The organism is Micromonospora sp. WMMA1998, from assembly GCF_027497375.1.
Lineage (GTDB): Bacteria > Actinomycetota > Actinomycetes > Mycobacteriales > Micromonosporaceae > Micromonospora > Micromonospora sediminicola.
This window is the reverse complement of record NZ_CP114911.1, coordinates 716,675-774,345: the sequence shown is the minus strand read 5'-3', so window position 1 is coordinate 774,345 and position 57,671 is coordinate 716,675. Positions and strand designations below refer to the sequence as shown.

Annotated in this window: 14 protein-coding genes (2 of these 14 running past the window's edge); 4 read left to right on the top strand and 10 right to left on the bottom strand. The window is 76.4% G+C overall.

The genetic code is table 11. From position 1 onward, the window contains the following. Positions 1 to 40 carry the end of an acyl-CoA synthetase gene (locus O7600_RS02990; protein WP_281592166.1) on the top strand. It extends 1,370 nt beyond the left edge of the window, so only the last 40 of its 1,410 coding nucleotides appear in the window; its start codon lies off the left edge, out of view; the stop codon is at positions 38 to 40. A 9-nt stretch (positions 41 to 49) separates the two neighbouring features. Here the strand turns inward: O7600_RS02990 and O7600_RS02985 are convergent, their stop codons facing one another. Both O7600_RS02985 and O7600_RS02980 read right to left on the bottom strand, forming a co-directional pair. Continuing rightward, a complete protein-coding gene (locus O7600_RS02985; RefSeq protein ID WP_281592165.1) occupies positions 50 to 712 on the bottom strand; it encodes a 4'-phosphopantetheinyl transferase superfamily protein in 663 nt (220 codons plus the stop codon). 50 nt (positions 713 to 762) lie between these two features. After that, entirely contained in the window at positions 763 to 2,148 is a 1,386-nt protein-coding gene (locus tag O7600_RS02980; protein ID WP_281592164.1) for an AMP-binding protein, read from the bottom strand. Positions 2,149 to 3,353: 1,205 nt separating this feature from the next. Between O7600_RS02980 and O7600_RS02975 the strand changes: the two genes are divergently transcribed. The 3 genes from O7600_RS02975 (at position 3,354) to O7600_RS02965 (ending at position 10,316) form a co-directional block, all read left to right on the top strand. Next, positions 3,354 to 6,110 carry a LuxR family transcriptional regulator gene (locus tag O7600_RS02975; RefSeq protein WP_281592163.1) on the top strand — a complete coding sequence of 919 codons (2,757 nt, stop codon included), beginning with the start codon at positions 3,354 to 3,356 and terminating at the stop codon, positions 6,108 to 6,110. A gap of 476 nt (positions 6,111 to 6,586) precedes the next feature. After that, positions 6,587 to 9,397 (top strand): LuxR family transcriptional regulator, encoded by a 2,811-nt coding sequence (locus O7600_RS02970; RefSeq protein WP_281592162.1) that lies wholly within the window; start codon positions 6,587 to 6,589, stop codon positions 9,395 to 9,397. A 119-nt stretch (positions 9,398 to 9,516) separates the two neighbouring features. Beyond that, a protein-coding gene (locus O7600_RS02965) for an IS5 family transposase (RefSeq protein WP_281592161.1) occupies positions 9,517 to 10,316 on the top strand; the annotation gives its coding sequence in 2 pieces (ribosomal slippage) (positions 9,517 to 9,853 and positions 9,853 to 10,316; 801 coding nt in all). 74 nt (positions 10,317 to 10,390) lie between these two features. On the opposite strand, the gene O7600_RS02960 is transcribed toward O7600_RS02965, so the two are convergent. The 8 genes from O7600_RS02960 to O7600_RS02925 all read right to left on the bottom strand — a co-directional run. Beyond that, positions 10,391 to 11,746, bottom strand: a complete 1,356-nt coding sequence (locus tag O7600_RS02960; RefSeq protein ID WP_281592160.1) for a glycosyltransferase — start codon at positions 11,744 to 11,746, stop codon at positions 10,391 to 10,393. Between the two features lie 12 nt (positions 11,747 to 11,758). After that, positions 11,759 to 12,595 carry an ABC transporter permease gene (locus O7600_RS02955; RefSeq protein ID WP_281592159.1) on the bottom strand — a complete coding sequence of 279 codons (837 nt, stop codon included), beginning with the start codon at positions 12,593 to 12,595 and terminating at the stop codon, positions 11,759 to 11,761. After that, entirely contained in the window at positions 12,592 to 13,626 is a 1,035-nt protein-coding gene (locus O7600_RS02950; protein ID WP_281592158.1) for an ABC transporter ATP-binding protein, read from the bottom strand. Before O7600_RS02950 ends, O7600_RS02955 begins: the two co-directional genes overlap by 4 nt. Positions 13,627 to 13,710: 84 nt before the next feature. Further along, positions 13,711 to 19,404, bottom strand: a complete 5,694-nt coding sequence (locus tag O7600_RS02945) for a type I polyketide synthase (RefSeq protein ID WP_281592157.1) — start codon at positions 19,402 to 19,404, stop codon at positions 13,711 to 13,713. Positions 19,405 to 19,429: 25 nt separating this feature from the next. Then, positions 19,430 to 28,864 carry a type I polyketide synthase gene (locus tag O7600_RS02940; protein ID WP_281592156.1) on the bottom strand — a complete coding sequence of 3,145 codons (9,435 nt, stop codon included), beginning with the start codon at positions 28,862 to 28,864 and terminating at the stop codon, positions 19,430 to 19,432. 44 nt (positions 28,865 to 28,908) lie between these two features. Further along, on the bottom strand, positions 28,909 to 33,876 hold the full coding sequence (locus O7600_RS02935) for a type I polyketide synthase (RefSeq protein ID WP_281592155.1): 4,968 nt from the start codon (positions 33,874 to 33,876) through the stop codon (positions 28,909 to 28,911). Positions 33,877 to 33,909: 33 nt separating this feature from the next. Beyond that, a complete protein-coding gene (locus O7600_RS02930) occupies positions 33,910 to 44,925 on the bottom strand; it encodes a type I polyketide synthase (RefSeq protein WP_281592154.1) in 11,016 nt (3,671 codons plus the stop codon). Positions 44,926 to 44,969: 44 nt separating this feature from the next. Then, positions 44,970 to 57,671, bottom strand: the 3' portion of a protein-coding gene (locus O7600_RS02925) for a type I polyketide synthase (RefSeq protein ID WP_281592153.1). It continues 1,368 nt past the right edge of the window; 12,702 of the gene's 14,070 nt are visible here — the last part of the coding sequence; its start codon lies beyond the right edge, outside the window — the gene reads right to left on this strand; the stop codon is at positions 44,970 to 44,972.

The following is a 57,671-nucleotide window of genomic DNA, read 5'->3' as shown; positions in this document are numbered from 1 at the left end:
CATGGGCAAGGTGCAGAAGAGTCGGCTCGCGCGGGAGTGACGGGCCCGGTCAGGCGCCCGACGCCGGCACCGTGACGGCGGTGAGCACCAGCCCCCGGTCGACCAGGAACCGGCCGTCGAACGCGGTCAGCTCCGCGCCGCCGACCCGTGGACCGGGCACGAGCAGCCGGGCGGTGAACGTCCCGTCCGGGTCGACGGCGATGTCCGCCTCGGCGAAGTCCAGGAACCGCCCGGTCAGCGGGAACCAGGCCTTGTAGACGGACTCCTTCGCGCTGAACAGCAGGCGGTCCCAGCAGACCTCGGGGCGCGCGGCGCGAAGCGCGGCGGTCCGGGCGCGTTCGGCGGGCAGGGCCACCGCGTCCAGCACCCCCTCCGGCAGCGGCGCGTGCGGCTCGGCGTCCACGCCCAGGCTGCCGACAGCCCCGGCCCGGGCCAGGGCGGCGCCCCGGTAGCCGTCGCAGTGGGTCATGCTGCCGACGACGCCGGTCGGCCACCCGGGCGCGCCCCGGGCGCCGGGCAGGATCGCCGCCGGCGGTTCGCCGAGCCGGGCCAGCGCCCGGCGGGCGCAGTGCCGGACCGTGGTGAACTCCTGACGGCGCTTCGGCACCGCGTCGGCGACGGCCGGCTCCTCGTCCGGGTGCGGGCGCAGCCCGGCGGGGTCGCTGAAGCACTCCTCCACCACCACGGCCGGCGGCAGGATCCGTTCGATCACGCCAGAAGGCTAGGCGGCCGGGGTCGGCGCGGCCCGCCCGTGGCCCGTCGTTAGGGGTCGGGTACGGGGGCGGGACCGCTGCGGCGGATGAGCAACGACTTGCGCACCCGCCCCAGCGCGCTGCGCGGGAGTTCGTCGACGAAGTGGACCCGGCGCGGGCGGGCCGCCGCCGACAGCAGCCGGCCGACGTGGTCGATGAGCGCCTGCGCGGTCAACCCGGCCGCCGCGACGACGTACGCGACGACCTGTTCCCCCCGGGTGCGGTGCGCGGCGCCGACCACCGCCACGTCGTATACCCCGGGGTGGGTGAGCAGCACCTCCTCGACCTGGCGGGCGGCCACCCGCCGGTCACCGCAGCGGACCACGTCGGCGCCGCCGCGGCCGAGGACGCGGTGCCCGCCGGCCGGGTCCACCGTGGCCAGGTCCCCGGTGGGATGCCAGCCGCCGGCGGGCGGCAGGGATCCGGGCCGGTCGAGGTAGCCGCTGAAGAGCGTGGGGCTCCGGACGCTCAGCTCGCCCACCGAGTCGCCGTCGGCGGGCACCGGCCGGCCGTCGCGGGTCAGCACCCGGGTCTGCACCCCGGGCAGCGGGCGGCCGGCGGCGCCGGCCGGGCCGGTGAGCACGACCAGGGTCTCCGTGGTGCCGTATCCCTCCACGGGGCGGTGCGAGGTGAGCAGCCGCAGCCGCTCCCCCACCGCCGGGGCGAGCGGGGCGTCGCCGGAGACGAGCATGCGCGCGGCCGACAGCGTCCGGGCCCGGGACGCGTCGCGGGCGATGTGCGCCCACTGCCGGGGCACCGCGAGGTAGATGGTGCCGGCCGGGCCGGCCGCGGCGTGCCGGTCCAGGTGGACGAAGCGGCTGCCCACCCGCAGCGCGCCCAGCAGGCCGACGACCAGCCCGTACGCGCGGAACAGCGGCGCGCCCTGGACCAGGACGTCCTCGGCGCTCCACCGCCAGGCGGCGGCGAGCAGGTCGAGGTCGGCCGCGATGGCCCGGTGGGAGATGCGGACGCCGCGGGAGGGCCCGCTCACGCCTCCGGTGTAGAGGATCACCGCGTCGCTGGCCGGGCCCGGCTCGGGGTGCGTGGCCCAGGACCGCTTCCGCAGGTCCACCGGGACCACCGGCAGCTCGCCGCCGACGACGCCGCCGAGCAGCACGTCGGCGCGGGATTCCCGCAGGATCCGGCGGCGATCGTCGGCGGCGGCGTCGGGCGGCAGCGGTACCAGCGGCACACCGGCCTGCACGGCGCCCACCATCGACACCATGCACTCCAGGCTGGGCCGGGCCTCGACGGCCACCGCGCGGGCGCCCCGGATCCGGTCGGCGACCGCGTTCGCGCAGCCGAGCAGGTCCTCGGCGGAGAGGGTCCGGCCGGCAACCCGGAGCGCGTCGGAGCGGTCCGCCCCGGCCCCCCGCAGCCCGGGCAGGAGCGTCATCCGACCTGACCCCGGTGTCTCGGTGGTGGTTGGCAGATCACGCACGAACCCTTCACGTCCCGGACGCGCACGGCCCGTGGCCGCTCTCCCCGTCGGTGCGGCGGATTGCGTCCGCCGACCACGGCGGACAGTCCGAAATTAGGCGTACGGCTGGCGGCAGACAACCCCTACCACCGCCTCGGGCACCCGTCCCGGCCGGCGGCGACCGAGGGCGGACCGGCAGGTGGGAAGGCGGGCGAGCACGTCGGATGAAATCGATTCGCATTGATTGTCAGCGTCGGTGCCGCGCCGGGAAATCAGGCGTGCCGAATCGCGTTCCGGCGGTGCCCGCGCTTCGGCCGCGCACCGCCAATTGCGATTCGGGTTCCATTCTTGCGCAGTTACCGATCCGCCGGACTGCGTTTCACCCGACGACTCCACGGCGAATTTCTTCTTTAACAACAAGTTGCGCCAAAGGGCTTCCAGACGGACCGAAACGGGCAAGTGGGACGAGGGCCGGAAACTGGCCGGGCACCCGCCGGGAATCGCCCCGGGAAGCGTCGGAGCGGGCAATCCGCCAATGCGGCTGCCGGGGTGACGCCCACCCCACCCTCCCGCCCGGCGGCGGCACCCCGACAGCGGCACCGCCCGGGCCGGCCCGCTCGCCCACCCGCCCCTCCGATGGGCCTGGCCAGCCCCGGTTGAGCAGGGAGAACGCTCTCCCCGTCGGGCGGGCACGCCCACGCCGTCGCGCCCTCCCGACCACCCGGCGCCACACCTCCACTCCCCCCATTGCCGGCAAGCGCGGAAAACGTCACCAACCGGCCGGTGGCACCGTCGAGGTCACGTTCCGGATTAGTCGGATGACTTTCCGCTGTCAGGGGCGCCCGCCTGCACCCCACCGGGCGAGCCCATGTTTGCTCATCCTTTACATCCTTCGACTTGCCGCCCAATTGCCGGGCTGACATACTCCACTCCATGAATCGGGATCGATAGAGGCGGCCCGCGTCGTTCCGCCCCGAATTGCGACACCGCAGGTGGCGGCGGATTTTCGGCGCACGAGACCAGGCACGACGTTCGATGAAATCCCCGCGCCGTGCCACCGTTGTCGGTATTCGCCGATTGGAATGGGTCAAGGATTTGTGGGTCTCTGACTGTATCGGGTGTCACCGGAGACCACGGCGGGCGGCCCGCCCGCAGGCCGAGGCCGGGCGGAGGCCCGCCCGATGACGATGGCCGAACGGGACCGGCAGTTCGACGTCCTGAGCGATCGGCTCGCCGATCTGCACCGCGCCGACGGCCCCGCCGACACCTCGGACGTGATCACCGCGGTCACCGGGCCGGTGGGCGTCGGCAAGACCGCCCTCCTGCAGTCCCTCGCCCGGCGGTGCGCCGAGACCGGGGTCGCCTACCTCGGCGCCAGCGCCTCGCGCAGCGAGCGGACGGTGCCGCTGGAGGTGATCCGCCAGCTCGTGCGGCGGGCCACGTGGGACGAGACCGACCGGGAGCGGGTGGGCCGGTTGCTCGACCGCGCGGTGCTGCGGTGGGGCGAGACGACCGACGAGGAGGCGCTCGCCCCGCTCACCGCCGCCCTCGGCGGCGAACTGCTGGACCTCGCCACCCGAACCCCCACCCTGATCGCTGTCGACGACGTCCAGCACGCCGACGTGCCGTCCCTGCGCTGCCTGGACCACCTCGCCCGACGGGTCACCGGCCTGCCCGTGCTGATCGTGCTGACCGAGGCCCCGCGTACCCGGGCGTGGCACCCCACCGCGTACGCCGAACTGCTCCAGCCGGCCCGGCTGCACCGGATCCGGCTGCCCCTGCTCTCCGCGGACGGGACGTTCCGGATCCTGGCCGACCGGCTCGGGGTGCCGGCGGCGCGGCGCGTCGCCGACGAGGCGTACCGGATCAGCGGCGGCAACCCGCTGCTGGTGCACGCCCTGGCCGACGACCACCCGACCGGCGCCGACGCCCCGGTTCCCGGCGAGGCGTTCCGGGAGGCGGTGCTGAGCTGCCTCTACCGCTGCGAGCTCCTGGTGCTGAAGACCGCCCGGGTGCTCGCGGTGACCGAGGAGCCGCTGCACGGCCCGCTCCTGCCCCACCTGCTCGACCTGCCCACCGAGCCGAACCTGTCCGCGGTCGACCCGTCCACCAGCGCCGGCCTCGTCACCGCCGACGGTCTCCGGCACCCGGCGGTGCGCCGGGCGGTCCTCGACGGCATGACCGTGGAGGAACGGGCCCGCCTGCACCGGGCCGCCGCGCAGCTGCTGCACGACGACGGCGCCCCGCCGACCCGGGTGGCGCCGCACCTGCTCACCACCGACGAGCTGACCGAGCCGTGGATGGCCCAGACCCTGCTCGACGCCGGCGAACAGGCACTGACCGACGGCGACGTGGACACCGCCCGGCGGTACCTGCGCCGGGCCAACCGGGACTGCCCCGACGAGTGCCTGCGCGCGCGGATCCGCTCCGCCCTGGCCCGGGCCGAGTGGCGTCTGGACCCCCAGGCCGCCGTCCCGCACCTGAACGGCGTCGCCACCGCGGTCCGCGCCGGGCACCTGGGCAGCCGGCAGGCCGCCGGCCCGATCCAGTACCTGCTCTGGCACGGCCAGCCCGACCGGGCCGTGGAACTCATCCACCACCTCGGCGAACGCGCCGACAGCCTCGACACCCACACGGCCGTGGACCTCATGATCATTCGCGGGTGGACGGCGACCCTCTACCCGGGGGCGCCGGTCGACGCCCCCGGTTGGCCGATCCCGACCCGGGACCCGCTCGCGCTGGCCCGGGTCCGGCACCGGCTGCGCGGCGTCCTGCTGCTCCGCACCGTGCTGGAGCGCGGCGACCTCGACGCCCTGGAGGACGCCGAACGTACCCTCGCCACGCTCAGCCTGGACGACGAACCGAGCATGTGGAGCGCCGTCTGCGCGGTGATCGCCATGATCTACGCCGACCGGCTGGACCTGGCCGACGAGTGGTGCGACCGGCTGGACCGGATCGCCTCCGCCCGCCGGCACCGCACACCGCGCGCCCTGCTCACCGCGGTCGCCGCCACGGTGGCCGGTCGGCGCGGCGACCTGCACCGGGCGCGCGAGCTTTCCGACTCGGCGCTCAACCGGTTGTCGCCGAAGGGCTGGGGAGTCGCGATCGGCGCCCCCCTGGCCGTTCGACTCTGGACGCTGACCCGCCTCGAGGAGTGGGAGGAGGCGGCGGCCTGCCTGCGTACGCCGGTGCCGCCGGCGCTGTTCGAGACGCCGTTCGGGCTGCACTACCTGCACGCCCGCGGGCTGCACGCGATCGCCGCCGGCAGTCCCGAGGCGGCCCTGGCCGACTTCCAGCTGTGCGGGCAGCTGATGACGTCGTGGCGGCTCGACCTCGCGCCGCTGGTCCCCTGGCGCACCGAGTCGGCCCGGGCACTGCTGCAACTGGGCCGCCGACAGCAGGCCGAGAAGCTGGTGCGGGAGGAACTGGACCGGCTCCGCCCGACCGACCTGCGGTGGCGGGGCATCGCGCTGCGGGTGCTCGGCACCGCGTCGGAGGGGCCGGACCGGATCCGGTACCTGCGTGGTGCCGTGCGGCTGCTGCGCCAGTGCGGCGCCCGGGTGGAGTTGGCGCACGCCCTCGGCGACCTCGGCCAGGCTCAGCAGCAGGCCGGCGACCTGCGCCAGGCGCGCAGCACCTCGCGGGCCGCGCGGGACCTCGCCGAGGACTGCGGGATCCCCGCGCTGCGCCCGGCGGTCGCGGCCGGCCGGACCGCCGCGGCCGACCCGGACGCCGACACCGGGCTGCTGCTCACCGGGCTCAGTGACGCCGAGTCACGGGTGGCCGCGCTGGCCGCGCAGGGGCACACCAACCGGGAGATCGCGGAACGGATGTTCCTCACCGTCAGCGCCATCGAGCAGCGGCTGACCCGGATCTACCGCAAGCTCGACGTCCACTCCCGCAGCGAGCTGGCCGCCCGCCTCCGCTTCGACCGCTGACCCGGTCGACCGCCCGTTCCGGTCCGGCCTGCCCGACCGTCCGACCCGGACGGCCGTTCGGCATGCATGGCCGGGCCATGGTCTGATCGGATGTCCTCGATCGGCGTCACCGGCTGTCCATCATGGCGAAACATGCTCGTCACCCGGCCGGCTGACATCCCCCTTCCGGTCAGCGGCGCAACCCCTACCCGCCCGTCGGCACCGCAGGTTTACCGCCGAAACGGTGGGGTCCCGGACCCGTTGTCGCACGCCAGGGGCGGTGCCAGACTCGCCAGCAACCGGATCACGCGTCCGACGACGCGCTCCGGTGGGGAGGATTTCCAGATCCACCCGGCCGGCGGCCCGGTGCGCCTCACCCCTGTCCCGCTCCATCGACAGGTGTGGTGAGGGGGTCGCCGACGGCACCGGGTGGAAAGGCGCGTCGGCGACGGTGACCCCGTCGCGGCGTCCGCGGACGAGAAGGGCTGACAGGACACGTGCTGGTACAGCGAGAAGAACAGCTCGACCTGCTGCGCGACACCTTCCGGAACTGCGATCGGCAGCGGAGGGGGCACGTCTCGCTCGTCACCGGCGCGGTGGGCAGCGGCAAGACGAGCGTGCTGGAGTCGTTCGGCGACTGGGCGGCCACCGCCGGGGGCCGGGTGCTGAGCGCGGCCGCGTCACGGGCCGAACAGGAGCTGCACCTGGGGGTGCTCGGCCAACTCCTGCAGGGGGCGCGGCTCGCCCCCGAGACGGGTGTGCGGGTGGAACGCCTGCTGCGCGACGCCCCGCCGGCGCCCGGGCACGACGGTCCGGACGGGCCCGTCGGCGCCGACCGGATCTCGGCGCCGGTGCTGCACGGCCTTTTCAGCACACTGCTCGACCTCGCCGAGGCGGGACCGCTCGTGCTCACCGTCGACGACGTCCACCACGCCGACCCGGCGTCGCTGCACTGCCTGCTCTACGTCGCCCGCCGGCTGCGACACACCCCGATCATGGTGGTGCTGGCCGAGGCCCGGACGCTGCGACCGCCGCACCCGCACTTCCGGGCCGAGCTGTTCAGCCAGCCGCACTTCACCCGGATCTCCCTACCGCCGTTGACCGTCGAGGCGATCACGCGGCTGGTCGACGACGGGGTGGAGCCGGCCGCGCGGGAGACCGCCGAGCGGTGCCTGCGGATGACCGGCGGGAACCCGCTGCTCACCCGGGCGCTGATCGAGGAGCGGCCCCGGGTCGAGGCGGGCGAGGAGCCGCCGTCGGATCCGACCCTCGGCGACGTGTTCGACCAGGCCGTGCTCGGCTGCCTGTACCGGCACGAACCCGGGGTACGCCGGGTCGCGCAGGCCATGGCGGTGCTGGACCGGCCAGGCCCGGCGGATCTGCTCGGCCACCTGCTCGACGTGGTGCCCGAGTCGGTCAGCCCGATGGTCCGGGTGCTGCGCACCACGGGCCTGCTGGACGAGGACCGGCTGCGCCACCCTCGGATCCGGCGCTCCATCCTGGCCGACATGTCCGTCGACGAGCGGCGTGAGCTGCACCAGCGGGCGGCCGAGGTGCTGCACGAGCACGGCGTCGAGCCGTACGCCGTGGCCGAGCACCTCGTCGCCGCGGGCTGGGCGGAGGCCGGCTGGACGGTGCCGGTGCTGCACGACGCCGCCGCCCAGGCCCTCGCGGTCGGTCGGCCCGACGTGGCCGCCGGCTGCCTGCGCCTGGTCGGGCGGGCCGACGTGGACGACGAGCAGCGGGTCGCCACCACCGCGATGGTGGTCCGCGCCCGGTGGCAGATCAACCCGTTGACCGTGAGCGGCCAGCTCGACCAGCTCGTCGGCGCCGCCCGGGCCGGCGGCTGGACCGCGGGCGCCGGCCTGTCCACCGTGCCCTACCTGCTGTGGCAGGGGCGGGTCGAGGAGGCCGACGAGGCGATCACCGGGTGCGGCGGGGACGACGAGCAGGCCCACGCGGCCACCGCGAGCCGCCGGCGGGCGATGCACCTGCTGCTGGGGCTCTCCCACCCGGACCACCTGACCGCCGTGCGGGAGGCGGCCGGCGCGCCCCGAGCGTCCCTGCTGGCCGGCGGCTCGTCGCCGGTGCAGGCGCTGTCCCTGCTCGGCGCGGCGCTGACCCCGACCGGCGACCACGATCCGGTGGCCGGCGCCGAGCAGGTGCTGCACCGCCACCACGGCGAGGACGGCATGCTCCCGTTGCTGGCCGCGCCGCTACTGGCGCTGCTCTGGGCCGGCCGCGCGGACCGGGTCGCCGCCTGGTCGGCAGCGCTGCTGGACCGGCCGGCCGTACGGCACGCCCCGCTCTGGCGGGCGGTGCTGCGCGCCCTGCGCGCCGAGGCGGCGCTGCGCCTGGGTGACCTGACCGTCGCCGAGCAGCAGGCCCGGGCCGCCCTGGACGACCTGCCGCCGGCCGCGTGGGGCGTCGCCCTCACCGGCCCGCTCGCCACGCTCGTCGCCTGCGCCACCGAGTCCGGACGGCACGCCGAGGCCGAACGGTGGCTGGCGCAGAGCCTGCCCGCCGGTGCCTTCCGCACGCCGCTCGGCCTGCACTACCTGGCCGCGCGGGCACGCCACCACCTGGCGCTCGGCCGGGCCCACGCGGCCACCGCCGACCTGCGCCGCTGCGGCGAGCTGATGCGGGCCTGGGGCGTCGACGTGGCCGGGCTGGTGCCCTGGCGGCTGGAGCTGGCCCGGGTGCAGCTGGCCGTGGGCAACAAGGCGCACGCCACCCAACTGCTGCAGGAGCAGCTGCGGGTGCCGCACGGCGTGGACGACCGCACCCGGGGTCGTACGCTGCGGCTGCTCGCCGGCACCAGCGCGCCGGACCACCGGCGCAAGTTGCTCTCCGAGGCGGTGAACCTGTTGCAGGGCTGCGGCGACCGGCTGGAGCTGGTCCGCGCGCTCGGCGACACCGGGCAGACGCTGCAGCGGGCGGGCGACTCGGCGCAGGCCAGGCTGCTGGTCCGCCGGGCGTACCAGCTGGCCCAGGACTGCGGCGCGTCGATGCTGGCCCAGCGGCTGGTCCGGCGCGAGCCCGGCGGCGTGCCGGCCGGGCCGCCGGCCGAGACGCCGGAGCCGGAGGACGGGCTGAGCGAGGCCGAACGCCGGGTGGCGGCGCTGGCCGCGCAGGGCCACACCAACCGGCAGATCTCCAGCAAGCTGTTCATCACGGTGAGCACCGTGGAGCAGCACCTGACCCGGGTCTACCGCAAGCTCGACGTCAAGCGCCGCTCCGACCTACCGGCCCGGCTGGTGGCGTTCGCGGAGCCGCTGGGCGAGGAGATCCAGCCCGCGGCCTCCTGAACACCGGTCAGAAGGAAGGGCCCCTTCTTAGAGGTCCTAACTAGATGATGTTGGGCGTAACCGACTGGACGTGAGGGTCGTTTCGTCTGAACGTGAGGAGGGGTGAGCAGCCGCCGTGGATGGTCTCGGATGAGTTGTGGGCCGAGATCGCACCGCTGCTGCCACCCCGCCCTCCACGGCGGAGCCGGTACCCAGGACGTAAGCCGCTGGATGACCGCAAGGTGCTGTGCGGGATCTTGTTCGTGCTCTACACCGCGATTCCGTGGGAGTACCTGCCCCAGGAACTCGGGTTCGGGTCGGGGATGACCTGCTGGCGCAGGTTGCGGGACTGGAATGACGCCGGGGTGTGGCAGCGGCTGCATGAGGTGCTGCTGGCCAGACTGCGCGGCGCGGGCCAGTTGGACATGTCCAGGGCGGTGATCGACGGCTCCCACATCCGGGCGCTCAAGGGCGGCCCAAAACCGGTCCGAGCCCGGTCGACCGCCGCAAGCCTGGCTCGAAGCACCACGTCATCACCGACGCCGGCGGAATCCCCCTCGCGGTCACGCTGACCGGCGACAACCGACACGACTCCACCCAGACCACCGCCCTGCTCGATGCCATCCCCGCGATCGGCGGCAAGCCTGGCCCACCACGGCGGCGCCCCGACCGGCTCTACGCCGATCGGGGCTACGACTACGACAGCCACCGCCAACAAGTGCGCGCCCGCGGCGTCACCCCCGTCATCGCCCGACGCGGCACACCTCACGGCTCCGGCCTGGGAACCCAACGGTGGGTCGTCGAACGCACCATCGCCTGGCTGCACTGGTTCCGCCGCCTACGCATCCGCTGGGAAATCCGCGACGACATCCACCAGGCATTCCTCAGCCTCGCCTGCTCCCTCATCTGCTGGCGCCAACTCCAACGCACCCAGAGTTAGGAGTTCTTAACACCCGGGTGTGGTGTTAAGAAGGGGCCCTTCCTCTACCGGAGGCGTTAAGAGGGGGCCCTTCCTTACAAGCTCAGCACCAGGTCGGCGGCGGCGGTCACGCCGCCCGCCCGGTGCAGGCAGTCGCGCCACCGCACCGCCCGATCGCGGAAGGACGGCTCGGACAGCAGCCGGCGCAGCTTGTCCACGACGTCGTCGACGTCGAGCGGGTCCTCGTGCTCGACCGCCAGCGCGATCCCGGCGTCGACCACCCGCACCGCGCCGTCGTAGCAGTCGAACCAGAACGGCATCACCAGCTGCGGCACGCCGAACCAGGCCGACTCGTGGATCGCGTTGGCGGCGGCGTGGTTGAAGAACACCCGCACGTGCGGGTGCGCCAGCACCTCCACCTGCGACGGCAGCCACGACTCGACCCGCAGGTTGGCGGGCAGCTCGCCGGCCGGCGGCAGCAGCGGGTGCCGGGCGGCGGGCAGTTTCCACAGCACCTGGTGCTCGGGGCCGAGCCGGGCGGCCACCTCGACCAGCGCGGCCACCTGGGCGGCGGTCGGGCGCATGATGGTGCCGAAGCCGACGTAGACGACGGACTCGTGGGCGTCGAGCCAGGCGCGCAGCTCGGCGCCGTCCGCGCTGGGCACGATGTCCCGGGGGACCATCGAGCCCACCGTGCGCAGGTTCGCCGGCGCCGTGTCGAACGGATACTCCAGACCGAACACGGTGTAGGCCACCAGCGCCTCGGCCGCCTCGGCGTACTGCGAGGGACGCAGCTCGGCGTTGCGGATCCCGGCCTCGGCCCGCCGCCGCGCCGCGGCGGTGCTGCGGGCGAGCCGCTCCGGTTCGGTGAGCGTGGCCAGCAGCGCGGCCCGGTAGCTGTCGTTCGCCGCCCGTTGGCTCGGGTTCATCGCCAGCGGCAGCCCGGACAACGACATCGGGTACGACGGCGGCAGGCTGTCCTGGAGGAAGTTCGACGGCGGCACCGTGACGCTGATGACGTAGGGCACGCCCCGGGTGGTGGCCGCGTCCATGCCGAACGAGGCGAACGAGTCCACCACCGCCAGCGCCGGGCGCACCTCGTCGACGACCGCCAGGCACCGCTCGTACAGCTCGTGCAGGTGGTCGAAGTCGGTGGAGGCGTCGACGTAGCTGGCGAAGTTCACCACCCGCGAGCCGGTGGACATCCGGCGGTGCGTCTCGTCGTCCCAGTGCTCCGGGCGGACCTCCACCCGGGGCGGCCCGAGGGAGACGAAACGCAGGTCGCCGTCGCCGGGCAGGGCCTCGATCTCGGCCCGCCGCTCGTCGGTGCAGGCGAACCGGACCGGCCGTGCGGCCCGGCGCCTCAGCTCGCCGGCCAGGGTGAGCAGCGGGTTGAACAGCCCCGCGCTGCCGGAGCTGACCAGCAGCAGCGGTCCGTCGTCGGGGGTCATCGCGGCCGACCCCTAGTCCATCGCCCGGCGCATGAAGCCGCGGATGCCGACGGCGGTGAAGACCACGAACACCACGGCGAGCACGGTCAGGTCCAGCCAGAGCGGCACCGACTGCACGCCCGGCGGGGCGACCAGTGAGCGGGTCGCCTCACTCACGTAGGTCAGCGGGTTGATCGCGCAGACCACCTGGAACCAGGGCAGCGAGTCCAGCGCGCGCAGCGGGAACTGGGTGGCGCCGGTGAACATCAGCGGCGTCAGCGTGACCGTGAACATGATCTGGATCCGTTGCGGCGGGACGAGCGTGCCGAAGGTCAGGCCCATGGCGGCACCGACCAGCGCGCCCGCCGCCAGCACGCCCACGATCGGCAGCAGCGTGGACAGCGGCCAGGTGACGCCGAGGATCAGCATGCCGACCGGGATCAGCACCAGCCCGGCGACGAGGCCCCGGATCGCCCCGAAGACGATCTTCTCGAACGCGACCAGCGGGATCGCCATCGGCGACAGCAGGCGGTCCTCGATCTCGCGGGTGAAGGAGAAGTCCATCACCATCGGCAGCGCGGTGTTCTCCAGGCCGATCAGGAACGCGTTGAGCGCGATCACGCCGGGCAGCAGCACGTTGGCGAAGTCGTCGCTGGCGTACCCGAGGTCCTTGAGCACCTTGCCGAAGATGAGCAGCATGAACAGCGGCTGGAGGAAGACCTGGGCCAGGAACGCGCCCACCTCGCGGCTGGTGACGAACATGTCCCGCCAGAGCACCGCCCGGAAGGTGGTGAGCTGGTCGCGCAGGCGTACCGGCGGGGGTGCGACGGCGGCCGACGGGGCCGGGACGGCGGGGGCGGTGACGGTCACCGAAGTTCCCTTCCGGTCAGGTGGATGAAGACGTCCTCCAGGCTGGGCTGGCCGACGCTGAGGTCGCGGACCTCGCAGCCGAGGTCGGTGAGGACCTTCAACGCCATCGGCACGGCGTTGGCCGGCGCGCCGGCGGTGTAGACGCGGAACGACAGCGGCGCGTCCGGGTCGGCGGGCGCGTCGGGCAGCGGCATCGGCGGCATGCCGGGGAACATCGGCAGCTCCGCGGCGCCGCCGGCGCGCAGCCGTTCCACCCGCTCCACGTCCGGTACGTCGGCCAGCGCGGCCTGCACCGCCTCGACCGGCGCTCCCGGTGCGACCACCAGGGTGAGGGTGCTGCTGCCGGGCAGGGTCCGGGTCAGCGCGGCCGGGGTGTCCAGGGTGAGCAGCTTGCCGTGGTCGACGATGCCGACCCGGTCGCAGAGCTTCTCCGCCTCCTCCATGTCGTGCGTGGTCACCACGACGGTGACGCCGGAGCGCTTCAGTTCGGCGATCCGCTCGTGCACGAACAGCCGCGACTGCGGGTCGAGGCCGGCGGAGGGCTCGTCGAGGAAGAGCACCCGGGGGGCGTGCATCAACGCCCGGGCGATCATGGTGCGTTGGGCCAGGCCGCCGGAGAGGAAGTCGGTCCGGGCGGTGGCGAACGCCGTCAGGCCCATCTGCTCCAGCAGTTCGTCGGCCCGCTTGGACCGGCGGGACCGGGACACCCGGTGGTACGCGGAGTGGAACAGCAGGTTCTGCCGGACGGTCAGCGACCGGTCCAGATTGACCCGCTGCGGCACCACCGCCAGCAGCTGCCGGGCCACGGCCGGCGCGCGGGACACGTCCGCGCCGCAGACCAGGGCGCGACCCGAGGTGGCGCGCACCCGGGTCGTCAACACCCCGATCGTCGTGGTCTTGCCGGCGCCGTTCGGCCCGAGCAGACCGAAGACCTCGCCGGCGGTGACGGAGAAACTCAGTCCGTCCACCGCCGGCGGCATGTCGGGCCGGTATCTCTTGACCAGCCCGTCGACCACCACTGCCTCGTCCACGTCGTCATGCTCCCGTCCTGGTTCCTGGTAAGACAGTTGTCGGCCCCGCGATAGGGGGCGTTAGGGGCAGCCCAAGGGGCGGTGTCACAGACCCCGTTCCGTGAGCCAGCCGTCCACGGTCACGGCGAGTTCCGGGCCGTGATCGCCGACCATGGTGAAGTGGTCACCGGCCGCGTCCCGCGTCTCGTGCGGGTACGGCCACACCGACCGCCACCCGTCCGGTTCCCCGGTCCACTCCCCCAGCGGCTCGCTGGCCCGCACCAGCAACGTGGCGGCGGACATCGGCGCGGGCCGCCAGTCGAGGAACAGCGGCAGGTAGCCGGCCCAGGCGGTGGCCCGGTGGTCGTCCATCGGGGTGTACGCGCTGTCCCGCTCGACCATCCCGTCGAGCAGCTGCGACGTCCAGCCGCCGAGCACCTCGCTGCCGGGCGGGTAGGTGTCCATCAGCACCACCGCGGCCGGGGCGCGGCCCTGCCGGTCCAGTTCGGCGGCGAGCAGGTTGGCCACCATCGCGCCGCCGGAGTGCCCGGCCAGCACGTACCCGCTCGGGCCGACGGCGCGCAGCACGGTGTCCGCGTGCACCCGCAGCAGCGCGTCGAGGTCGGCGGGCAGTTCCTCGCCGACCCCGAAGCCGGGGTTGGGCAACGCCCACACGGCCCGCCGGCCGCGCATCCCGGCGGCCAGGCGGGCGTACTCGTGCGCCCCGGACAGCAACGACATCGTGCAGCAGCAGACGACGGGGGTGGCGGGACCATCGGCGAGGCGCAGGATCCCGGCCGGGCGGGTCAGCTCGGCCGGGGAGGTGAAGCTGGGCCGGAACTGGGCCAGCTTGACCAGCAGTTCGGCGTAGCCGGCGGCGTCGGCGCGCGCCTTGGGCTGGCGGAACAGCCCGCCGAGCAGGCCACCGGCCCCTTCCGGGGTGGCGGCGTCGGCGGGCGTGGCGCCGGCCCCGTCGCCGAGGATGAGGCCGAGCAGGTGCCCGGCCAGCGCGTCCGGGGTGGGGTGGTCGAAGAGCAGTGTGGCGGACAGGTCCACGCCGGTCTCCTGGCGCAGCGCGTCGCGCAGCTCCAGCGCGGTCAGCGAGTCGAAGCCCAGTTCCAGGAAGTCCCGGTCCGGTTCGACCGCGCCCGGCCCGGCGTGCCCGAGCACGGTGGCCGCCTGCGCCCGGACCAGGTCCAGCAGGATCGGCAGCCGGTCGCCGGCGGGCACCACGACCAGCCGGTCCCGCAACGCCCGCGCGGGGTCGGACGCGGGCCCGCCGGTGGGTTCGGCCGTGTCGGTCCCGGCGCCGGCGTCGGGTACGCCGCGCAGCAGCGGGGCCGGCCGCACCGCGGTGAACGCGGGCACGAACGTGGGCCAGTCGATGTCGGCGACGGCGACGTCGTGCCCGCCGCCGACGATCAGGTCGTCACCGCCGGCGGTGACGGGGTGGCGGTCCGTGCCGGCGGTGTCGGCGTGGCCGTCCGCGGCGGCGGGGTGGCCGTCCCCGGCGGCGGCGACGCGGGCCAGCGCGTCGAGCGCGGTCTCCGGGTCCAGCGGGCGGACACCCCGCCGGCGCAGCTGCTCCGGGTCGGCGGTCTCGCCGCTCCACGGCGCCCAGGCCACCGTCGTGGCCGGCCGCCCCCCGGCGCGGCGTCGGGCGGCCAGCGCGGCGAGCCCGGCGCCGGTGGCCGCGGCCACCGCCGCGCCCCCGCCGCCCCAGGTGGCGGCCGTGGAGACGAAGACCAGGAACTCGTCGACCGCGTGGCCGGCGCACGCGGCGTCGAGCCGGGCCCCCGCGGCCAGCTGCGCCCCGACCCGGTCGGCCACCTGCTGCGGGTCGGCCGCCGCGACCGGCTCGCCGGCCCCGCCGGCGTCGGCCACGTGCAGCACGGTACGCACCGGCGTGCCGGCCGCGGCCAGCCGCTCCAGCGCGGCGGGCAGCTCCTCGACGCCGTCCACGACGGTCACGTCGACCCCGGTCGGCGCCTCGGTGTCGGGCACCGCCGGGCCGACCAGCAGCAGGTGGGTCGCGCCCGCGTCGGCGAGCCGGCGCAGCAGGTGCGGGCGACGGACCGGGGCGTCGCCGTGCACGAGCACCGCGCCGCCCGGCCGCCAGGGCCGCTCGGGAGCGGCCGGTGCGCGTTCCAGGCGCCGGGCGCGCAGTCCGCCGGCTCGCACGGCGAGCTGGTCCTCGACGCTGTCACCGGCCACCACCCGGGCCAGCAGCGCGAGGTCGGAGCCTGGGGTGGCCGGGGCCGGGTCGCCGGCGGTCGCCTCGGTCCCGGCGGGCAGGTCGAGCAGGCCGCCCCAGAGGCGGGGGTGTTCCAGCGCCAGCACCCGGCCGAGGCCCCAGACGGTCGCGGCGGCCGGGTCGGGCGCCGGGTCACCGGCGTCGGTGGCGGCCGCGCCCCGGGTGACGCACCACAACGGCGCGGTGACCCCCGCCTCGGCGAGCGCCCGCACCAGGGCGATCGTGCCGGCGAGCGCGTCCGTGCCGGGTGCCGTGGACATGGCGCCGTGGCCGGCGGCGTCGGCCGAGGTGGCGCCGTCACCGGCAGCGCCGGCCGAGGTGGCCAGGAGGACCACCCGGGTCGGTGTGACCTCGGCGAGCCGGTCGCGCAGCGCGGCGGCCGGGTCGGTTCCGGCCGGCACCGGCACCGGCACCGGGTCGAGGCCCTCGGCGCGGACCGCCTCGGTCACCGCCGCCAGCAGGTCGCCGGGTGGGCCGACGACCAGGCACGGCCCGCCCGGGGAGACGCCGGTCGGCGGGTCGGCCGGGGTCCAGCCGATCCGGTAGCGCAGGCCGTCCAGGGTGGCCGCACGACGGCGCCGGTCGCGGTAGGTGGTGAGGGCGGGCAGCAGCTCGTCGAGCGCACCGGTGGCGTCGTCGTGGAGGCCGAGCAGGGCGGCCAGCGCGGCCCGGTCACCCCGGTCGGCGGCGGCCCAGAACTCGCCGTCGGCCGGGTCGGCGGGGCGCGGCGTCAGGTCGAGCCGGATCGGGTCGGGCCAGAACCGCTCGTGCTGGAACGCGTACGTGGGCAGGTCGACCCGGGTGGCGTCGGTGTCGGCGAACAGCGCCGGCCAGCGTACGCCGGCGCCGCGCAGGTCCACGGCGGCGAGCGCGGCGAGCAGGGCGGCCGGTTCGGACAGCTCCCGGCGGGCCGACGGCACGAACGCGGCCGGATCGACGTCGGGCAGGCACTCGCGGGCCAGGGCGGTGAGCGCCGCGTCCGGGCCGAGGTCGAGGTAGGTGCCGGTCCCGGCGGCGGCCAGGGTGGCCACGGCGGGCTGGAACCGCACGGTGTCCCGGACGTGCTCCACCCAGTAGCCGGGGTCGGTGGCCTGCGCGGCGGTGAGCGGCTCGCCGGTGCGGTCGGAGACGATCGGCACGGTCGGCGGATGCCAGGTGAGCTTCTCCGCGACCACCCGGAACTCGGCCAGCACGTCGTCCATCCGGGCGGAGTGGAAGGCGTGGCCCACCCGCAGCCGGCGGGTCCGCCGGCCGCGCGCGGCGAGCTGTTCGCCGGCGGCGAGCACGGCGTCCTCGTCGCCGGAGAGCACCACCGACTCGGGACCGTTCACCGCGGCCAGGGCCACCCGGTGGTCGAGCAGCGGCGCCACCTCGGCGGCGGACGCGCGGACCGCGAGCATCGCCCCGCCGGCCGGCAGCGCCTGCATGAGCCGGGCCCGGGCGGCGACCAGGGTGGCCGCGTCGGGCAGCGACAGCACGCCGGCGACGTGCGCGGCGGCCAGCTCGCCGACCGAGTGGCCGAGCAGGTGCGCCGGGCGCACGCCCCACGCGGTGACCAGCCGGTACGCGGCGACCTGGTAGGCGAAGAGCGCGGGTTGGGTGAACTCGGTGCGGTCGAGCAGCGTCGCCTCGGGGGTGTCCGGGCCGGCGAAGACCACCTCGCGCAGCGGGCGGCTCAGGTGCCGGTCGAGTTCGGCGGCCACCTCGTCGAACGCGGCGGCGAAGGCCGGGAACCGGCGGTGCAGGTCGGTGCCCATCCCGGGTCGCTGGGCGCCCTGGCCGGGGAAGAGGACGGCGAGCTTGCCGGCGGGCCGGGCCACGCCGCGCACCACGCCGGGGGCGGGCCGGTCCTCGGCGACCGCGCGCAGGCCGGCGCGCAGCGCCGCCGCGTCGTCGCCGGTGACGGCGGCCCGGTGCGGCAGCGCCGCCCGGGTGGTGAGCAGCGAGTACGCCACGTCGGCCGGGCGCAGGTCGGGGTGGGCGGCGAGGTGGTCCAGCAGTCGGCGGGCCTGCCCGGCGAGGGCCGGCGCGGAGCGGGCGGAGACCAGCCACGGCGCGGGCGGCGCGGTGCGGGCGCCGTCGGGGCGGACCTGGTCGGCGTGGGTGGCGTGGGTGGCGTGGCCTGCCGGCCCACCGCCGCCCGGTGTCGCTGGCGCGTCCGGGGGCGCCTGTTCCAGGACCGCGTGGGCGTTGGTGCCGCTGACGCCGAACGCGGAGACGCCGGCCCGGCGGGGGCGGTCGGTGGCTCGCCACGGGCGCGCCTCGGTCAGCAGCTCCACCGCGCCAGCGGTCCAGTCGACGTGCGGGGTGGGCCGGTCGACGTGCAGGGTGGCCGGGAGCCGGCCGTGCCGCATGGCGAGGACCATCTTGATGATCCCGGCGACGCCGGCGGCGGCCTGGGTGTGGCCGATGTTGGACTTGACAGAGCCGAGCAGCAGCGGCGCGGCGCGGTCCTGCCCGTACGTGGCCAGCAGCGCCTGCGCCTCGATCGGGTCACCGAGCGTGGTGCCGGTGCCGTGCGCCTCGACCACGTCCACCTCGGCGGCGGTGAGCCCGGCGTTGGCCAGCGCGGCCCGGATGACCCGGCGTTGGGCGGGCCCGTTGGGGGCGGTGAGTCCGCTGCTGGCGCCGTCCTGGTTGACCGCGGTGCCGCGCACCACGGCGAGCACGGGGTGGCCGTGGCGGCGGGCGTCGCTGAGCCGTTCGACGAGCAGCATGCCGACGCCCTCGGACCAGCCGGTGCCGTCGGCGGCGGCGGCGAACGACTTGCACCGCCCGTCGGTGGACAGGCCGCGCTGGCGGGAGAATTCTACGAACACGGTCGGGGTGGCCATCACGGACACCCCGCCGGCCAGCGCGAGGGTGCACTCCCCCAGCCGCAGCGCCTGGCAGGCCAGGTGCAGCGCGACCAGGGACGACGAGCATGCGGTGTCCACGGTGACCGCCGGCCCTTCCAGGCCCAGCGCGTACGCGATCCGGCCGCTGGCCACGGCGGCGGCGCTGCCGGTGCCGAGGTAGCCCTCGACGCCGCCGCCGACGCCGGTGAGCAGCGCGGCGTAGTCGCCCTGGCTGCTGGTGGCGGCGTAGACGCCGGTGGGCGCGCCACGCAGCCCGGTCGGGTCGACGCCGGCGGACTCGAACGCCTCCCACGCGGTCTCCAGCAGCAGCCGCTGCTGCGGGTCCATGGCGAGGGCCTCGCGCGGGCTGATGCCGAAGAACGCCGGGTCGAAGTGGCCGGCGTCGGGCAGGAAGCCGCCGTCGCGGACGTAGGAGGTGCCGCGGCTGGTCGGGTCGGTGTCGTAGAGCGCGTCGAGGTCCCAGCCCCGGTCGGCGGGGAACGGCGCCATCGCGTCGCGGCCCGCGTCGACCAGCTCCCAGAGCTGCTCCGGCGACCGCACGTCGCCGGGGAACCGGCAGCTCATCCCGATGATCGCCACCGGTTCGGTGAGGCGGTCGGTGAGTTGCTGGTTCTGCTGTCGGAGCTTCTGGTTGTCCAGCAGGGACGCGCGCAGCGCGCCCACCACCTCGTCCAGCGAGACGCTCATCGGGGCCTCCCTGCCGCCGGCCGGGTCACGAGTCGGATCCTTCGAGGGCCATCCGCACCAGTCCGGCGACGTCGAGCTCGCGGATCTCGGCGGCGGGGGCGTCCGGCGTCGGGTTCGGGGCCGGCGCTGCGGTGTCGTGGCCGAGGCGCAGCAGCGGGTCGAGCAGCCCGGCCTGCCGCAGCCGGTCCAGCGGGATCGCCGCGAGCACCCGGCGCACGGTCTCCTCGTCGGCCGGGTCGCCGTCGGCCGGGTCGCCGCCGTCGGGGAACAGCTCGGCGTCCAGGTGGTCGGCGAGGCCGGCCGGGGTCGGGTAGTCGAAGACCACGGTGGTGGGCAGCTCCCGGCCGGTCGCGGCGGTGAGCAGGTTGCGCAGCTCCACCGCGGTGAGCGAGTCGAAGCCGAGGTCGAGGAAGCCCCGCTCCGGGTCGACCGCGTCGACCGAGGGGTGGCCGAGGACCTTCGCCGCGTCGGTGCGGACCAGGTCCAGCAGCGCGTCGCGCCGGTCGGCGGCGGGCAGCGCGCGCAGCTCGGCGAGCCGGTCCGCGCCCTCCGGGCCGGCGTTCGCGGCCGGTTCCGGGGCGGCGGCGAGCGCCCGCACGGCCGGCAGGTCGGCCAGCAGCGGACTGGGTCGCAGCGCGGTGAACAGCGGGTGGAACGTGGCCCAGTCGACGTCGGCGACCGTGACGCAGGTGTCGCCGGCGGCGAGCGCGTGCCGCAGCCCGGCCATCGCCGGCCCGGGCGGCAGCACCCGCAGGCCGCGCCGGCGCAGCTGCTCCGGCGCGTCGTCGTCGAACATCCCGGACTCGGTCCACGGCCCCCAGGCCACCGAGGTGGCGGGCAGGCCGCGCGCCCGGCGCCGCTGCGCGAGGGCGTCCAGGTGGGCGTTGCCGGCGGCGTACGCGCCCTGGCCGCCGCTGCCCCAGGTGGCCGCGATGGAGGAGAAGAGCACGAACGCGTCCAGCTCGACGCCGTCGAGCAGCTCGTCGAGCAGTTCCGCGCCGGCCAGCTTCGGGCCGATCACGTACGCCAGGTCCTCCAGCGTGGTCTCGGCCAGCGGAACCACCTCGCTGACCCCGGCGGCGTGCACCACCGCGCGCAGCGGCGGCCCGTCCCGGCGCAGGTCGGCGAGGAGGTCGGTCATGGCGCTGCGGTCGGCGGCGTCGCACCGGGCGACCCGGCACTCGACACCGGTGTCGGCCAGCTCGGCCAGGAGCGCGTCGGCGCCGGGGGTGTCGGCGCCGCGCCGGCTGGTCAGCACGATCCGCTCGGCGCCCGCGCCGGCGGCCCAGCGGGCCACGTGCCCGCCGAGCGCGCCGGTGCCGCCGGTGATCAGGAGGGTGCCGCGCGGCTGCCACGGCGTGGGCTCGCCGTCGGTCACGGCGGTGTCGAGCCGCCGAGCGTACGCCCCGCCGGCGCGCACCGCCACCTGGTCCTCGGTGGTGGTGGCCAGCAGCGCGGCGAGCCGTCGGGCGGTGTCGTCGTCGAGGGTGGCGGGCAGGTCGACCAGGCCGGCCCAGCGGGCGGGCTGTTCCAGCGCGGCGACCCGGCCGAGGCCCCACAGCGCCGCCTGCCGGGGGCGGTCCGGGGTGTCGCCGTCCCCGACGCCGACCGCGCCCCGGGTGGCGCACCAGAGCCGGGCCGGCGTGTCGAGGTCGGTCAGGGCCTGGAGCAGGTGGACGGTGGCGGCCAGCCCGCGCGGCAGCGCCGGGTGGTCGGCGTGTGACGCCTCGTCCAGGCCGAGCAGGGACAGCACGTGCGCCGGGCCGTCGCCGGTGGCGGCGGCGACCAGGTCGGCCAGCCGGGTGGCCAGCTCGTCGGGCTCGGCGGCGGTGTCCACCGGCGCGGTGGTGACCGTCGGGCCGAACGCCCGGGCCAGGGCGGTCAGGTCCGGGTCGGTGGCCCGGTCGGCGGGCAGCAGCACCAGCCAGCGGCCGGCCGGCGGGGTGCCGGCGCCGACGTCGACCGGTTCCCACCGGACCCGGTAGCGGCTGCCGTCCACCAGGGACCGTTCCCGGCCGCGGCGCCGCCACGCCGAGAGCGCCGGCAGCACGGCGTCGAACGGCTGTTCCGGGGCGACGTCCAGCTCGGTGAGCAGGCCGTCCAGGTCCTCGGCGTCGACCGCCGCCCAGAACCGGCGTTCCACGGCGGTGTCGACGTCGGCCGGCGCGGTCAGCCAGGCCGGCGGCTGCGGCCAGAAGCGCTGCCGGTCGAACACGTGGGTGGGCAGGTCGGCCGGTTGCGGGTCGGCCCCGGCGTAGAGCGCCGGCCAGTCCGGGGTGACGCCGTGCACGTGCAGCGCGGCCACGGCGCGCAGCAGGGTCGACGGTTCCGGCCGGTCGCGGCGCAGCGTGGGCAGGACCGGTGGGACCGGCCCGGCGTCGGCCAGCACGCCCTGGGCCGCCGGGGTGAGCACCCCGTCCGGGCCCACCTCCAGGTAGGCGGTGCAACCGTGGGCGCGCAGCGCGGTGACCGCGTCGGCGAAGCGGACCGTGTCGCGGGCGTGCCGGGCCCAGTAGCCGGGGGCGCCGACCGCCGCCACGTCGACCGGCGCGCCGGTGACCGTGGAGACCAGCGGCACGGTCGGCGCGTGGTGCGGCAGCCGGGCGGCGAGCGCGGCCAGCTCGTCGAGCACCGGCTCCATCAGCGGGCTGTGGAAGGCGTGGCTGACGGCGAGCCGGCGGGTGCGTACCCCCCGGGCGGTCCACTCGGCGGCGACCCGGTCGACGGCGGCGGCGTCGCCGGCGACGACCACGGCGGCTGGGCCGTTGACGGCGGCGAGCGCGACCCCGGCGCCCAGGGTGGGCCGGACGGCGTCCTCGCCGGCGGCGACGGCGAGCATGGCCCCGCCGTCGGGCAGCGCCTGCATCAGCCGGCCCCGGGTGGCGACCAGCTCGGCGGCGTCGGCGAGGGTGAGCACCCCGGCGGCGTACGCGGCGGCGAACTCGCCGATGGAGTGCCCGGCGACCGCGTCGGGGCGCAGCCCCCAGGCGGTGAGCAGCCGGAACAGCGCCACCTCCACGGCGAACAGGGCCGGCTGGGTGAACTCGGTACGGTCCAGCAGCGCCGCCTCGGGGGTGCCCGGTTCGGCGTCGAGCAGCGGGCGCAGCGGCCGGGACAGGTGCGGGTCGAGCGCGGCGCAGACCTCGGTCAACGCGTCGGCGTAGGCCGGGTAGGCGGCGGCCAGCTCGCGGCCCATGCCGGGCCGCTGCGCGCCCTGCCCGGAGAACAGGTACGCGACCCGGGGCCGGGCGGTCACCGCGCCGGTCACCAGGGCCGGGGAGTCATCGCCCCGGCGCAGCGCGCGCAGCCCGGCGCGCAGCGTGCGCCGGTCGGTGGCGAGCACCACCGCGCGGTGCTCCAGCGCGGCCCGGGACACGGCGGAGGTCCAGCCGACGTCGACCAGCGGTGGGGCGTGCGGACCGGTGAGCCGGTCGGCCCACGGCTGCGCCTGGGCGGCCAGCGATCCGGCGGTACGGGCGGAGAGCAGCACCGGCACCACCGGCGGGTCCACCCGTTCACCGGCCGGGACGGGCGGCTCGGGGGCCTGCTCGAGGATGGTGTGGGCGTTGGTGCCGCTGATGCCGAACGAGGAGACGGCGGCACGGCGCGGGCGGCCGGTCAGCGGCCAGGGCCGGCCCTCGCTGAGCAGGTCGACCGCGCCCGTGCTCCAGTCCACCTGATCGCTGGGCGCGTCCACGTGCAGCGTCGGCGGCAGGTAGCCGTGGCGCAGCGCGAGGATCATCTTGATCACGCCGGCGACACCGGCGGCGGCCTGGGTGTGGCCGATGTTCGACTTGATCGAGCCGAGCAGCAGCGGCCGGTCGGCGGGTCGGCCCTGCCCGTACGTGGCGAGCAGCGCCTGCGCCTCGATCGGGTCGCCGAGCCGGGTGCCGGTGCCGTGCGCCTCGACCGCGTCGACGTCGCCGGCGTCGAGGCGGGCGTTGGCCAGCGCGGCGCGGATGACCCGCTGCTGGGCCGGCCCGTTGGGGGCGGTGAGCCCGTTGGAGGCGCCATCCTGGTTGACCGCGCTGCCCCGGATCATCGCGAGCACCGGGTGGCCGTTGCGGCGGGCGTCGCTGAGCCGCTCGACGAGCAGCACGCCGACGCCCTCGCCCCAGCTGGTGCCGTCGGCGCCGGCGGCGAACGCCTTGACCCGGCTGTCCGGGGCGAGGCCGCGCTGGCGGCTGAACCCGACGAACACGCCGGGGGTGGCCATCACGGTGACGCCGGCGACGAGCGCCAGGGAGCACTCGGCGGCGCGCAGCGCCTGCCCGGCCCAGTGCAGCGCGACCAGCGACGACGAGCAGGCGGTGTCCACCGACACGGCCGGCCCTTCCAGCCCGAGCGTGTACGACACCCGGCCGGACAGGACACTGCCGGCGTTGCCGGTCATCAGGTGTCCCTCGGCGCCCTCGGCGGTGAGCATGAGGTTGCGGTAGTCCTGGTAGTTGGTGCCGACGAAGACGCCGGTGGTGCTGCCGCGCAGCGCCTGCGGGTCGATGCCGGCCCGCTCGATCGCCTCCCACGAGGTCTCCAGCAGCAGCCGCTGCTGCGGGTCCATGGCGAGGGCCTCGCGGGGGCTGATGCCGAAGAAGCCGGGGTCGAAGTCGGCCACGTCGGGCAGGAAGCCGCCCTGCCGGGCGTAGCTGGTGCCCTCGACGGCGGGGTCGGCGTCGAAGAGCCGGTCGAGGTCCCAGCCCCGGTCGGTGGGGAAGTCGCCGATGGCGTCGCCGCCGGCGGCGAGCAGTTGCCACAGCCGCTCCGGGTCGTCGGCGCCGCCGGGGAAGCGGCAGCTCATCGCGACGACGGCGAGCGGTTCGTCGGGGGCGGCCACGGCGGCCGGTCCGTCGACGGCCGCGCCGGCGCCGGTGAGCAGTTCGTCGAGGTGCCCGGCGAGCACGGCCGGGTTCGGGTAGTCGAACGCGAGCGTGGCGGGCAGCCGCAGGTCGGTGGCGGTGGCGAGGAGGTTGCGCAGGTCGACGGCGGTCAGCGAGTCCAGGCCGAGGTCGCGGAAGGGCCGGTTGAGCGGGACGTCGTCGGCGGAGCCGTAGCCGAGCGCGCCGGCGGCGCACTGGCGGACCAGGTCGCGCAGCGTCTCGGTCCGTTCGGCGGCGGAGCGGCCGGCGAGCTGCCGGGCCAGCGCCGAGCCGGGCTCGCCGGCCGGCTCGGCGGCGGCCGGCGTCTGCGGGGGTAGCAGCGCCTCCCGGACCTCCGGCAGGTCGCCGAGCAGCGGGCTGGGGCGCACGAGCGTGAACGCCGGGGCGAAGCGGGTCCAGTCGACGTCGGCGACCATCGTGGCGGCGTCGTCGCCACCCAGCGCCCGGGTCAGTGCCGCGACGGCGAGCTCGGGGTCCATGGCCACCATGCCGCCGCGCCGCAGCCGCTGCTGGGCGCGCTCGTTGTCGGCGGGCAGGCCGGCGCCGTCCCAGGCGCCCCAGGCCACGGCGAGCGCCGGGAGGCCGTCGGCCCGCCGCCGGTGGGCGAGCGCGTCGAGGTGGGCGTTGGCCGCGCCGTACGCGCCCTGGCCGGCGTTGCCGGTGGTGCCGGCGACGGAGGAGAAGAGCACGAACGCGTCCAGCTCGTGTTCGCGGGTGAGCGTGTCGAGGTGGTCGGCGGCGGCGCTCTTGGGCGCGGCGACGGTGTGCAGGCGGGCCGGGGTGACGGTGTCCACGATGCCGTCGTCGAGGACGGCGGCGGTGTGCAGCACGGCGCGCAGCGGGGCGTCGTCGGGCAGGTCGGCGAGCAGCGCGGCGAGCTGGTCGCGGTCGGTGACGTCGCAGCGGGCGACGGTGACGCGTACCCCGAGGTCGGTCAGCTCGGCGGTGAGGTCGCCGGCGCCGGGGGCGTCGGGGCCGCGGCGGCTGGCCAGCAGCACGTGCGCGGCGCCGGCGCGGGCGGCCCAGCGGGCCAGGTGCCCGCCGAGGCCGCCGGTGCCGCCGGTGATCAGCACGGTGTCGCGCAGGCGGACGTCGTGGTCGGCCGGGTGGGTGAGCCGGGTGAGCCGGCGGACGTGGACGCCGGTGTCGCGCACGGCGATCTGGTCCTCGGCGTCGTCGGCGCCGAGCACCGCGCCGAGGAGGGCGGCGGCGCGCGCGTCGAGCCGGTCGGGCAGGTCGACCAGGCCGCGCCAGCGGGCGGGGTGTTCCAGGGCGACGGCCCGGCCGAGGCCCCAGACGGCGGCGGCGGCCGGCTCCGGGGCGGGGTCGGTGTCGCCGGTGGTGACGGCGCGGCGGGTGGCGCACCACAGCGGCGCCTCGACGCCGAGCGCGCCGAGCGCCTGGACCAGGTGGGCGGTGCCGGTGACGCCGAGCGTGGTGGCCGGATGGTCGGGGTGGGGACGCCCGTCGAGGCCGAGCAGGGAGAGCACGGCGGCGGGGCCGCCGTCGGGCAGCGCGGCGCGCAGCCGCTCGGCGAGCGCGGCCGGGGCGTCCGCCGGGTCGACGGGCACGGGTACGGCGTCGGCGCCGACGTTGCCGAGCGCGGCGAGCACGTCGGTGACGAGCGGGTCGTCGGTCAGGTCGGCGGGTACGGGCAGCAGCCAGGTGCCGCCGAGGCGGGTGAGCGGCAGGTCGGGCCGGGGTGTCCAGGTGATCCGGTAGTGCCAGCGGTCGGGGTCGGGTTCGCCGTCGCGGTCGGTGACGAAGCGCGGCGGTGCGGGCCAGTACCGCTGGTGGTCGAAGGCGTAGGTGGGTAGGTCGACGGTGTCGGTCTCGGGCAGCACGCGGGTGAGGTCGACGGGCAGGCCGATGGCGTGGGCGGTGGCCAGGTTGGTCAGCAGCCGGGTCGGGTCGTCGTCACCTCGGCGCAGCGTGGACAGCACGTGCCCGGTGGTGCCGGTGTCGTCGAGGATCGCGGTGACCGGCATCGCCAGCACCGGATGCGGACTGATCTCCACGAACACCGTGTGCCCGGCGGCGACCGCCGTCCGCACCGCCGTGTCGAACCGGACCGTCTGGCGCAGGTTGTCGTACCAGTAGTCGGCGTCCATGGTGGTCGGGTCGACCCAGTCACCGGTCAACGTGGAGACCAGACGGGTGTGGCCGGCCTGCGGGGTGATGTCGGCCAGGTCGGTGCGCAACTGCTGGGCGACGTCCTCGACGGCGGCCGAGTGCGAGGCGTAGTCCACCGGGATCAGCCGGGCCCGGATCTCGTCGGCCTGGCAGGCATCCACGAAGTCGGCGACGGCCCGCGGCGGGCCGGACACCACCACCGTCGACGGGCCGTTGACCGCCGCCACCCCGACCCCGGCGAACCGGTCCGCGCCGGAGGATCCGTGGGTGGCCGGTCCTACCGCGTCGGATCCGACGGCACCCGACGTCCCGGCGGCGCCGGTCAGCCGGGCGGTCACCCGGTCGGCGGGCAGGTCCACCGACGCCATCGTGCCCGTGCCGCGCAGCACCGACAGCGCCCGCGACCGCAACGCCACCGTCTTCGCCGCGTCGTCGAGGGACAGGATCCCCGCCACGCACGCCGCGCCGATCTCCCCCTGCGAGTGGCCGACCACCGCCTGCGGGGTGACCCCGACGTGCCGCCACACCGCGGCGAGGGCGACGCCGACGGCCCACAGCACCGGCTGCACCACCTCGACCCGCTCAAGCCACGACTCGTCCTCCCCGGTCAACACCGACGGCAGGTCGACGTCCAGATAGGGGGCCAACGCCGCCTGACACTCCCCCAGCGCCGCGTCGAACACCGGCGTGCGCCCGACCAGACCCGCCGCCATCCGCGCCGACTGGGCGCCCTGACCCGGGAACACGAACACCGGACCGGCCGTCCGGGACGCCGTACCCGTCACCACCGCCGGCGACGGCGTGCCGGCGGCCAGCGCGTCCAGCCCGGACAACAGGTCCTCGGCGGACGCGCCCACGACGGTGGCCCGCTGCTCGAACGCGGTCCGGGTGGTCGCCAGGGACCAGGCGACAGACGCCGGGTCGGCCGGGGCGGCGCGCAGGTGCGCGGCCAGCCGGGCGGCCTGCCCGGTGAGCGCGGCGCGGGTGCGGGCGGCGAGCGGCCAGGTGGTGACGTCGGCGGCCACCAGCCCCGGAGTCGGCGGGTCGGCGGCGGGGGCGGGCTCGTCCGGGGCCTGCTCGACGATGACGTGGGCGTTGGTGCCGGAGATGCCGAACGAGGAGACGGCGGCCCGGCGTGGGCGGTCCCGGTCCGGCCAGGGGCGGGCCTCGGTGACCAGTTCCAGCGCGCCGGCGGACCAGTCGATGTGCGGGGACGGCTCGTCCACGTGCAGTGTCGCCGGCACCAGGCCGTGCCGGATGGCGAGCACCATCTTGATCACCCCGGCCACCCCCGCGGCGGCCTGGGCGTGCCCGATGTTGGACTTCACCGAGCCGAGCAGCGCCGGCCCGGCGTCGCCGCGGTCCTGCCCGTACGTGGCCAGCAGCGCCTGCGCCTCGATCGGGTCGCCCAGGTTGGTGCCGGTGCCGTGCGCCTCGATGACGTCGACGTCGGCGGTGGCGAGCCGGGCGGCGGTGAGCGCCTGACTGATGACGCGCTGCTGGGACGGGCCGTTGGGGGCGGTGAGCCCGTTGGACGCGCCGTCGGAGTTGACCGCGCTGCCGCGCAGCACCGCGAGCACCGGGTGGCCGTTGCGGCGGGCGTCGGAGAGCCGTTCCACCAGCAGCCAGCCGACGCCCTCGGAGAAGCCGGCCCCGTCGGCGGAGGCGGCGAAGGAGCGGCACCGCCCGTCCGGGGACAGGGCACGTTGCCGGCTCGATCCGATGTAGAGGCCGGGCGTGGCCATCACGGTGACGCCACCGGCGAGCGCCAGCTCGCACTCCCCCGCCCGCAGCGCCTGCGCGGCGAGGTGCAGCGCGACCAGTGAGGAGGAGCAGGCGGTGTCGATGGAGACGGCCGGCCCCTCCAGGCCGAGGGTGTACGACACCCGGCCGGAGGCGACGGCCGCCGCCCCGCCGGTCATCGAGTGCCCCTCGTCGGCGTCCGGGGACATCATCAGCAGGGTGCCGTAGTCCTGTCCGTTGGTGCCGACGAACACCCCGGTGCGGCTGCCGCGCAGCGTGGCCGGGTCGACGCCGGCGGACTCGACGGCCTCCCACGCGGTCTCCAGCAGCAGCCGTTGCTGCGGGTCCATGGTGAGCGCCTCGCGGGGGCTGATGCCGAAGAACGCCGCGTCGAAGTCCCCGGCGCCGTCGAGGAAGCCGCCCTCCCGGGCGTACGAGGTGCCGGGGTGGTCGGGGTCGGGGTGGTAGAGCCGGTCGAGGTCCCACCCCCGGTCGTCGGGGAACGGCGCGACCGCGTCCCGCCCGTCGCGCAGCAGCTCCCACAGGTCCCGCGGGTCGCGGACGCCACCGGGCAGCCGGCAGCTCATCGCGACGATCGCCACCGGCTCCAGTTCCTGGGACTGGGCCTCGCTGAGCCGGCGGCGGGTGTCGTGCAGGTCCGCCATGACCCGCTTGAGGTAGTCGCGGAGCTTGTCTTCATTGGCCATCGGGTGCCGCTTCCTCGCAGGGGACGGGGAGTGAGCCGGTGCGGTCAGGACAGACCGAGGTCGCGGTCCACCATGGCGAACAGCTCGTCGTCGGTGGCGTCGCCGAGGTGCCGGCCGAGGTCGTCGCCGCCGCCCTGCCCGAGACGGGTGAGCATGGCCTGGAGGCGGACGGTGGCGCGGACCCGGGCGGCCTCGTCGCGGGCCACCACGTCGAGCCCGTCGGCGATCCGGTCGAGGTCGTCGAGCAGCGCGGTGGGGGTGGCCACGTCGTCCTGGGCGACCTCGGCGTAGAGGTACTCGGCGAGCGTGGTCGGCGTCGGGTAGTCGAAGACCAGGGTGACCGGCAGCGCCACCCCGGTGGCCAGGCCGAGCCGGTTGCGCAGCTCGACCGCGGTGACCGAGTCGAAGCCCAGTTCGCGGAACGCCCGGTGCTCGTCCACCGACTCCCCGGACGGGTAGTTGAGCACGGCCGCGACCTGTCCCCGGACGAGGGCCAGCAGCACGGCCATCCGGTCGGCGGCGGGCAGCCCGGCGAGTCGGTCGTGCAGCGACTCCGGGCCGTCGGGGGTCTCTCCGCCGGTGGCGCGTTCGGCGGCGCGCAACCGGCGGACGTCGGGCAGGTCGTTGATCAGCGGTCCGGGCCGGGTGGCGGTGAACGCGACGGAGAACCGCTCCCAGGCGATGTCGGCGACGGTGAGGAACGCCTCGCCGTGGTCGACGGCCTGGTGCAGCGCGGCGATCGCGGCCTCCGGCGGCATCTCGGGTACGCCGTGCCGGTGCAGCAGCTCGCCGAACGGCCCTTCGGCCATGCCGCCGCCGGCCCAGGCGCCCCAGGCGATGGAGGTGCCGGGGAGGCCGAGGCCACGCCGGTGCTGGGCGAGCGCGTCGAGGAACGCGTTGCTGGGGGCGTAGTTGCCGACGCCGGAGCTGCCCACCGAGCCGGCGAAGGAAGAGAACATGACGAACGCGGCGAGGTCGAGGTCGAGGGTCAGTTCGTGCAGGTGGTAGGCGACGTCGACCTTGGCGGCGAGGACCCGTTCGATCTGGTCGACGCGCAGCTCGTTGATGAGCGCGTCGTCCAGCACCGCGCTGGCGTGCACCACCACCCGCAGCGGACGGTCGGCGGGGATGTCGTCGATCAGCGCGGCCAGGGCGTCCCGGTCGGCGGCGTCGCAGGCGACCACGCTGGCGGTGGCGCCGAGCGCGGTCAGCTCCTCGACGAGCTGCGCGGCGCCGGGTGCGGCCGGGCCGCGCCGGCTGGCCACGACGATGTTCTCCACGCCGCTGCGGGCCAGCCAGCGGGCGGCGTGTCCGCCGAGGGCGCCGGTGCCGCCGGTGACCAGGGCGGTGCCGGAGGGCTGCCACGGGTGCGCGGGTCGGCTGTCGCCGAGCGGGACCCGGGTGAGCCGGCGGCCGAGCACGCCGGCGGGGCGTACCGCGATCTGGTCCTCCTCGCCGGCGGCGGTGAGCGCCGCGACCAGCAGGCCGGCGCTGCGCTCGTCGATCGCCTCGGGCAGGTCGACCAGGCCGCCCCAGCGCTGCGGGTGTTCCAGTGCGGCGACCCGGCCGAAGCCCCAGACCATGGCCTGACCGGGCGAGCGGAGCAGGTCGGCCCGGCCGACCGAGACGGCGCCGGAGGTGACCGCCCACAGGGGGGCGGCGAGGCCGATGTCGCCGAGCGCCTGGACCAGCGCGACGGTGGCGGCGAAGCCACCGGGTACGGACGGGTGCATCGGGTGGACCAGCTCGTCGAACGCGAGCAGCGACACCACTCCGGTCACCTCGGCCGGTGTGTCGTCGGCGCCGGTGGTGATCGCCTCGCGCAGCAGTTTGGCGAACAGGTCGCGGTCGGCGTCGGTGGTGCTGACCGGCACCGGGACGACGGTGGCGCCGGCGGCGGCGATCGCCGCCACGCTCGCGTCCTGCCACGGTTCGACGATGTCGCCGGTGGGCAGCACGACCAGCCAGGTGCCGGCCATGCCGCGGTTGGTGATGCCGGTGAGCGGCTTCCACGTGTCCTGGTAGCGCCAGCTGTCGATGTCGGACTGGCGGCGGCGCTGCCGGCGCCAGCGGTGCAGCAGGGGCAACGCCGGGGCGAGCGCGTCGAGCGCCGTCCCGGCGGGGGTGTCCTCGCCGGCGACCACCTCGGCGAGGGCGGGCAGGTCGTCGCGTTCCACGGCCGCCCAGAAGCCGCTGTCGTCCGGCCCGGTGCTCTGGTCGGGCGGCAGGGCCGCGAGGTCGGGTGCGCCGCTGCCGTCGAGCCAGAACCGCTGGTGGTCGAAGGCGTAGCTGGGCAGGTCGACGGTGTCGGTCTCGGGCAGCACGCGGGTGAGGTCGACGGGCAGGCCGACGGTGTGGGCGGTGGCCAGGTTGGTCAGCAGCCGGGTCGGGTCGTCGTCACCGCGACGCAGGCTCGACAGCACGTGGCCGGTGGTGGCGGTGTCGTCCAGGATCGCGGTGACCGGCATCGCCAGCACCGGATGCGGGGAGATCTCCACGAACGTGCTGTGCCCCGCGCCGATCGCGGTCCGCACCGCGGAGTCGAAGCGGACCGTGCGGCGCAGGTTGTCGTACCAGTAGTCGGCCGTCATGGTGGCCGGGTCCACCCAGTCCCCGGTCAACGTCGACACCAGACGGGTGTGGCCTTGCTGCGGCGTCACGTCGGCCAGGTCGGTACGCAGTTGCTGGGCGACGTCCTCCACGGCCGCCGAATGCGACGCGTAGTCCACCGGGATCAACCGGGCCCGCACCTCCTCGGCCTGACACGCCGCCACGAAGTCGGCGACCGCCTGCGGCGGACCGGACACCACCACCGTCGACGGGCCGTTCACCGCCGCGACCCCGACCCCGTCGAACCCGGGCAGACGGGCGGTCACCTCGTCGGCCGGCAGATCCACCGACGCCATCGTCCCGGTCCCCCGCAGCGCGGCGAGCGCCCGGGACCGCAGGGCCACCGCGCGGGCCGCGTCGTCGAGGGAGAGGATGCCGGCGACGCAGGCGGCGGCGATCTCGCCCTGGGAGTGACCGATGACGGCGTCGGGCAGCACACCGGCCGCGCGCCACACGGCGGCGAGGGCGACCCCGACTGCCCAGAGCACCGGCTGCACCACCTCGACCCGGTCCAGCCAGGACTGGTCGTCGCCGGTCAGCACCGACACGAGGTCGACGTCCAGGTGGGGGGCCAGCGCCGCCTGGCACTCGGCCAGCGTCGCGTCGAGGACCGGGCACCGGCCGACCAGACCGGCGGCCATCCGGGCGGACTGGGCGCCCTGACCGGGGAAGACGAACACCGGGCCGGCGCCGGCGGCGGTCGCCGTGCCGGTGACGAGGTTGCCCGCCGGCAGGCCGGCGGCGAGGGCGTCCAGGCCGGCCAGCAGCTCGGCCGGCGCCGCGCCGACGACGGCGGCGCGCTGGTCGAGCGTGGCGCGGGTGGTCGCGAGGGACCAGGCCACCGCCGCCGGGTCGACGTCCGCCCGGCCGCGCAGGTGCGCGGCGAGTCGCGCGGCCTGGCCGGCGAGCGCGGCGCGGGTGCGACCGGAGACCGGCCAGACGGTGGGCGCGGCGGCGAGCAGCCCGGGCCGGCGCGGCGCGGGCTCGGCGGTGTCCTCGTCGGCGGCCGGCTCGGCCGGGCGGTACTCCTCGACGATGACGTGGGCGTTGGTTCCGCTGACGCCGAACGAGGAGACGCCGCCCCGGCGGGGGCGGCCCCGCTCCGGCCAGGGCCGGTTCTCGGTGATCAGTTCCACCGCGCCGGCGGACCAGTCGACGTGCGGCGACGGCTCGTCCACGTGCAGCGTCGCCGGCAGCGTGCCGTGCCGCAGCGCCATCACCATCTTGACCAGCCCGGCGACGCCGGCGGCGCTCTGGGTGTGGCCGATGTTCGACTTCACCGAGCCCAGCAGCAGCGGCCGGTCGGCGGGGCGGTCCTGCCCGTACGTGGCGATGAGCGCCTGCGCCTCGATCGGGTCGCCGAGCGTGGTGCCGGTGCCGTGCGCCTCGACCAGGTCGACGTCGGCCGCGCCGAGCCGGGCGTTGGCCAGCGCGGCCCGGATGACCCGCTGCTGGGAGGGCCCGTTGGGGGCGGTGAGGCCGTTGGAGGCGCCGTCCTGGTTCAGGGCGCTGCCCCGGATCACGGCGAGGATCGGGTGGCCGTGGCGTTCGGCGTCGGCGAGTCGTTCCACCACGACCACTCCGCCGCCCTCGCCCCAGCCGGTGCCGTCGGCGCCGGCCGCGAACGCGCGGCACCGCCCGTCGACGGACATGCCGCGCTGGCGGGAGAAGACCACGAAGACGCCGGGGGTGGCCATCACGGTGACGCCGCCGGCGACGGCCAGGTCGCACTCGCCGCGGCGCAGCGCCTGCCCGGCCAGGTGCAGCGCGACCAGGGAGGACGAGCAGGCGGTGTCGACGGTGACGGCGGGCCCGTTGAGGCCGAGGGTGAACGAGATCCGGCCGGAGGCGACGCTCGTGGTGTTGCCGGTGCCGAGGTACATGTCGACGCCGTCGGGCACGTGCGGCAGGCCCATGCCGTAGTTGGACGTGCTGAGACCGACGAAGACGCCGGTCTGGCTGCCGCGCAGCGACAGCGGGTCGATGCCGGCCCGCTCGATCGCCTCCCACGAGGTCTCCAGCAGCAGCCGCTGCTGCGGGTCCATGGCGAGGGCCTCGCGGGGCGAGATGCCGAACAGGGCCGGGTCGAAGTCACCGGCGGCGTCGAGGAAACCGCCGACCCGGGTGTAGCTCTTGCCCGGCTTGTCCGGGTCGGGGTCGTAGAGCGCGTCGAGGTCCCAGCCCCGGTCGTCGGGAAACTCGGTGAGCGCGTCCCGGCCGTCGGCGACCAGCTGCCACAGGTCCTCCGGGGACCGGACGCCGCCGGGGAACCGGCAGCTCATCGACACGATGGCGAGCGGTTCGGCGTCCCGCGCCTCGACGGTCTGCAGCTTGCGCTTCGTGTCGTGCAGGTCGGCGGTCACCCGCTTGAGGAAGTACCGCAGCTTGTCGTCGTCGCTCATCGCGTCCCTGCCTCGATCCGCGGTTCGGTCATGTCAGGAGATTCCAAACTCTTTGCTGATGAAGTCGAAGATCTCGTCGTCGCTGGCCGCGTCGAGGTCGGGCCGGTCCGGTTCGGCGGCCGGGCCGGCGAGGTCGGTGGCCTTGGCGAGCAGGTCCCGCATCCGGGTGGTGAACCGGTCCCGGGTCTCCGGGTCGAGGGCGAGCGTGGTCAGCAGCGACTCCACCGCGTCGATGCCCTGGAACAGCGGCTGGGTGGAGGGGGCGGCGTCGGCGGCGATCTCGCCGGCGAGTTTCCCGGCCAGCGCCTGCGGCGTCGGGTAGTCGAAGACCAGCGTGGCGGGCAGCCGCAGCCCGGACAGGGTGTTGAGCCGGTTGCGCAGGTCGACCGCGGTGAGCGAGTCGAAGCCCAGGTCGGTGAAGAGCCGGCCCGGGTCGACGGCCTCCGGTCCGGTGTGACCGAGCACGGCGGCGACGTTGGCCCGGACCACGTCGAGGAGCACTTTGCGCCGCTCGTCGTCGGACATGCCGGCGAGCCGCTGGGCGAGCGGCACGCCGCCGGTCGCGGCGGCGCCGGCGTCGACCGAGCGGCGCAGCGGCACCCGGACCAGGCCGCGCAGCAGCGGGGCGAGCGCGCCGGACTCGGCCTGCGCGCGCAGCGCCGCCACGTCCAACCGCATGGGTACGACGGCCGCCGCGTCCAGCCGCCAGGCCGCGTCGAACAGGTGCAGCGCCTGCTCGGTGGGGAGCCCGCCGGCGCCCTGCTCGGCCATCCGGCGCACGTCGGCGTCGGCGAGGTGACCGGTCATGCCGCTGGCCTGCTCCCACAGTCCCCAGGCCAGCGAGATGCCGGGCAGGCCCTGGGCCCGCCGGTGCGCGGCGAGCGCGTCGAGGAACGCGTTCGCGGCGCCGTAGTTGGCCTGGCCGGCGCTGCCCAGCGTGCCGGCGGCGGAGGAGAAGAGCACGAACGCGCCGAGGTCCCGGCCGGCGGCGAGCCGGTGCAGGTGCCACGCCGCGTCGATCTTGGGTACGGCGACCGCGTCGACCCGGTCCGGGGTGAGCGACTCCAGCACGCCGTCGTCGAGCACACCGGCGGCGTGCACCACGGCGGTGAGCGGATGCGCGGCGGGGATGCCGTCGAGCAGCGCGGCGAGCGCGTCGGGGTCGGCGGCGTCGCAGGCGGCGACCGTGACCTCGGTGCCGGCCTCGGCCAGCTCCGCAACCAGCTCGGCGACGCCGTCGGCGGTCGCGCCGCGGCGGCCGGCGAGCAGCAGGTGCCGCATCCCGTGGGTGGTGGCCAGGTGGCGGGCCAGCAACCGGCCCAGCACGCCGGTGCCGCCGGTGACGAGCACGGTGCCGTCCGGGTCGACGCCGCCGGGCAGCGGTTCCAGGCCGGCAGGTACGCGGGCCAGGCGCGGCGCGCGTACCTGACCGGTGTGCACGGCGAGCTGCGGCTCGCCGGTGCCGATCGCGGCGGCGACAAGCGCGGCGCTGGCCGGGTCGACGTCCAGGTCGAGCAGGTGCAGGCGGCCGGGATGTTCGACCTGGGCGGTGCGGATCAGCCCCCAGACGGGGGCCTGCCGCAGGTTGACCTCGGCCTGCTCCCCGGTGGCCACCGCGTCGCGGGTGACCAGGACGAGTCGGGTGTCGGCGAACCGGTCGTCGGCGAGCCACGCCCGCACCAGGTCCAGCACGCGGTGGGTGGTGGCGCGGGCCTGCGCGGCCAGCTCGGCGCCGGCGCCGTCGCCGAGCGCGGCGACCGGCACGACGACCACCTCGGGGGCGGCCTCGCCGCCGGTGAGCAGGTCGGCGAAGGACTCGGGAGCGAGGTCGGTGCGGGTCCGGGCGCCGGCCGCCTCCCCGGCGGCGCTGAGCGTGAGATCGTCGCCGAGGACCACCCAGCGGCCGGCGGCGGGCGTCGGTCCGGCGGGCACGGCCAGCGCCGGCCAGTCCAGCCGGAACAGCGACTCGTGCCGGCCGGAGCGGGCGGCGCCGAGCGCGTCCCCGGTGACCCGGCGCATGATCAGCGATTCGGCGTGCAGGACCGGCGCGCCGGTGGCGTCGGCGACCTGGAAGGTGACGCCGACGTCGCCGGCGGCGGCGACGCGGACCCGTAGCGCGGTGGCGCCGGCGGCGAGCAGCGTGACGCCGGTCCAGGCGAACGGCAGGCGGGGGACGGTGGCGTCGGCGCCGTCGCCCATCCGGCCGAGGAAGCCGCCGATGGACATGGCCTGGAGCGCGCCGTCGAGCAGCGCCGGGTGGATGCCGAACCGGCCGGCCTCGGCGTGGTGGTCGGCGGGGAGCGCCACCTCGGCGAACACCTCGTCGCCGCGGGTCCAGGCGGCGCGTAGGCCGCGGAAGGTCGGCCCGTAGCCGAACACTGTCGACTCGATGCCGGCGTAGAAGGCGTCGGAGTCGACCTCGGTGGCGCCGGGCGGCGGCCACACGCCGAGGTCGAACGCGGGTGCGACGGCGGCGCGCGGGGCGAGCTGGCCGGTGGCGTGGCAGGTCCAGGCCACGTCGGCGAGGATCTCGTCGGACCCGTCCCGGTAGGGGCGGGAGTGCAGTTGCACCGGTCGGCGGCCGGCGTCGTCGCGGTCGCCGACGGTGAGCTGGATCTGCAGCGAGCCCAGTTCGGGCAGGACGAGCGGAGCGAGCAGGGTGAGTTCCTCGACCACCGGCGCGCCGGCCTGCTCGCCGGCGTGGGCGGCCAGCTCGACGAAGGCGGTGCCGGGCAGCAGGATCGCGTCCATCACCCGGTGCTCGCCGAGCCACGGGTGGGTACGCACGGACAGCCGGCCGGTGAAGACCATCCGCTCGCTGTCGGGGAACGTGACGGCGGCGCTGAGCAGCGGGTGCGCGGCGTCCTGAAGGCCGGCGGAGGCGACGTCGTGCGCCCGGTGCGCGGGCGGGTCGAGCCAGAACCGGTGCTGTTCGAAGGCGTAGGTGGGCAGGTCGACGGTGTCGGTCCCGGGCAGCACGCGGGTGAGGTCGACGGGCAGGCCGACGGTGTGCGCGCTGGCCAGGTTGGTCAGCAGCCGGGTCGGGTCGTCGTCGCCGCGACGCAGCGTGGACAGCACGTGCCCGGTGGTGCCGGTGTCGTCCAGGATCGCGGTGACCGGCATCGCCAGCACCGGATGCGGACTGATCTCCACGAAGACCGTGTGCCCCGCCGCGATCGCGGTCCGCACCGCCGTGTCGAACCGGACGGTCTGGCGCAGGTTGTCGTACCAGTAGTCGGCCGTCATGGTCGCCGGGTCCACCCAGTCACCGGTCAACGTCGACACCAGACGGGTGTGACCCGGCTGCGGCGTCACGTCGGCCAGGTCGCCGCGCAGTTGCTGGGCGACCTCCTCCACGGCCGCCGAGTGCGACGCGTAGTCCACCGGGATCAGTCGGGCCCGGATCTCGTCGGCCTGACACGCTTCGACGAAGTCGGCCACGGCCTGCGGCGGGCCGGACACCACCACCGTCGACGGGCCGTTGACCGCCGCGATCCCGACCCCGGCGAAGCGACCCGCGTCGAAGGAGGTGTCGGCGTCACCGGCAGCCGTCAGCGGCGCGTCGGCTCCGGAACCGGCCGCACCGCCTCCCGCGGGACCGGTCCCGCCGAGCCGGGCGGTCACCTCGGCGGCGGGCAGGTCCACCGACGCCATCGTGCCCGTGCCGCGCAGCACCGACAGCGCCCGCGACCGCAACGCCACCGTCTTCGCCGCGTCGTCGAGGGACAGGATCCCCGCCACACACGCCGCGCCGATCTCCCCCTGCGAGTGACCGACCACCGCCTGCGGGCTCACACCCACGTGCCGCCACACCGCCGCCAGGGCGACCCCGACGGCCCACAGCACCGGCTGCACCACCTCGACCCGCTCAAGCCACGACTCGTCCTCCCCGGTCAACACCGACGGCAGGTCCACGTCCAGATAGGGGGCCAATGCCGCCTGACACTCGGCGAGAGCGGCGTCGAACACCGGCGTGCGTCCCACCAGACCCGCCGCCATCCGCGCCGACTGGGCGCCCTGACCCGGGAACACGAACACCAGACCGGCGGCTGCGGACGCGGTGCCGGTGACCAGGTGCGGTGACGGTGACCCGTCGGCCAGCGCGTCCAGCCCGGACAGCAGCTCCTCGACCGAGGACCCGACCACCGCGCCCCGATGGTCGAACGCCGACCGGGTGGCCACCAGGGACCACGCCACGGCGGCCGGGTCCACCTCGCCGCGCGACCGGACGTGTTCGGCCAGGCGGGCGGCCTGCCCGGCCAGCGCGGCACGCGAACGCGCGGACACCGGCCACACCGTCGCGGCGGCGTCCAGCAGGCCGGCGGCGGTCGGGGCGGCGGCGGGCTCGTCGCCCTGCTCGACGATGACGTGGGCGTTGGTGCCGGAGATGCCGAACGACGACACCGCCGCCCGGCGCGGGCGCGACGCCGGCGGCCACGGGCGCGCCTCGGTGACCAGCTCGACCGCACCGGCGTCCCAGTCGATGTGCGGGGACGGCGCGTCCACGTGCAGCGTGCGCGGGACGGTGCCGTGCCGCATGGCCTGCACCATCTTGATCACGCCGGCGACGCCGGCGGCGGCCTGGGCGTGGCCGATGTTCGACTTGATCGAGCCGAGCAGCAGCGGCCGGTCCCCGGGCCGGTCCTGCCCGTAGGTGGCGAGCAGCGCCTGGGCCTCGATCGGGTCGCCGAGCGTGGTGCCGGTGCCGTGCGCCTCGACCACGTCCACGTCGGCCGGGCCGAGCCGCGCGGCGGCCAGGGCCGCCCGGATGACCCGCTGCTGCGACGGTCCGTTGGGGGCGGTGAGCCCGTTGGACGCGCCGTCGGAGTTGACCGCGCTGCCGCGGACCACGGCGAGCACGTGCCGGCCCTGCCGGCGGGCGTCGGACAGGCGCTGCACGAGCAGCAGACCGACGCCCTCGGACCAGCCGGTGCCGTCGGCGGCGGCGGCGAACGACTTGCACCGGCCGTCGGCGGCCAGGCCGCGCTGGCGGGAGAACTCGACGAACGCGGTGGGGGTGGCCATCACGATGACGCCGCCGGCGAGGGCCAGGTCGCACTCACCCCGGCGGAGCGCCTGACCGGCCCAGTGCAGCGCGACGAGCGACGACGAGCAGGCCGTGTCGAGCGACACCGCCGGGCCTTCCAGGCCGTACGTGTAGGCGACCCGGCCGGAGATGACGCTGCTGGTCATGCCGGTGAGCGCGTACCCGGAGGTCTCCTCCGGGGCGAAGGCGAGCAGCGAGCCGTAGTCCTGACCGCTGGTGCCGACGAACACGCCGGTGCTGCTGCCGCGTACCCCCGTCGGGTCGATGCCGGCGGACTCGAACGTCTCCCAGGTGGTTTCCAGCAGCAGCCGCTGCTGCGGGTCCATGGCGAGCGCCTCGCGCGGGCTGATGCCGAAGAAGCCGGGGTCGAAGCGGTCGACGTCGGCGAGGAAGCCGCCGCCCCGGGCGTAGAACGTGCCGGTGGCGTCCGGGTCGGGGCTGTACAGCGTGTCCAGGTCCCAGCCCCGGTCGCCGGGCAGGTCGGTGACGGCGTCGACGCCGTCGGCGACCAGCCGCCACAGGTCGTCGGGGTTGGCCACGCCGCCGGGCAGCCGGCAGGCCATCCCGATGATGGCCAGCGGTTCGTCGTCGGCGACGGCGACCGGCGCGGCGGCCGGCCGGGCCGGGACGGGGGCGCCGGCGATCTCGGTGTCCAGGTGCGCGGCAAGGTCGTGCGGGCTCGGGTGGTCGAAGACGAGCGTGGCGGGAAGCCGCAGTCCGAACGCGTTGCCGAGCCGGTTGCGCATCTCGACGGCGGTGAGCGAGTCGAAGCCGAGGTCGCTGAACGCCCGGCGCGGGTCGACGGCGGCCGGGTCGGGGTAGCCGAGCACGGCGGCGGCCTGCCCCCGGACGATCTCCACGAGCGCGGTGTGGCGGTCGGTGTCGCCGAGCGCGGCGAGCTGGTGCACCAGGGACGCGCCGGTGGCCGGCGCGGCGGCGCCCCGGGTGACCCGGATCAGCGCCCGGTACAGCGGCGGGACGGCGCCGGCGAACTGGGCCCGCATGGCGGCCAGGTCGAGGCGGGCCGGCACCAACGCGGCGGCCGGCACCCGGCAGGCGGCGTCGAACAGCGCGAGGCCCTCCTCCGCCTCCATCGCGGACACGCCGGAACGGGAGATCCGGTTGAGGTGGACGTCGTCCAGCTCGGTGGTCATGCCGCTGCGGTCGGCCCACAGGCCCCAGGCCAGGGTGAGCGCGGCCAGCCCCCGGGCGCGGCGGTGGTGGGCGAGCCCGTCCAGGAACGCGTTCGCGGCGGCGTAGTTGCCCTGGCCCGGGCCGCCGGCGGTGGCGGCGAGCGAGGAGTACGACACGAACGCGGCGAGGCCGAGGTCGGCGGTCAGCTCGTGCAGGTGCCAGGCGGCGTCGACCTTCGGGCGCAGCACCCCGTCGACGCGGTCCGGGGTGAGTGAGGAGATGACGCCGTCGTCGCGTACCCCGGCGGCGTGGACCACGGCGGTGAGCGGGTGCTCGGCGGGGAGGTCGGCGAGCAGCGCGGCGACCGCGTCCCGGTCGGCGACGTCGCAGGCGGCGACCGTGACGGTGGCGCCGAGCGCGGTCAGCTCGGCGCACAGCTCACCGATGCCGGCGGCGTCGCGGCCGCGCCGGCTGGTGAGCAGCAGGTGCCGCACGCCGTGGCGGGTCACCAGGTGCCGGCTCATCAGCTGGCCGAGCGTGCCGGTGGCGCCGGTGACCAGCACCGTCCCGTGGGCGTCGAACGGCGTGCCGGTCGGGTCGGCGGGCGCGGGCACCCGGGTCAGCCGGGCGCCGGAGGCGACGCCGGCCCGGACGACGACCTGCGGTTCGTCGGTGTCCAGCGCCGGCACGAGCGCGGCGGCGGCGCCGGCCGGGTCGTCGGTGTCGACGAGCACGAAGCGGCCGGGGTTCTCCGACCGGGCGGAGCGCAGCAGGCCGACGACGGCGGCGCCGGCCAGGTCGGTGAGGTCGGCGTCGGCGTCGGTGGCGACCGCGCCGCGGGTGAGCACGACCAGGCGGGTGGCGTCGTACCGGTCGTCGGCGAGGAACCGTTGCAGCAGGTCGAGCGCCCGGTGAGTCACCTCGGCGACCCACCGGGGCACGTCGCGCCCGCCGGGCGGGTCGAGGAACGGCGCGACCAGCACGCCGGGCGCGTCGGCGCCCTCGTCCAACGCGGCGGTCAGGGCCGCGAGACCGGGGTACGCGGTGACGGCGGTCCCGGTGGCGGCGACCGCGTCGGCGAGTGCGGTGTCGGTGTCGAGGACCGCCCAGGCGGCGGTCGACGGCGCGGCCGGCAGGGCGAGCGGCGTCCAGTCCACCCGGTACAGCGACTCGGGTCCGCCGCCGCCGGCGCTGCGGAGCTGGTCGGCGGTGACCGGGCGCAGGACGAGCGAGCCGACCGAGGCGATCGGGGCGCCGGTGACGTCGGCGAGGAGCAGGGAGACGCTGTCGGCGCCGGTGTGCCGCACCCGCACCCGGGCGGCGGCGGCCCCGGCGGCGTGCAGCGCGATGTCGTTCCAGGAGAACGGCAGCCGGCCGTGGCCGGGGGGCAGGCCGGGACCGGTGGGGTCGCCGGCGGCGCTGGTGAGGCCGAGTGTGTGCAGGGCGGCGTCGAGCAGGGCCGGGTGCACGCCGTACCCGCCGGCCTCGCCGGCCGGCGTCTCGGGCAGCGCCAGGTCGGCGAAGAGGTCGTCGCCGCGCCGCCAGGCGGTGCGCAGCGCGATGAAGGACGGGCCGTAGTCGTAGCCCTGGGCGGCGAGGTGCGGGTAGAGCTGGTCGGTGGGCACCTCGACGGCGTCCGGCGGCGGCCAGGCGGTCAGGTCGGACCAGCCGGGCACGCCCGGTCTGGCCGGGCCGTCGGCGAGGACGCCGCTGGCGTTGCGGGTCCAGACCCGGTCGCCGTCGCCGGGCTCCCGGTCGGTGCGCTCGTCGTCGGGCGCGGAGTGCAGCGAGACGGACCGGCAGCCGGTCTCGTCGGCCGGGCCGATCCAGAGCTGGATGTCCACGCCGCCGGTCTCGGGCAGGATCAGCGGCGCTTCGAGGGTCAGCTCGCGGACGTGGTCGGCGCCGACGTGCGCGCCGGCCTGGAGGGCGAGTTCGACGAAGCCGGTGCCGGGCAGCAGCACGGTGTCGAAGACGACGTGGTCGGCGATCCACGGGTGGGTGCGCCGGGACAGCCGGCCGGTGAACAGGAAACCCTCGGCGTGGGCGACGCCGACGGCGGCGCCGAGCAGGGGGTGACGGGCGGGCCGCAGACCGACGGCGGTCACGTCGCCGGTCCAGCCGCCGCCGGCCTCCGGCCAGTAGCGCTGGTGCTGGAACGCGTAGGTGGGCAGGTCGACCCGGGTGACGCCGGTGCCGGTGAACCACGGCGACCAGTCGACGGGGACGCCGTGCGCGTGCAGCTCGGCCAGGCCGGCCAGCAGCGCGGCGGTCTCGTCCCGGTCGCGGCGCTGGACGGCCACGGCGAGCACGGCGTCGTCAGCGGGCAGGATCTCGGCGGTGAGCGCGGTGAGCACGCTGCGCGGGCCGATCTCCAGGAACGTGTCCACCCCGGCGTCGCGCAGCGCGGTGATCCCGTCGGCGTACCGGACCGCCTCGCGGACGTGCCGCACCCAGTAGTCGACGGTGGTCAGCTGCGCCGGGTCCGCGACCGCACCGGTCACGTTGGACACGACCGGGAGGGTCGGCGCGGCGAACGTCAACCCGTCCAGGACGGTGCGGAAGTCGGCGAGCATCGGTTCCATCAGCGGGCTGTGGAACGCGTGCGACACGGTCAGCCGGCGGACCCGGACGCCCCGGTCGCGCCAGGTGTGCTCCAGCGCGGCCAGCGCGTCGACCGGGCCGGACACCACGACCGACGTCGGGCCGTTGACCGCCGCGACGCCCACGTCCGTCCGGTCCGCGACCGACGCGGCCACCTCGGACTCCGGCGCGGCGACCGCGAGCATGCCGCCGCCGTCGGGAAGCGCCTGCATCAACCGTCCCCGCGCGGCGACGAGCGCGCACGCGTCGGCCAGGGACAGCACCCCGGCCACGTACGCGGCGGTGATCTCACCGATGGAGTGGCCGCCGACGGCGTCCGGGGTGACCCCGAACGACTCGACCAGGCGGAACAGGGCCACCTCGACCGCGAACAGGCCGGCCTGGGTGAACTGGGTCCGGTCGATCAGGTCGTCGTCACCGAACAGCACCGGCTTCAGCGGCTGCGGCAACAACGGGTCGAGGTGACCGCACGCCTCGTCAAGCGCGGCGGCGAACACCGGGAACGCCTCGTACAGGTCGCGGCCCATGCCGGGGCGCTGCGCGCCCTGGCCGGAGAAGAGCACGGCGAGGCCCTGCCGGTCGGTGGCCTGCCCGGTCACGGTGCCGGCCTGCGGCGTGCCGGCGGCGAGCGCCCGCAACGCGGCCAGCAGGTCGTCCCGGCCGGTCGCCGGGAGCACGGCCCGCCGGTCGAGCGCGGCCCGGGCGGTGACCGACGAGAAGGCCACGTCGGGCGCGGTGAGGTCGGGGTCGGCGGCGATCCGGTCGGCCCACCGCCCGGCCTGGGCGGCCAGCGCGGCGTCGTCGCGGGCCGAGACCACCACCGGTACGACCGGTCGGGTGGGCGCCGGCGCCGCGTCGACCGGCGCGGGTGAGTCCGGCGGGGCCTGTTCGAGGATGGTGTGGGCGTTGGTGCCGGAGACGCCGAACGAGGAGATCGCCGAGCGGCGCGGCCGGTCCACCGCCGGCCAGGCGGTGGCCTCGGTGACCAGCGTGACCGCGCCGGCGTCCCAGTCGACCTGCGAGGTCGGCGCGTCCACGTGCAGCGTGGGCGGCACCACGCCGTGCGCCATCGCCTGCACCATCTTGATCACGCCGGCGACGCCGGCGGCGGCCTGGGTGTGCCCGAGGTTCGACTTGACCGAGCCGAGCAGCAGCGGTGCCGCGTCGCCCCGGTCCTGCCCGTACGTGGCCAGCAGCGCCTGCGCCTCGATCGGGTCGCCGAGCCGGGTCCCGGTGCCGTGCGCCTCCACCACGTCCACGCCCCCGGCGGCGAGGCCGGCGTTCGACAGCGCCTGCTGGATCACCCGCTGCTGGGCCGGGCCGTTCGGGGCGCTCAGCCCGTTGGACGCCCCATCCTGATTCACCGCGCTGCCGCGCAGCACCGCGAGGATCCGACGGCCGTTGCGGCGGGCGTCGCTCAGGCGTTCCAGCAGCAGCACGCCGACGCCCTCGGACCAGCCGGTGCCGTCGGCGGCCTCGGCGAACGCCTTGCACCGCCCGTCGGCGGCCAGGCCGCGCTGGCGGGAGAACTCGACGAACGCGCCGGGCGTGCACATGGCGGTGACACCGGCGACCACGGCGAGCGTGCACTCGCGCTGCCGCAGCGCCTGCCCGGCCAGGTGCATCGCGACCAGCGACGAGGAGCAGGCGGTGTCGACGGTGACCGCCGGCCCTTCCAGGCCGAACGTGTAGGCGAGCCGGCCGGACACCACGCTGCCGGCGTTGCCGGTCATCAGGTGTCCCTCCAGGCCCTGCGCGGCGGCGCTCATCAGCACCGTGCCGTAGTCCTGCCCGGTGCTGCCGGCGAAGACGCCGGTGCGGCTGCCGCGCAGCGTGTGCGGGTCGATGCCGGCCCGCTCGAAGACCTCCCAGGTGGTCTCCAGCAGCCACCGCTGCTGCGGGTCCATCGCCAGGGCCTCGCGGGGCGAGATGGCGAAGAAGCCGCTGTCGAACTCGGCGAGGTCGGTGACGAAGCCGCCCCGGCGCGCGTACGAGGTGCCGTTCTGCTCCGGGTCGCCGTCGTGCAGCGCGCCGAGGTCCCAGCCCCGGTCGGTGGGGAACTCGGTGATCACCTCCCGGCCGGCGGCGACCACCTCCCACAGCCGCTCGGGGGTGTCGATCCCACCGGGGAAGCGGCAGCTCATGCCGACGATGGCGACCGGTTCCTGCTCGCCGGCCTCCACCTCGCGCAGCCGCTGCCGGACCTGGTGCAGGTCGGCGGTGACCCGCTTCAGGTAGTCGAGAAGCTTCGCCTCGTCAGCCATGGTCCGCCCATCCCCTGTGTCGACCCGAACCGGCACCGGTCACGTCAGGACACCCCCAGCTCGCGGTCGATGAAGTCGAAGACCTCGTCCGGGGTGGCGTCCTGGAGCTTGCCGGCGACACCGTCGCCGTCGGCCGGGGCGTCCACCTCGTTGAGCGAGGCCAGCAGCGTGCGCAGTCGTTCGGTGATCCGCAGCCGGGCGCCCCGGTCGGGCGCCGCGCCGGCCAGCGCCGCCTCCAGCCGTTCCAGCTCGCCGAAGACCGGCGTCGCGGCGGCCACTCCCCCGTCGACGACGGCGGCGCGGACGTACTCGGCGAGCAGCGCGGCGCTCGGGTAGTCGAACACGACGGTGGCGGGCAGCCGTACGCCGGTGGCGGCGGTGAGCCGGTTGCGCAGCTCCACCGCGGTCAGCGAGTCGAAGCCGAGGTCCCGGAACGCCCGGTCCGGTTCGACGGCGGCGTCGGAGGCGTGTCCGAGCACCGCCGCGGCCTGCCCGCGGACCAGGTCCAGCAGCGTCCGGCGCCGCTCGGCGTCGGTCTGCCCGGCCAGCAGCGCGGCGAGTGAGTCGGCGGTCGGGCCGCCGTCCTCGGCGCGTTCGGCGGCGGCGCGGCGCGCCTCGGGGATCCCGGTGAGCAGCGGGCTGGGCCGCACCGCGGTGAAGCCGGGCACGTACCGGGCCCAGTCGACGCCGGCGACCAGGGTGACCGGCTCGCGGCCGGTGAGGCAGCCGGCGAGCGCGGTGAGGGCGAGGTCGGCGTCGAGCCGGGTGACGCCGCTGCGGCGGCGGCGCTCGGCCACCGCGGGGTCGGCGTCGGCCATGCCGCCGGTGGCCCACGGTCCCCAGGCGACGGAGGTGGCCGGCAGGCCCTGCCGGTGCCGCTGCTCGGCCAGCGCGTCCAGGTAGGCGTTGGCGGCGGCGTAGCTGCCCTGGCCGGCGGCGCCGAGCTGCCCGGGCAGCGCGGAGAAGAGCACGAACGCCCGCAGGTCCTTCTCGGCGGTCAGCTCGTGCAGGTGCAGCGCGCCGAGCGCCTTGGGTCGCAGCACGTCGGCGATGCGGTCGGCGGTGAGGCCGTCGAGCACCCCGTCGTCGAGGACGCCGGCGGCGTGCACCACGGTGGTCAGCGGCGCGTCGGCGGGTACGTCGTCGAGGAGCTTGGCCAGCGCGGCCCGGTCGGCCACGTCGCAGGCGGCGACGGTGACCCGGGCGCCCCGGTCGGTGAGGTCGCGGACCAGGTCGGCCGCGCCCGGCGCGTCGGCGCCGCGCCGGCTGACCAGCAGCAGGTGGGCCGCGCCCCGGTCGGCGAACCAGCGGGCGACCTGCCCGCCGAGCGCGCCGGTGCCGCCGGTGACGAGCGTGGTGCCGGGATGCCCGTCCGCCGGGTCGGCGCCGCCGCCGGGGGCCCGGACGAGGCGGCGGACCAGCAGGGTGACGCCGTCGACGGCGAGTTGGTCCTCACCGTCGGGGCCGGACAGCGCGGCGCAGAGCAGGTCCCAGCCGTGGTCGTCGAGCGTGGCCGGCACGTCGACCAGGCCGCCCCACCGCTGGGGGTGTTCCAGGGCGGCGACCCGGCCGAGGCCCCAGAGCAGCGCCTGCTCGGGCCGGTCGACGCCGCCGTCGCGGGTGGTGCCGGCGGCGCCCCGGGTGAGGCACCACAGCGGCGCGGGCACGTCCAGGTCGCCGAGCGCCTGGAGCAGGGCCAGCGACCGGGCCAGGAACGGCGGCACCGGGGTGTCGACCGGCGTGTCGGCGAGGGCGAGCAGGGACAGCACCCCGTCGACCGGGCCGGCGACGGCGGTGAGTCGGGCGGCGACGGCGGCGCGGTCGGTGGCGTCCTCGGGCAGCAGGACCAGCCGGGCGTCCGCGCCGCGCCGGGTCAGTTCGGCCACGGCCGTCTTCGCCTCGGCGGCGCCGTCCGAGTCGGCCACGACCCACCAGGCGCCGGTGAGGAACGCGACCGGGACCCCGGCGTACGGCTGCCAGACGGCCCGGTAGCGCAGGTCGTCGAGCGTGGACCGGTCGCGTTGGCGGCGTCGCCAGTCGGCGAGCAGCGGCAGCGCGGCGCCGAGGCGGTCGAGGGACTCGGTGGCGTCCGGCGCGGTGAGGTCGGCCAGGGCGGCGAGGTCCTCGTTGTCGACGGCGGCCCAGAACGCGGCGTCGGCGCCGGTCGGGGCGTCGGCGGCGTCGACGGTGCGGGTGCGGGGCCAGTAGCGCTCCCGGTCGAACGCGTAGGTGGGGAGGTCGACGATGTCGGTCTCGGGCAGTACGCGGGTGAGGTCGACGGGCAGGCCGACGGTGTGCGCGGTGGCGAGGTTGGTCAGCAGCCGGGTCGGGTCGTCGTCACCGCGACGCAGCGTGGACAGCACGTGCCCGGTGGTGCCGGTGTCGTCCAGGATCGCGGTGACCGGCATGGCCAGCACCGGATGCGGGGAGATCTCCACGAACGTCGTGTGTCCGGCGGCGACAGCCGTCCGCACCGCCGAGTCGAACCGGACGGTCTGCCGCAGGTTGTCGTACCAGTAGTCGGCCGTCATGGTCGCCGGGTCGACCCAGTCACCGGTCAACGTGGAGACCAGACGCGTGTGGCCGGCCTGCGGCGTGACGTCGGCCAGGTCCGCGCGAAGCTGCCGGGCGACCTCCTCCACGGCCGCCGAGTGGGAGGCGTAGTCGACCGGGATCAACCGGGCCCGGATCTCGTCGGCCTGACACGCTTCGACGAAGTCGGCGACGGCCTGCGGCGGACCGGACACCACCACCGTCGACGGACCGTTGACCGCCGCGACCCCGACACCCGCGAACCCGGGCAGGCGGGCGGTCACCTCGTCGGCGGGCAGGTCGACCGACGCCATCGTGCCCGTGCCCCGCAGCGCGGCGAGCGCCCGGGACCGCAGGGCCACCGTCCGGGCCGCGTCGTCGAGGGAGAGGATGCCGGCGACGCAGGCGGCGGCGATCTCGCCCTGCGAGTGCCCGACCACCGCCTGCGGGCTCACACCCACGTGCCGCCACACCGCGGCAAGGGCGACGCCGACAGCCCACAACACCGGCTGCACGACCTCGACCCGCTCAAGCCACGACTCGTCCTCCCCGGTCAACACCGACCCGAGGTCGACGTCCAGATAGGGGGCCAACGCCGCCTGACACTCGGCCAACGCGGCGTCGAAAACCGGCGTCCGCCCGACCAGACCGGCCGCCATCCGCGCCGACTGGGCGCCCTGACCCGGGAACACGAACACCGGGCCGGCGCCGCGCCCTGCCACCGTGCCCGTCACCACGGCCGGTGACGGCGTGCCGGCGGCCAGCGCGTCCAGCCCGGACAACAGGTCCTCGGCGGACGCGCCCACCACGGTGGCCCGCTGCTCGAACGCGGTCCGGGTGGTCGCGAGGGACCAGGCGACCACCGCCGGGTCGGCCGGGGCGGCACGCAGGTGCCGGGCGAGCCGGCCGGCCTGCCGGGCCAATCCGTCGCGGGTCCGCGCCGACACCGGCCAGGCGAGCGCGCCGTCGAGGAGGCCGGGCCGGACGGTGCCCGCACCGTCCGGCGGCCCGGGTCGGTCGGGGTCCGCGTCGGCGGGTGTCTCGTCGGGGAGTTCGAGGATGACGTGCGCGTTGGTGCCGGAGATGCCGAACGACGAGACGGCGGCCCGGCGCGGTCCGGCGGCGGGCCAGGCCCGGTTCTCGGTGACCAGCTCGACCGCGCCGGCCGACCAGTCGATGTGCGGCGACGGCGCGTCCACGTGCAACGTGGGCGGGACCACGCCGGCCCGCATGGCGAGGACCATCTTGATCACTCCGGCGACGCCGGCGGCGGCCTGGGTGTGGCCGATGTTCGACTTCACCGAGCCGAGCAGCAGGGGTTCGACCTCGGCGCGGCCCTGCCCGTACGTGGCGATGAGCGCCTGCGCCTCGATCGGGTCGCCGAGGGTGGTGCCGGTGCCGTGCGCCTCCACCACGTCCACGTCGGCCGGGGACAGTCGCGCGGCGGCCAGGGCCGCCCGGATCACGCGTTGCTGCGACGGTCCGTTCGGTGCGGTGAGCCCGTTGGACGCGCCGTCCTGGTTGACCGCGCTGCCGCGCAGCACGGCGAGGATGGGGTGGCCGTTGCGGCGGGCGTCGGAGAGGCGCTCGACCAGCAGCATCCCGGCCCCCTCTCCCCAACCGGTGCCGTCGGCGGCGGCCGCGAACGCCTTGCACCGGCCGTCGGGCGCGAGGCCGCGCTGGCGGGAGAACTCGACGAACAGCCCGGGGGTGGCCATCACGGTCACGCCGCCCGCGAGGGCCAGGTCGCACTCGCCGCGTTGCAGCGCCGCCGCCGCGAGGTGCAGCGCGACCAGGGACGACGAACACGCCGTGTCCACCGAGACCGCCGGTCCTTCCAACCCCAACACGTACGCCACCCGCCCCGAGACCACGCTCGCCGCGTTCCCGGTGCTCGCGAACCCTTCGACCTCGTCCGCGGACACCATCAACAGGGCCCCATAGTCCTGGCCGTTCGTGCCGACGAACACCCCTGTTCGTGAACCCCGCAAGCCACCCGGATCAACCCCTGCCCGTTCGATCGCCTCCCACGAGGTCTCCAGCAACAGGCGCTGCTGCGGGTCCATGGCGACGGCCTCGCGGGGTGAGATGCCGAAGAAGCCGGCGTCGAAGTCGGCCACGTCGTAGAGGAACGCGCCGGTGCGGACGTAGGAGGTGCCGGCGGAGTAGGGGTCGGGGTCGTAGAGCCCGTCGAGGTCCCAGCCGCGGTCGCCGGGCAGCTCCGAGACCGCGTCGCGGCCGGCGTGCAGCAGCTGCCAGAACCGCTCCGGGTCGGTGACGCCGCCGGGGAAGCGGCAGGACATGGCGACGATCGCGACCGGCTCGTCGTCGGCGAGCGGGGCCGGTCCGGCGGCCGGGCCGATCTCGGCGGCGCCGCCGAGTTCGGTGTGCAGGTGCCGGGCCAGCACGGTGGCGGTCGGGTAGTCGAAGACCAGTGTGACGGGCAGCCGCAGGCCGGTGGCGGTGGCGAGCCGGTTGCGCAGCTCGACCGCGGTGACCGAGTCGAAGCCGAGGTCGCGGAACGCGTGGTGCGGGTCGACGGCCTCGCCGCCGGCGTACTTGAGGACGGTGGCCGCTTGGTCGCGGACCAGGTCGAGCAGCGCCTCCCGGCGCTGCTCGGGCGCCATCCGGGCGAACGCGCCGGCCGGTGCTACCTCGGCCGTCTCGTCCGCCTCCCGGTCGGCGGCGGGCTGCCGCGCCTCGGGGATCTCGGTGATCAGCGGGGCCGGGCGGGTGGCGGTGAGCGCGACCCGGAACCGGTCCCAGGCGATGTTCGACACCGTCAGGTACGTCTCGTCGTGCGCGAGCGCCTGGTGCAGCGCGGCGATCGCGAGGCGGGGGTGCATCTCGGGCGCGCCGTGCCGGTGCAGCATCCGGCCGAACTCCCCGTCGGCCATCCCGCCGCCGCCCCAAGCGCCCCAGGCGATCGAGGTGGCCGGCAGGCCGAGGCCGCGCCGGTGCTCGGCGAGCGCGTTGAGGTAGGCGTTGCCGGGGGCGTAGTTGCCGACGCCGGAGCTGCCGACGGTGCCGGCCATCGCGGAGAACAGCACGAACGCGTCGAGGTCGTGGTCGCGGGTCAGCTCGTGCAGGTTGACCGCGGCGGTGACCTTGGCGCCGAGCGCGTGGTCGATCCGGTCGAGGGTGAGCGCGCCGATGACGGCGTCGTCGAGCACGGCGGCGGTGTGCACGACGGTGGTGAGCGGGTGTTCGGCGGGCAGTGCGGCGAGCACGGCGGCGAGCGCGTCCCGGTCGGCGGCGTCGCAGGCGGCCACGGTGACCCGGGCGCCCAGTGCGGTCAGCTCGGCCTCCAACTCGTCGACGCCGTCGCCGTCGCGGCCGCGCCGGCTGAGCAGCACCAGGTGGTCGGCGCCGTGGGCGGCGAGCCAGCGGGCCACGTGCCCGCCCAGCGCGCCGGTGCCGCCGGTGACCAGCGCGGTGCCGGTGGGCCGCCAGTCGCGCGGGGTGGGGGTGTCGCCGAGCGGCGCGCGCAGCAGCCGCCGGCCGTACGCGCCGGTGGGGCGCAGCGCGACCTGGTCCTCCCCGTCGGCGCCGCCGAGGATCCGGGCCAGCCGGGTGGCGGTGCGGTCGTCGACGGTGTCGGGCAGGTCGACCAGGCCGCCCCAGCGGTCCGGGTGTTCCAGCGCGGCGATCCGGCCGAACCCCCAGGCGAGCTGCTGGGTGGGGTGCGGCAGCGGGTCGGTGGGTCCGGTGGAGACCGCACCCCGGGTGAGCGTCCACAGCGGCGCGCGGATCCCGGCGTCGCCGAGGGCCTGGGTGAGGGTGACGGTGCCGGCGTAGCCGGCCGGCACGTGCCGGTGCGTGGGCAGCGGCGTCTCGTCCAGCGCGAGCAGGGAGACCACGCCGGCGGGTGGGGCGTCGGCGTGCCGGTCGCGCAGCCGCGCGGTGAGCGCGTCCCGGTCGGTGCGCTCGCCGGTCAGGGCGAGCGGGACGACGGTGGCGCCGTACCGGCGCAACGCGTCCGCGACGACGTCGGCCGCGTCGACGCCGACGTCGCCGGGGCCGGTGACCAGCCACCAGTCGCCGTCGAGGGTCGGCCGGTCGGCGGCGTCGGGGGCGACCGGCAGCCAGCCGTCGCGGTAGCGCCAGGAGTCGACGGTGGCCTGGTCGCGGTGGCGGCGTCGCCACGCGGCCAGCGCCGGCAGCAGCGCGGCGAGCGCGTCGGCGGGCACGTCGGCGGCGTCGGCCAGTTCGGCGCCGACCGCGGCCGGGTCCTCGGCCTCGACGGCGGCCCAGAACCGGGCGTCCACCTCGTCCGGCTCGGTCGGGGCGGCGGCTACCGGGGCCGCGGCCGGGCGCGGCCAGTAGAGCTGCCGCTGGAACGGGTACGTGGGCAGGTCGAGGCGGTGGGCGGCGAGGCCGGCGAAGGCGGGTCGCCAGTCGACGGCGACCCCACCGGCGTACGCCTCGGCGAGCGCCCGGTGGAACCGGGCGAGGTTGCCCTCGTCGCGGCGCAGCGTGCCGGTGACGGTGACCGCGGCCGGGTCGGCGGCGGCCGCCTCGACGCTCTCCTGCATCGCCATGGTGAGCACCGGGTGAGCGCTGACCTCGACGAAGGTCTGGTGGCCGGTGGCGGCCAGGTCGCGGATCGCCGCGTCGAAGCCGACGGTCTGCCGCAGGTTGCGGTACCAGTAGTCGGCGTCGAGTCCGGCGGTGTCCGTCCACTCGCCGGTGACGGTGGACCGGAACCGGATCTCGCCGGTGCGCGGGCGCAGGCCGGCGAGCAGGTCACGCAGCCGCTCGCGCAGTGGTTCGACGTGCGCGGAGTGGGAGGCGTAGTCCACCGGCACCCGGCGTACCCGCACGTCCCGGCCCTGGTAGTGGGCGATCAGCTCGTCCAGGGCGGCGGCGTCGCCGGAGACCACCACCGAGGTCGGCCCGTTGACCGCGGCGAGCGCGACGCGCCCGTCCCAGCGGGCGATGGTCGCGCCCACCTCGTCGGCGGTGGTGGCGACGGACACCATGCCGCCGTCGCCGGCGATCTCGGCGATGACCCGGCTGCGCAGCGCCACCACCGCGGCGGCGTCGTCGAGGCTGAGCCCGCCGGCCACGTACGCGGCGGCGATCTCGCCCTGCGAGTGACCGACCACCGCCGACGGGTGCACGCCGTAGGAGCGCCACAGCGCGGCCAGGGACACGCCGACCGCGAACAGCGTCGGCTGCACCACGTCGACGCGCTCCAGCGACGGCGCGTCCGGCGCGCCCCGGATCACGTCGACCGGGGACCAGTCGAGGTGGGGGCGCAGCGCCTGCGCGCAGGCGGTGAACGTCTCGGCGAACACCGGCGCGGTGGCGAGCAGGTCGGCGGCCATGCCGGTCCACTGCGACCCCTGACCGGGGAAGACGAAGACCACGTCGCCGCCCGTACCCGGGGCGCGGGTGACGGTGTGCGGCGCGGGGCGGCCGGCGGCGAGCGCGTCCAGCGCGGCGGCCAGGTCGTCGCGGCCGGCGGCGAGCACGACCGCGCGCTGCTCGTGGGCGGTTCGGGTGGTCGCGAGCGACCAGGCCAGGTCGGGCAGCGCGGCGTCGGGCACGGTGTCCAGGTGGGCGCGCAGGTCGCGGGCCCGGGCGGCGAGCGCGGCGGCGCCGCGTCCGGACAGCGTCCAGGGCAGTTCCCCGGCGGGTACGACGTCGCGCGGCGCGGGCTGCTCCGGCGGCGCCTGCTCCAGCACGGTGTGCACGTTGGTGCCGCTGATGCCGAACGAGGAGACGGCGGCGCGCCGGGGCCGGTCACCGGCCGGCCAGGGCCGGGCCTCGGCGAGCAGCGCGACCGTGCCGGCGGACCAGTCGACGTGCGGGGTGGGCTCGTCCACGTGCAGGGTGGGCGGCAGCACGCCGGCCCGCATGGCGAGGACCATCTTGATCACGCCGGCGACGCCGGCGGCGGCCTGGGTGTGGCCGAGGTTCGACTTGACCGAGCCGAGCCACAGTGGCCGGTCGGCGTCGCGGTCGCGGCCGTAGGTGGCGATCAGCGCCTGCGCCTCGATCGGGTCGCCGAGCGTGGTGCCGGTGCCGTGCGCCTCGACCGCGTCGACCTGGTCGGGGGCGAGTCCGGCGTTGGCCAGGGCCTGCCGGATGACCCGCTGCTGGGCCGGCCCGTTGGGCGCGGTCAGCCCGTTGGACGCGCCGTCGGAGTTGACCGCGCTGCCGCGCACCACGGCGAGGACGGGGTTGCCGTCGCGGCGGGCGTCGGAGAGCCGTTGCAGCACCAGCAGGCCGACGCCCTCGCCCCAGCCGGTGCCGTCGGCGGCGCCGGCGAACGGTTTGCACCGGCCGTCGGCGGCGAGGCCACGCTGGCGGGAGAAGCCGACGAAGATGCCGGGGGTGGCCATCACGGTGGCGCCCCCGGCCAGCGCGAGGTCGCACTCCCCCGCCTGCAACGCCTGCGCGGCCAGGTGCAGCGCGACGAGCGACGCCGAGCAGGCGGTGTCGACCGTGACGGCCGGGCCGTGCAACCCGAAGGTGTACGCGAGCCGCCCGGAGATGACGCTGGCGGAGACGCCGGTGGCGAGGTAGTTCTCGTCGCCGTCGCCGGCGGCCAGCAGCAGCGAGCCGTAGTCCTGCCCGTTGGTGCCGACGTAGACGCCGGTGCGGCTGCCCCGCAGCCCGGCCGGGTCGAGGCGGGCGCGTTCGAACGCCTCCCAGGCGGTCTCCAGCAGCAGCCGCTGCTGCGGGTCCATGGCCACCGCCTCGCGCGGGCTGATGCCGAAGAACGCCGGGTCGAACTCCCCGGCCCCGGTCAGGAAGCCGCCCTCGCGCACGTAGCTGGTGCCGAGGTGCTCCGGGTCCGGGTGGTACAGCTCGGCGACGTTCCAGCCGCGTTCCTGCGGCATCGGCGACAGCGCGTCGGTGCCGCCGGCCACCAGTTCCCACAGCTGTTCGGGGGTGGCGACGCCGCCGGGGAAGCGGCAGCTCATCGCCACGATGGCCACCGGCTCGCGGTGCCGGTCGACGTCGGCGGCGACGACCGCGCCGCCGGTCGGGTCGGCGGTGAGGCCGTGCAGGTGGGCGGCGAGTTCGGCGACGGTCGGGTGGTCGAAGACGAGCGTGGCGGGCAGGGTCGCGCCGGTCTCGGCGGCGAGCCGGTTGCGCAGCTCGACCGCGGTGAGCGAGTCGAAGCCCAGGTCGCGGAACGTGCGGTCGGGCAGCGGCCGGCCGGCCGGGTGGCCGAGCACCAGCGCGACCTGGGCCCGGACCAGTTCGGTGAGCTGCGGCAGGGACCGGCCGACCACCACGGCCGGGGTCACCACGGCGGGTCCGGCCGGCACGCCGGGCAGCCCGGCGAGCAGCGGCGCGGGCCGGCCGCGGGTGGCGGCGAGGCGTCCCCAGTCGACGTCGGCGACGGTGACCGCCGGTCCGGCGCCGACGACGCGGCCGAGCGCGGCGGCGGCCGGCTCGGCGGGGAGCGGGTGCACACCGCCCCGGACCAGCCGGGCGGTGAGGTCGGCGCTGGCGGCGGCCATGCCCTCGGCGGCCCAGGCGCCCCAGGCGACCGCGGTGGCGGGCAGCCCGAGATCGTGGCGCCAGGTGGCGAACGCGTCCACGAACGCGTTGGCCGCCACGTAATTGCCCTGCCCGGCGCTGCCGATCACGCCGGCGAGCGAGGAGAAGAGCACGAACGCGTCGAGGTCGCGGCCGGCGGTGGCATCGTGCAGCGCCCGGGCGGCGCGGACCTTGGCGTCCAGCACCGCCTGCGTGCGGGGCAGGTCGAGGCCGTCGAGGATGCCGTCGTCGACGGTGCCGGCGGCGTGCACCACGGCGGTCAGCGCGGGCAGGTCGGCGACCAGCGCCGCGACCGCGGCGGTGTCGGTGACGTCGCAGCGGACCGCCCGCGCGCCGGGCAGCTCGGCGACCAGGTCGGCGGCGCCGGGTGCGTCCGGGCCGCGCCTTGAGGCGAGCACGACGTCGGTCGCGCCGGCGTCGAGCAGCCAGCGGGTGACCTGCCGCCCGAGCGCACCGGTGCCGCCGGTGACCAGCACCGTGCCGGTGGGCCGCCAGCCGGGCCCGCTGGGCGGGGTGGCGGGGACGAGCCGCCGGCCGAAGGTGCCGTGCGTCCGGACGGCGACCTCGTCGTGTCCGCCGTCGGCGAGCACCGCGAGCAGCGCGTCGGCGGTGGCCCGGTCCGGGGTGTCGCCGGCCGGCAGGTCGACCAGGCCGCCCCAGCGGTCGGGCTGTTCCAGCGCGACGACGCGGCCGAGTCCCCAGGCGGCGGCCGCGTACGGGTCGGTGAGCGGTTCCCCGCCGCCGACCGTGACCGCGCCCCGGGTCAGGCACCACAGCCGGCCGGCCCGGCCGGTGTCGGCGAGCGCCTGGGTCAGGGTGAGCAGCAGCGCCGTCCCGGCCGGCACGGCGGGCGCGTCGGGTCGCGGCGCGTCCGGGGCGGGCAGGACACAGAGCACCCCGCGCCAGCCCGGCTCGGGGTGGTCGCGCAGCAGGTCGGCCAGGGCGGCACGGCCGGCGTCGGCGGGAACGGTGAGCAGGTCGACGTCGGCGCCGGCCCGGGCCAGCGGGGCGGCCCACGGCGCCGGGTCGTCGAGCGCGACGACCAGCCACCGGCCGGTCAGGGCCGGCGCCGGGGTGGGGTGGACGGGCTCCCAGACCACCCGGTAGGACCAGCCGTCCAGCGTGGCGTCGCGGTGCCGGGCGCGCCGCCAGGAGGAGAGCACCGGCACGGCCGGGGCGAGCGCGGCCACCGCCTCCGGGTCGTCCTGCACGGCCAGGTGGGACGCCACGGCGGGCAGGTCGCCGCGCTCCACGGCGGCCCAGAAGTCGCCGTCGGCGCCCTCGGTCGTCGTCGCGGTCGGGGCGCTGCCGTCGCCGGCCCAGTAGCGGTGGCGTTGGAAGGCGTACGTGGGCAGGTCGGTCCGGCGGGCGCCGGCCCCGGTGAACCAGGTGGACCAGGTGACCGGGTGGCCGTGGACGTGCAGGTCGGCCAGGGCGGCCAGCAGCGCGTCGGGTTCGGCGCGGTCGCCGCGTTGGACGGCGACGGCGCGGACCGGCTCGTCGGGCAGGATGTCGGCGGTCAGCGGGGTGAGCACCGCGCGCGGCCCGATCTCCAGGAACGTGTCGGCGCCGGCGGCGCGCAGCGCGCGGACCCCGTCGGCGTGGCGGACCGCCTCGCGGACGTGCCGTACCCAGTGGTCGGATGTGCGGATCTCGTCCGGGTCGGCCAGGTCGCCGGTCAGGTTCGACACGACCGGCAGCGTCGGGGCGGCGAACGTCAGCCGGTCCAGGACGGCGCGGAAGCGGTCCAGCACCGGCGCCATGAGCGGGCTGTGGAAGGCGTGGCTGACGGTGAGCCGCCGGGTGCGCACGCCCCGGTCCCGCCAGTGCCGTTCCGCCCGGTCGATCTCGTCGGCGGCGCCGGAGAGGACGACGGCGGCCGGGCCGTTGACGGCGGCGACGTCGATCGGCGCGTCCGGGTCGGTCAGGGTGGCGCGGACGTCGTCCTCGGCGGCGGCGACCGCGAGCATCGCGCCGCCGGCCGGCAGCGCCTGCATGAGCCGGCCCCGCGCGGCGACCAGCGCGGCAGCGTGTTCCAGCGACAGCACGCCGGCGACGTGGGCGGCGGTGACCTCGCCGATGGAGTGGCCGCCGACCAGGTCGGGGGTGACGCCGAACGACTCGACCAGCCGGAACAGCGCCACCTCGACCGCGAACAACCCGGCCTGGGTGAAGACGGTTTCGTCCAGCAGCGCGGCGTCGGCGGTGCCCGCGGCGGCGAACAGCACCTCCGTCAGCGGCCGGGGCAGCGCCCGGTCCAGGTGCCCGCACACCTCGTCCAGCGCGGCGGCGAACACCGGGAACGTCGCGTACAGCTCCCGACCCATGCCGGCGCGCTGCGTGCCCTGCCCGGAGAAGAGCACCGCGAGCTGGCCGCGCGGCGTACCGGTGCCGGTGACGACCGTGCCGGCCGGCTCGCCGGCGGCGAGCGCGCGCATCCCGGCCACCAGGTCGTCGCGGCCGGCGGCGGCGAGCACGGCCCGGTGGTCGAGCACCGACCGGGACACCACCGAGGAGTACGCGACGTCGAGCGGCCGGACGTCGGGGTCGGCGGCCAGCCAGGCGGCCCACCGGCCGGCCTGGGCGGCGAGGGCTTCCGGGGAGCGGGCGGAGAGCAGCACCGGGACGACCGGCCGGTCGACGGGCGCCGGCTCGTCCTCGGCGGGTTCCGGCTCCGGTGCCTGCTCCAGGAT

What these genes read in the sequence shown, in the direction of transcription:
- O7600_RS02980 (WP_281592164.1), bottom strand. Translation starts at nt 2,148, where the DNA reads ATGACGCTCCTGCCCGGGCTGCGGGGGGCCGGGGCGGACCGCTCCGAC.
- O7600_RS02935 (WP_281592155.1), bottom strand. Translation starts at nt 33,876, where the DNA reads ATGAGCGACGACGACAAGCTGCGGTACTTCCTCAAGCGGGTGACCGCC.
- O7600_RS02940 (WP_281592156.1), bottom strand. Translation starts at nt 28,864, where the DNA reads ATGGCCAATGAAGACAAGCTCCGCGACTACCTCAAGCGGGTCATGGCG.
- O7600_RS02960 (WP_281592160.1), bottom strand. Translation starts at nt 11,746, where the DNA reads ATGACCCCCGACGACGGACCGCTGCTGCTGGTCAGCTCCGGCAGCGCG.
- O7600_RS02930 (WP_281592154.1), bottom strand. Translation starts at nt 44,925, where the DNA reads ATGGCTGACGAGGCGAAGCTTCTCGACTACCTGAAGCGGGTCACCGCC.
- O7600_RS02945 (WP_281592157.1), bottom strand. Translation starts at nt 19,404, where the DNA reads ATGAGCGTCTCGCTGGACGAGGTGGTGGGCGCGCTGCGCGCGTCCCTG.
- O7600_RS02975 (WP_281592163.1), top strand. Translation starts at nt 3,354, where the DNA reads ATGACGATGGCCGAACGGGACCGGCAGTTCGACGTCCTGAGCGATCGG.